Below are 45,150 nucleotides of genomic sequence, written 5' to 3'. Positions count from 1 at the left end.
AGGCGACGATAAGCAATTTGTCGTCGCCCACAGCATACATATCGCGCACCTTGCCGCGCGCCACCAAAGGCAGCGACTTGATCTGCGACTGATGCAACGGCCCCATTTACTGCACCACCTGAGCCAGTTTGCCTGCCGCATAGCGGGCGGCCATGTCGTCGAGCGCAATAGGCTTGATCTTGTCGGCGTTGCCGGCCGTACCAAACTGCTGGTAGCGCTGCACGCAGATTTTCTTGGCGGCCTCGCGAGCCGGCTTGAGGTACTCGCGCGGGTCGAATTTGGAGGGGTTTTCGGCCATGAAGCGGCGAATAGCGCCGGTCATGGCAAGACGAATGTCGGTGTCGATGTTGATCTTGCGCACGCCGAACTTGATGGCTTCTTGAATTTCTTCAACGGGCACACCGTAGGTTTCTTTCATGTCGCCGCCGAACTGGCGGATTTCGGCCAGAAGCTCTTGGGGCACGCTGGAGCTGCCATGCATGACCAAGTGGGTGTTGGGCAGTCGGGCGTGGATTTCTTTAATGCGCGAAATCGACAGAATGTCGCCGGTGGGCTTGCGTGAAAACTTATAAGCACCGTGGCTGGTGCCGATGGCAATGGCCAGGGCGTCGAGCTGGGTCTTGCGAACGAAATCGGCCGCTTGCTCGGGGTCGGTGAGCAATTGGTCCATGGTCAGGGTGCCTTCGGCACCGTGTCCGTCTTCTTTGTCGCCCATCATGGTTTCGAGCGAGCCCAGGCAGCCCAGCTCGCCTTCGACGGTAATGCCCAGCTTGTGAGCCATCTCGACCACACGTTTGGTGACGTCGACGTTGTAGTCGTAGTCGGCAATGGTCTTGCCGTCTTCTTTGAGGGAGCCGTCCATCATGACGCTGGTAAAGCCCAGGTCGATGGCGCCCTGGCACACTGCGGGCGACTGGCCGTGGTCTTGATGCATGACCACCGGCAGATGGGGGTAGCTTTCGACGGCGGCCTGGATAAGTTGCTTAAGAAAGGTTTCGCCGGCGTACTTGCGAGCACCCGCCGAAGCCTGCATGATGACCGGGCTATTGGTTTCGTGCGCGGCCTCCATAATGGCCTGCACTTGCTCGAGATTATTGACGTTGAATGCGGGAATGCCGTAGCCGTTCTCGGCGGCATGATCGAGCAACTGGCGCATGGAAACTAGGGCCATGACGAGACCTCCAAATCAGATGAATAAAGGGGATAGATCAATTTTACCCGCTAGCTGCGTGGTGTGCGAACCGCCGACTTGGGGCGAAAGGCCTTGACCACCTGCTGGTGCGTTTCAATGTAGGGGCCGCCGATCAAATCTATGCAATAGGGTACGGCGGCAAAAATGCCCGGCACCACCTGTGCGCCATCGGCGTCTTTCAGGCCTTCGAGCGTTTCTTTGATTGCCTTGGGCTGGCCCGGCAGATTGATGATCAGTGCAGCATGGTCGGCGGTTTCACGAACCACCGCCACCTGGCGCGACAATATGGCCGTGGGCACGAAGCACAGGCTGATCTGGCGCATTTGTTCGCCAAAGCCCGGCATTTGCTTGGTAGCGACCTCCAGCGTGGCCTCGGGGGTGACATCGCGTCGTGCGGGACCGGTGCCTCCGGTTGTCAGGACGAGGTCGCAGCCGACCTCGTCAACCAGCTCAACCAGGGTACGAGCAATAACAGGCTGTTCGTCAGCAATCAGGCGGGTCGCATACTGAGCCGTACCGACCAGGGCTTGGGTCAGCCATTCTTGCAAAGCCGGTATGCCCTGGTCTTGATATGCCCCGCTGGAAGCGCGGTCAGAAACCGAAACCAGGCCGACCAGAAGCTCATCAGGATTACGGCGTAACAGCCGGGTGTTCGCGGACATGAAGCCCCTCCTAAGCTAAGATTAGCGGGCGGCGCGCTGCTGCAAAATATCGACTGCAGGCAGGGTCTTGCCTTCCAGAAACTCGAGAAAGGCGCCCCCGCCCGTAGATATGTAGCCGACCTTGTCGGTAATGCCGTATTTGGCAATAGCGGCCAAAGTGTCGCCGCCGCCGGCGATGGAAAACGCCTGCGAGTCGGCAATGGCGCGGGCGATCGTTTCAGTGCCTCCCGCAAAGGCATCAAACTCAAACACCCCCACCGGGCCGTTCCACACAATGGTACCGGCGTTGCGCAGCATTTTTGCCAGGCCGGCCGCCGTATCGGGGCCGATATCAAGAATCAGATCGTCATCGGCCACTTGGTCTGCGGGTTTGGTCACGGCCTGCGCATCGGCGGCAAACGACTTGGCGCACACCACATCGGTCGGAATGGGCACTTCGGCGCCGCGCTGCTTCATGATTTCAATCACTTCAAGCGCCTGGTCGATCTGGTCGGGCTCGGCCAGCGACTTGCCGATGGAAAGGCCTTGCGCCAGCATGAAGGTGTTGGCGATGCCGCCGCCCACGATCAGTTGGTCGACTTTGTCGGCCAGCGAACGCAAGATCGAGAGCTTGGTCGATACCTTTGAGCCCGCCACAATCGCCACCATGGGGCGTTTGGGTTCTTTCAGGGCACGACCCAGGGCGTCGAGCTCGGCTTCGAGCAATGGGCCTGCACAAGCAATAGGCGCAAAACGTGCGATGCCGTGCGTGGTGGCTTCGGCCCGATGCGCCGTGCCAAAGGCATCGTTCACATACACATCGCACAACGCAGCCATTTTGCGCGAAAGGGTTTCATCGTTGCTTTTTTCGCCAAGATTGCAGCGACAGTTTTCAAGCAACACCACATGGCCCGGGTCAACCTGTACGCCCTCGACCCAGTCCCGTATCAGCTCAACCGGCTGGCCCAGCAGAGCCGTCAGCCGTGCCGCCACCGGAGCAAGCGTGTCGTTCGCGGCAACGCGCCCTTCGGTGGGCCGTCCCAGGTGCGATGTAACCATAACAGCGGCTCCGGCGTCCAGGGCCTTTCGTATGGCGGGAATCGAAGCGCGAATACGCGTGTCTTCGGTGATTTCGCCGGCATCGTTGAAAGGAACGTTAAGATCGGAGCGGATAAACACGCGTTTGCCGGATAAGGCGTCTGTCTTGGCCAGGGCCGAAAGAGTCTGGATCGATGACATAAGAAAAAAGAACGTAATTGAAAAAAAGGGCGGGTACCCCCCGCCCTTGCTCGTTGCCGCGCCTGTTACTTGGCCGACATCAGGGCCACCGTGGTATCGAGCATGCGGTTCGAGAAACCCCATTCGTTGTCATACCACGAACCCACTTTGACCAGCGTACCCGAAACCTTGGTCAGGCCTTCATCCACCGTGCTGGAAGCTGTCGAGTGATTGAAATCGACGGAAACCAGGGGTTCGTCGGTGTAATCAAGAATACCCTTGAGCGGGCCTTCGGCGGCGGCGGCCTTGAGTATGGAGTTGACTTCATCCACCGAAGTTTCGCGAGCAGCCACGAACGACAGGTCGACCAGCGACACGTTGATGGTGGGAACGCGAATGGCATAGCCGTCGAGCTTGCCGTTAAGCTCGGGCAAAACCAGACCCACAGCCGAAGCCGCACCGGTCTTGGTGGGGATCATGCTGGAGGTGGCCGAGCGGGCGCGACGCAGATCGGTGTGATACACATCGGTAAGCACCTGGTCGTTCGTGTAGGCATGAATGGTGGTCATCAGGCCGTTGACCACGCCGATTTTCTGATGCAGCGGCTGCACCAGCGGGGCCAGGCAGTTGGTCGTGCACGAAGCGTTCGAAATAACGGTGTCGCTTGCCTTGAGCACGTCGTGGTTCACGCCGTAAACAATGGTGGCGTCAACGTCTTTGCCGCCGGGTGCCGAGATAATCACTTTCTTGGCGCCGCCCTTCAGGTGGGCGCTTGCGGCCTCTTTGGTGGTGAAAAAGCCCGTGCATTCGAGCACGACGTCGACCTTGAGCTCGCCCCAGGGCAGTTCGGCAGGATTGCGGTTGGCCAGCACACGAATGCGGTCGCCATTGACCACCATGTAGTCGCCGTCAACCTCTACCGTACCGGGGAAACGGCCGTGCGCGGTGTCGTAACGGGTAAGGTGAGCGTTGGTCTTGGGGTCGCCCAAGTCGTTGATGGCGACGATTTCAATGTCGTGCTTCTTGCCGTCTTCGTAGTGGGCCCGCAGAACGTTGCGTCCAATGCGTCCGTATCCGTTGATCGCTACGCGAATTGCCATGGTTACTCTCCTGTTTATTGCAAAATTTGTTCGACGGCCGCCGCAACACGCTCGACAGTCAGGCCGAAATGCTTGAATAAGACACCTGCCGGAGCCGATTCGCCGTAGGTATCCAGCCCCACGACGGCGCCCTCAAGGCCGACATACTTGTACCAGCCGGTGGTAACTCCCGCCTCGACCGCAACACGCGGCAAGCCCTTGGGCAACACCGATTCGCGCCATTGCGCATCTTGCTCGTCGAAAACCTGGGTGCAGGGCATGGACACCACGCGCACCGCGACACCCTTGGCGGCCAATTGTTCTTGCGCACCCAGCGCCAGCGCCACCTCGGAACCCGTGGCGATAATGACCGCCTGTGCATTGTCGGCGTCGCGCAGCACATAGCCGCCGCGAGCAATGGCGTCGATGGTTTTGTCGTCGCGCTGCACAAAGGGCAAGTTCTGTCGCGACAGCAGCAAGGCGCTCGGGCCGCCATTGTGCACTTGCATTCCCAGGCTGGCCGGGCGCTGCAACGACAACTGCCACGCTACCGCGGTTTCGGTGGTGTCGCAGGGACGCCATACATGCAAGTTCGGAATCAACCGCAGGCTGGCCGCGTGTTCGACCGACTGGTGAGTGGGGCCGTCTTCGCCAAGGCCGATGGAGTCGTGGGTAAACACATGCACCACCCGCTGCTTCATCAGGGCCGCCATGCGGATGGCGTTGCGGGAATAGTCTGAAAACGTAAGAAAGGTGCCGCCAAAAGGCAAATAGCCGCCATGCAGGGCCACACCGTTCATAATGGCCGCCATGCCGAATTCGCGTACGCCATAGTTGATGTGGCGGCCGAACTGCAGGCCTGCATCGGTGGCGCGCACCGCCGTCACGCCCTTCCAGTCGGTAAAATTGGAGCCGGTGAGGTCGGCCGAGCCGCCCAGCAGTTCGGGCAGCATTTCGGCAAAAGCCGTAATGGCAAACTGCGACGCCTTGCGGCTTGCAACAGTTTCGGCCTTGCTTGCTGTGGCCTGCACAAAGGCGCGCGCCTGGTCGGCAAAGCCTGCCGGAAGCTCGCCGGCCATGCGGCGCGCCAGCTCGGCTGCTTCTTGCGGAAACGCCTGGGCATAGGCATCGAGCGACTTTTGCCACTCGTCTTGCCAAAGCTTACCTTTGACGCGTGCGTCCCAGCGCTGATACACATGCTCGGGCACCACGAAGGGCTCGTGAGGCCAATCAATGGCTTGGCGGGTGGCGATGATTTCGTCGGCGCCCAGAGGCGCGCCGTGCACTTTCTCGGAGCCCGCCATGCCGGGCGAGCCTTTACCAATAACGGTTCGGCAGCAAATTAGTGTCGGGCCCTTGCCTTGTGCCGCCCACGCTTTGGCCTGTTCGATGGCCTGGTCAACGTCGGCCACATTGTGGCCGTCGACATTGCGAACCACGTTCCAGCCATAGCTTTCGAAGCGGGAGGGCGTGTCGTCGCCGAACCAGTGTTCGACCTTGCCATCGATGGAGATGCCGTTGTCATCGTAAAAAACGATCAGTTTCGACAGCCCCAACGTACCCGCTAGCGAGCAAGCCTCGTGCGAGATGCCCTCCATCAGGCAGCCGTCGCCCACGAAAGCGTAGGTAAAGTGATTGACCACCTGATGGCCGTCGCGATTGAATTCCTTGGCGAGCAACGCTTCAGAAAGCGCCATGCCCACCGCATTGGCCAGGCCCTGGCCCAATGGCCCGGTGGTGGTTTCAACACCCGCCGTAATGCCGACCTCGGGGTGGCCCGGCGTGCGTGAATGCATCTGCCTGAAGTTCTTGAGCTCTTCGATCGGCAGGTCGTAGCCGGTAAGATGCAACAGCGAATAGATCAGCATCGAGCCGTGCCCGTTCGACAACACGAAACGGTCGCGGTTGATCCAGGACGGATCAGAAGGGTTATGACGCAGATGACGCGTCCAGAGGGCTTCGGCGATGTCCGCCATGCCCATGGGGGCGCCCGGATGACCGGAGTTGGCTTGCTGGACGGCATCCATGGAAAGCGCACGGATGGCATTGGCCAAGGTAGAGTCTTGGGCTGGCGTTAGGCTCATGGGGTATTCTCTAGGGCTGGCAGCCGCAAGGGCCGAGTTTCCTGGTCAACATTACAAAGCATTCGATTTTAGCACCCCGGGCATAGTCCGGCTTTGTAACCAACCCTTAGCGCCGTTGTAACGCGACCGCCCCCGGCCCGGCCGCAACCGAAATTGTCAAACCTGCTTAACGCCGCCCCTTTTTCACCGCAAATGGCCCAACCAAGATTCTTCTGCTCTGCGCCCCTGCAAGCCAACCAAATGCAGGAACTGCCCTCCGACCTTGCGCACTACGCCCTGCGTGTACTGCGCCTGAAAGACGGCTCACGCATTACCTTGTTTGACGGGAACGGCGGCCAGTTCGACGCGATACTGCACGTTCACGGCAAAACCGCGCAGGCGACCGTGGGCGCACATCAGGCGATCGAAGCCGAGCTGCCGGGCCGCATCACCTTGGTCCAGGGCCTGCCCTCGGGCGACAAAATGGACTGGATCGTCGAAAAAGCGGTCGAGATGGGCGCACATAGACTGATTCCCGTCTCGGCACGACGCAGCGTTGTGCAGCTAAGTGCAGAACGCCAGGTCAAGCGGCTGAAACACTGGGAGCGTATTGCACAGTCGGCCAGTGAGCAATGCGGGCGCAACCGGATTATGAAAATCGAGGCTCCAGCCTCGCTGGAAACCTGGCTGGAAAACATGGACGAGACCGGCGGTGCGCTGCTGCTATGCCACCCCGAGGCCACACAAACCTTGAACGACCTGATCGGTAGTGCCGCGAACGTCACCTTGCTGGTGGGCCCCGAGGGCGGGTGGTCGGAAGAAGAACGGCAACAGGCTTTCAATCACGGCGCAAAACCCGTACGGTTCGGAACCCGGGTGTTGCGAACCGAAACCGCCGGCATCGCCCTGATCGCTGCTATCAGCGCGCTAAAAGGCTGGACCTGAACCGTTTGCCCTGATCGTTATTGAATGCAGCGGCCGACCGCCGCTGCATTCATGAGGCTTATTCGGCCTCGCGAGAGCCCGAATACGGGGTCGGCGCAACGCCGGGCTCGGGGTCGGGATGCTTGCCGGCGTGCACCACCGCATAAGCAAAACGACGATCGTTGTTTGCGGCGAACTCGACCACGTCTTCGCAGACGGCCAAAATTGCCGCTGTGTCGTCGGTTAGTGCCGGGTCGCCCGAATGCAGCTTGTCGAACCACAAGAACAACCCGGCCTTGTGATCGAGCACCGTATCACAGAGGCAATCGTAGAGTGCGTCAAGGTTGCCCCCAAAAAACTCGGGAAAATCAACGGCTTTGACCACGGCCCGCAACACCGCCGAGCGACTGCGAGCGCGATCACAGTCGACAATATAGGCGGTCATGCCCGCTGCCTTGGCCCGCTCAATGGCTTCATCCCTGGAGATGGCGGAAGAGTCGATCAAACCACCCTTCTGAAACTTTTTCTGCCATGCCTGCGCTTGGGTCATTATTGCGTCTCCTTGAAAAACGCTTTGACTTCATCGATACGATCCATGCTGTCAGCCCTACCCAGACGGATGAGCTCTCGTGTGTATCCGGCTTCGAACAGCAAGTACGAGACCAACGCCCCGCCTGTCGTGGCCCCGGAACCTGACGATACACCGAGTACCCGGAAAAGTGTACGAACCGAACGTGGCATTTGATGCAAAAACTCCATGGCTATTTTGTCCAGCGGCTTGCTGGGGGTTATTGTCAGTGCGCTGACATTTCTCAGGGTCTGGGTTTCGACCGCTTCGGGCGGCACCAGTTCCAACAAACTATTAATCCGTTCCAACCTTTCAACATCCATGGACAGGCCGTCCATGAAGATGCTGGACAACACATGTCCACCTACCTGAGCGAGCGGTGGATAATTGGAATCCACCCGGCGCGCCTCTGTGTGCGTGTCGTCCCGGTGGCCGGTACCCACCACCAGCACCCGCTTGGCTCCCAGATGAATGGCAGGACTAAGCGGCGCCATCTGACGCATTGACCCATCGCCGCACCACTCGGTTTTGCCGTTGACCAAAATGGCCTCGGCGGGAAACACGAAGGGTATGGCGCTGGAGGCCATCAGGTGCTGGACCCCTAAGGGCCCGGGCACCGCGCGACGCAAGCTGCGCGTCCATGGTTCGATAAGGTGGCGCGCATTATAGAAGGTAAGATGCTCACCGCTGATAAAAGCGGTTGCAGTAATGGCAATGGCAAGCAGTTCGCCCTCGTCCAGGTTGTCGTTCAGGCGGTCAAAATCAAGCGCTGAAGCAAGCAACTTTGACAAGGGGCCGTTGTCGAGCAGCGAACTGGGCCGCTGCCCGCGCAAACCAGGCCACAGCCAGCCAAGCGTCAACATGCTCAGCCAATGCCAGCCAGTGCTGACCAGGGCCAGGGCGTCGCTGCGGTAGATGTGGTCAGTGCTTAAATGCTCCCAAAGCGTGACGAGGCGATCGACCGCCAGATGACTATCGTTGGCGCGACAAGCCAATGCGGCGGCATTGATGGCTCCGGCCGAGGTGCCGCACACAATGGGAAAAGGGTTTCGAAACTTGGGGGAACGCTGGGGATCGAGAATATCGAGCACGCCGGCCAATACGCCGACTTGGTAGGCGGCGCGAGCGCCGCCCCCCATCAGTACAAGGCCTACCGGCGACTGACCGAAGCCTTGGCGCATGACATTACGATGAACGGGTCATATTCGCGTCCAGCACGGTAAGAGCCGCCATGTTGACGATGCGCCGAACCGTCGAGCTGGACGTAAGAATATGCACCGGCGCATTCACGCCCAGCAAAAACGGGCCCACTGCCACGTTTCCACCCGCTGCGGTCTTGATCAGGTTGTACGCAATGTTGCCGGCATCGACGTTGGGGCAGATCAGCAGGTTGGCCGCGCCCTTCAGGGTCGTATTGGGCAAGATGCGTTGGCGCAAGGCTTCATCCAACGCGCAATCGCCATGCATCTCGCCATCGACCTCCAGACTGGGGTCCTGGGCCCGCACGATTTCGAGCGCGTCACGCATTTTTGCGCCCGAGGCCGAGCTTCCGCTGCCGAAATTCGAGCGCGACAGCAGCGCCACCTTGGGCTCGATGTTCAACCCGCGCATCTTGGCGGCCGCCGCAAGCGTAATTTCGGCCACTTGCTCGGTGGTCGGGTTGTCGTTGACGTGGGTGTCGGCCAACGCAATGGTGCGCTCGGCCAGCAGCAAAATATTCATGGCCGCATAAGTGCGTGCGCCCGGTGCCTTGCCAATGACCTCGTCGATAAACCGCAAGTGGTCGGCATAGGCACCCACCGTACCGCACACCATGCCGTCGGCATCACCCATGTGAATCATCATGGCGCCGATCAGGGTAAGGCGGCGACGCATCTCGACGCGGGCCATCTCTTTGGTAATGCCCCGACGGCACATGATTTCCCAGTAAGCAGTCCAATAGCGATGAAAACGCTCGTCGTACTCGGTATTGGTGACTTCTACATCCACACCCAGCTTCAGGCGCAGGCCGAATTTCTTGATGCGCGCCTCGAGCACCTCGGGGCGACCAATAAGTATGGGTTTGGCGAGCTTTTCGTCGACCACGATCTGCACGGCGCGCAGCACCCGTTCTTCTTCGCCCTCGCTGAACACAATGCGCGCCTTGCCGCCGTCGCGCACAATGCTTTTTGCGGTCGAGAACAGCGGCTTCATGAACGAACCGGAGCGATACATGAACTGTTGCAGCTCGTCGACATAGCTGTCGAAATCGGCAATCGGCCGTGTTGCCACGCCGTCTTCCATGGCGGCGCGCGCCACGGCAGGCGCCACACGCACGATCAGGCGCGTGTCGAAGGGCTTGGGTATTAAGTACTCGGGACCGAAGGACACGTTATACGTGCCGTACGCCGCCGCCACCGCGTCGTTCTGTTCTTCTTGAGCCAGTTGCGATATGGCTTCGACGGCGGCCTTTTCCATGCCCCGCGTAATGGTGGTTGCACCGACGTCAAGCGCCCCCCGGAAAATATACGGGAAGCACAAAACGTTGTTGACCTGATTGGGGTAGTCGGACCGGCCCGTGGCCATGACAATGTCATCGCGCACTGCATGGGCGTGTTCGGGAAGGATCTCGGGGTCGGGGTTGGCCAGCGCCAGAATAATGGGCTTGTCAGCCATGGCCGCCACCATTTCAGGCTTGAGCACACCCCCGGCAGAAAGCCCCAGGAACACGTCGGCGCCCTGAATGATTTCGCCCAGCTTGCGTTCGGAAGTGTCTTGCGCAAAACGCTCTTTGGCCGGGTCCATAAGCACGGTACGGCCCTTGTAGACCACTCCCTCGATGTCGGACACCCAAATGTTCTGAATGGGCAGACCCAGGTCGACCAGCAGATCAAGGCATGCCAGGGCAGCGGCACCGGCCCCGGAAACCGCCAGCTTGACCTTGGTAATGTCTTTGTTCACTACCTTGAGGGCGCTGATGAACGCGGAAGCCACGCAAATGGCCGTGCCGTGCTGATCGTCGTGAAAGACCGGGATCTTCATGCGTTCGCGCAGCTTTCGCTCGACGATGAAGCATTCGGGGGCCTTGATGTCTTCAAGATTGATGCCGCCGAACGTCGGCTCGAGGCCGGCAATGATTTCGACCAGTTTGTCGGGGTCGTTTTCGTTGATTTCTATGTCGAACACGTCGATGCCGGCAAACTTCTTGAACAGCACGGCCTTGCCTTCCATAACCGGCTTGGACGCCAGCGCACCGATGTTGCCCAGGCCAAGCACTGCGGTGCCGTTGGTAATGACCCCCACCAGATTGCCACGCGCCGTGAAGCGATAGGCGTTGCTGGCATCGCTGACAATTTCTTCGCAAGCAGCGGCAACGCCGGGCGAGTATGCCAGCGCCAGATCCCGTTGATTGGAGAGCTGCTTGGTAGGCGTGACGGCAATTTTGCCCGGTCGGCCTTGCTCGTGGTATTCGAGGGCCGCTTTGCGAAAGTTTTCTTCCATGGTGTTCGACTCAGACAGACGAGATGAATAAGAGACGATCATTCTAGCCCCTTGCACGGCTTCGGTCATGAAGCGGTGCTTACGCTAGGCGCGGCGCCCGCCAAGGACGCACGCGGCATGCGTCAGAGATCTTGGCCGGGATCGGGAAAAACGCGGTGTGGGTCAAACAGCAATTTGGCCTGGCGATCAAGCGTAGACGCTTGTTCCCACACCGCCTGCGCCTCATCATTTGGCGGGCGGCTGGTATAAGCCTTGGACCAATCAACAAGCGGCAACGCGGGCCGCGCCTCGAAAACCATCCATTCGATCCAGCCCAGGTCGCCGCCGTGCCCCAGGAACAGATGAGAAAGATTGACCTCATGCCCCTTGACGGGGCTCATGGCATCCAGCCGGTAGCGCGCCGGCCAGTGCGGCATGTGGCTGAACTCTGCAACCAACTCGGACGACACCAGCGAAAAAAGTTGCGGCACCAGCTTTTGCTGGGTCAGGGTGGCAAGAGGAAGACGGTTGTGGGTGCCGAATGGGCCGAATATCGCAGCCGTGCCGTCGGCCATCAGCACCGACGCATTCAGCAGGCCCGAACGAAACGACTCACCCGGCGCCCATGCACACAGGCTTCGGTCGGCTATCCACGCAGCAATGGTCATATAGCCCGGCTGGTCGGCAAACTGAGTCAGGCCGGCATCCGTCAATTCGGCCAGCAAGGTGCCGGGTTGTACAAACCATTTACCGTCCTGGTCGGGAAGGGGCTGCACGCCGGCCATCGCGGCGTCGAGCTCCACCCACAGCACCGACTGCCCGGTGAGACTGTCGGCCTGTTCGACACCGTTAAGCGCCAGCACGACACCGAACTCGCGGCACAGCGCCAGGGCAAGGCGCACATCGCCTCCGTGGCTTGGGGTTAGACGCCCGCTGCCTTTTCCGTCGTACAGGCCGAAATCAAGAAAATTGCCCCCTACACCTCGGCGCAGGCGGCGCACGAACTGCTCCCAAGGGGTTTGCGCCGCACGGCGCCCAGTAAGAAAAGCCCGTCTCGAGTTGGACTCCATGTGTGTTTCCTGTTGTCCGGCGACGATGGCTTGTGTGTTTTCGTCGGAACGTTTTCAATGAGTCAAAAAAGTATAGCGAGGTATGCTGCGTACTATCTGCAAGCTTCTACAATCTAACTTTTTTCGACGAGCCTCGCCATGCCCCGCCTTGCCAAGCGTACCGATCAGGTTATGCCGTTTTACGCAGTAGAGATCTTCAAGCAGGCCAGTGCCCTGAAGGCACAGGGCCGGGACATTATCAGCCTGGGGATCGGCGAACCCGACTTTACCGCGCCGGCGCAGGTGGTTGAAACGCTGAACCGTGCTGCAGCAGCCGGGCTGAGCGGCTACACGCCCCCTGCCGGCCTGCCCGCCCTGCGAGAGGCGATTGCTCACTACTATCACGAGCAGTTCGGCGCCCAGGTGGATGCGGGTCGCGTGGTGGTGACCTCGGGTGCCTCGGGCGCCCTGCTGCTGGCAGCCATGGCATTGATCAACCCGGGCGACGAAGTATTAATGGCCGACCCCTCGTACCCGGCAAACCAGAACTTCATCATGGGCGCAGGGGGTATCCCGCGCCTGATTCCATCCAGCCCCGAACAACGCTTTCAGTTGTCGGCCCAAGACCTGCGGGAACACTGGGGCCCGGCCACGCGTGGCATTTTAATCGCCTCGCCCAGCAACCCTACCGGCACTAGCATTAAGCAGGCCGAACTGCACGAGCTGATCGCCGAAGTGCGCGCGCGAGACGGCTTCATCATCATGGACGAAATCTACCTGGGTCTGTATTACGGCAATGCCCCGCGCAGCGCCCTGGCCCAGGATGACGACATCCTCATCATCAACAGCTTCTCGAAATACTTCCACATGACCGGCTGGCGCCTCGGATGGCTGATCGCCCCGCAGACCATGGTGCCCGCCATCGAAAAGCTGGCTGCCAGCCTTGCCATCTGCGCGCCCTCGCTGGCGCAACATGCCGCGCTTACCTGCTTCGAGGCTGAGGTAATGCGCGTGTACGAGAATCGGCGGCTGTCGTTCAAACAAAGGCGCGACTATCTGCTTCCGCAACTCGAGCGTCTGGGTCTTCAGGTACCGGTAGAGCCCGACGGCGCGTTCTACATTTATGCCGACATCAGCAAATACAGCACGGACAGCGATCAATTTGTGCAACGGCTGTTGCATGAGGCCGGCGTGGCCACGGTTCCAGGGCGCGACTTTGGCCCGGCCCATGCCGCCAGGATGGTGCGCTTGTCATATGCCACGGGGCTGGACCGGCTGCAAGAGGCCGTGGACCGCATCGAACAGTTCTTGGCGACCAGCCAGCCAAACGCCTGAACAAAAACGCGCAAGGGGTGATTTACTGGCGGGGCGCAATGCCCGAGGCCAAAGAAAGCCGGCGTCGCTCAGCCAGCACCTTGGCGCCGTAGCCGCCGTCGGTGGGGCCCGTAGCCCCTACATAACAGGCCAGCCCGCCGGCCACCGACCCCCGACGCCTGATACAGTCGTGCAGTATCTGGCTGCCGACGCGGATATTGGCGATAGGGTTAAGGGCGGCATCCGGGCCGCCTTCGAAGGGTTCGAACTTCTCTTCGTGCACCCGCGTCATCACCTGCATCAGCCCCTGCGCACCTACATGGCTCTCGGCAAAAGGGTTGTATCGTGACTCAATGGCAATAACGGCAAGAATCAGCAAGGGGTCAAGTTGTTTCTCGTGCGCTACGGCATAGACGGTATGAATCAGCACTCCGGCCACATCGTGGGCGATGCGATACTTGCGCGCGATATAGCTGCGCAAGGCCTGGGCCTGCACTTTAGAGACCCCGGGTATTGAGAACGAGTCGATCGCGCCCAACGCCTCGGCAAAGGTCTGGGGTTCGGAAAACCCGTCTTTGGCTTCGGGGTCGCTGCCAGTGCCCGACCGCAACACCACTCGCCCCCCTGAAAGGCGCTGGGCAAGGGTCAGGCCCGCGGCCCCGTCCATGCCTTCGGGCTTAAGGCTGACCAGCAAGGCCGCGTGAATCTGCTGCGACTGATCGCGCAGCGAGGGCACGATAAAACTCAGGGCCACAATGACCAGCACCGCAATGCCCAAGTACACGGCCGCGGCGTGCGTCACTTCAGCCAGGCGCCTTCCGATTGCGCGCACCGACCGTTCCACCCACGCAAAGGTATCCGAAGCGCTCATCGACGTGTCCTGTCTCGTTCGTACAATCTCTGTTCGTCCCATAAAATGCCGGACTCGATGTTAACCTTAGACGTCCGTCAAAACCAACCAGTGAGAGTCTTTTGAAATACCGCGACCTGCGCGATTTTATGACGCAACTTGAAAGCGCCGGCCAGCTCAAGCGCATTGCTCACCCTGTTTCGACGGCGCTGGAAATGACCGAAATCAGCGATCGGGTGCTGCGCGCACAAGGCCCCGCCCTGCTGTTCGAAAACCCGGTACACGAAGGCCGGCCCGCCTCGATGCCGGTGCTGGCCAACCTGTTTGGCACCCCGGACCGCGTGGCCCAAGGCATGGGGGCCGACAGCGTAAACGCCCTGCGCGACATCGGTGAGCTGCTGGCCTCGCTACGCGAACCCGAAGCCCCCCGCGGGCTGCGCGACGCTTTCGCCAAAGTGTCCATGCTCAAATCAGCGCTTTGGGACATGAGCCCAAAGCGCATTCGCAACCCGGCCTGTCAAGAGGTGGTGCTTGAAGGCGCAGACGTAGACCTTAACGCCATACCGCTGCAAACATGCTGGCCCGAAGACGCCGCCCCCCTGCTTACCTGGGGCCTTGTCATTACGCGCGGGCCCAACGCCCGCCGTCAGAATTTAGGCATTTACCGTCAGCAGCTCATCGGCCGGAACAAACTCATTATGCGATGGCTTTCGCATCGCGGCGGCGCGCTCGACTTTCGTGACCACGCCTTAGCCAACCCCGGCACGCCTTTTCCCATTGCGGTCGCACTGGGCGCCGACCCGGCCACCACTCTGGGCGCCGTCACCCCCGTACCCGACAGCCTTTCCGAATATCAGTTTGCAGGGCTGCTGCGTGGCTCGCGCACCGAGGTGGCCGACGCCCTGGGAAGCGACCTTACCGTTCCTGCCTTTGCCGAAATCGTGCTTGAGGGCCACATACTGCCCGCAAACCACCCCGACGCCATTGCGCCACAGGTACCCGAAGGCGTCAGGCCGCCCGCCGACACCGGCTACGAGGTGGCCCTTGAAGGCCCTTACGGCGACCATACCGGCTACTACAACGAGCAAGACTGGTTTCCGGTATTTACCGTCGAGCGCATCACTATGCGGCGCAACCCCATTTACCACAGCACTTACACCGGCAAGCCGCCAGACGAACCCGCCGTGCTTGGGGTGGCCCTGAACGAGGTGTTCGTACCCTTGCTGCGCAGACAACTACCTGAGATTGTCGATTTTCATCTTCCGCCCGAAGGCTGCAGTTACCGCCTGGCCGTTGTGTCGATACGAAAGCAATACGCCGGCCATGCCAAACGGGTCATGTTCGGCCTCTGGAGCATACTTCGCCAGTTTATGTACACCAAGTTCATTATCGTGGTGGATGACGACATCGACATACGCGACTGGAAAGAAGTGATCTGGGCCATGACCACCCGCATGGATCCGGCCCGCGACACCCTGCTTGTTGAAAACACGCCCATCGACTACCTGGATTTTGCGTCGCCCGTGTCGGGGCTTGGCGGCAAGATGGGCATGGATGCCACCAATAAATGGCCGGGCGAAACGCAACGTGAGTGGGGCCGCCCCATAGAAATGGACCTGGCCGTCAAGGCCCGTGTAGACGCCATGTGGAGCCAACTGGGCCTTTAAGAAAACTCACGGTCGGCTTGTGCCGGCCGTGCATCGTTTCGGGCGCCCAGGCCTCGGGCCAGTTGCCAGCTGATCAGCAACCCCGCACCCATTCGCAACAGACGATGCTTTTTGCGCGCGCCCGAGAACAGCGTAGAAACCGCCGAGACCAGGAAAGGGTAGCGCTTCATCAGGCCCAGGCCCTGAAACAGCCAATCGGTAGGCCGCTTGCGGCCCAGCGAGGCAGGAAGCAAGCTGCGCAACAGGGCAGAAGGCTGAAGGTCGTTGCCCAGATGCCTGAAGCTGTTGCGCAGGGTCTGGCGTTCGATCGCTGCCCGGGCTCGCAATAGTTCGATATGCGCTTCGCGCAGACGGGCCTTCGTGGGTGTTCTAGCCATGCTGGTCTCCTGGCGGGTCGTCGGGCTCGCGCAAACGGTCGGCCAAGGCAATATCGCGCTTGAGTTCGTCCAGCGTGGCCGAGAAAGGGGGTGGACCGTTACGCAAGCCATGCCACACCCCAAAAAACAAGCCCAGCCCGCCTATGGCATAAACCAGCGCCAGCACAGCCAAGACCAGATAGCGTTCTTCGGTAGGCCAAAAATACAAGGCGACCGCGATTGAAAACACCAGCAGGGCCAACCCCAGCAAAAACAGGGCCCCCAACGCCATGCATAGAACCTTGACCACGCGCGATTTCTCGCCCACGGCCTCGAGCGAGAACAGCTCGAGCCGGGTACGGGCCATGGAAAGAATGGTCGTGGCAAGATCACCTACAGAGTGTCGTAGCGCCATAAATTCCCTTGGTTGTAACGTACGCCTGCACCATCAACGGCCAGGCGTACGCATTTCTTGCTAAGGACTAGCGGCGGCTGATAAGAATGCCCACAAGCAAGCCTGTCAGGCCGGCGATACCCACCGATTGCCAGGGGTTGTCGTGCACATAGTCGTCGGTAACGCGCGCGGCCTGACGGCCTTTGGCGACCACCGCATCCTGAGCCTCGTATAGCGCCACCCGTGTGCGGCGCAATGATTCCATGGCTTTGTCTCGCAGCTCGTTTGCTTTCTCGCCTGTTGTGCCTGCGGCTTCACGCAGTAGCTTTTCGGCGTCGTCAAGGCTCTCTTTTACACTGCTGATGAACTCGTCTTCTTGGGATTGAGGGTCGTTTCTGCGTCGTGCCATGGTCGGCTCCTTGTGAAGTATTAAAAAACTGCAGGCTTCAAGAAAATATTAGCAAAACCCTTTAACCTGATATTGATACGGATCAGCCAGGTGTTCAACAAAAAACGTGCCCGACGCTACAACGACCGTGCGCCGCCGGCCCCCCTGGCAGCCCCAGCGGTATTATTTAAGCTCGGAAACCTCTACCACAGACGGAACGCCCTGCTGCCGGCTCTCTTGTTTCATGACCATATTAAGTTCAGGACAGAACCAGTCTGTCACACTCGAACGGATTTCGGGAATGGGCAACACCAGCCCGCTGAACGATGCCTGCGTCGCTTCAACCACCCGCGAATAGCTGATGGGCCAGCACGATTGCGTACCGGCCGCGGTTTGTATGTCAGCCTTATGACCTACCGTTTTGGCACCCGTATGGACCACCACCGGCTTGGCATCGACACCCTTGTGATCGACATTGATCTGGAACTTGCGTGCCGGAAAGGTCTGGCCGACACGGTTAATGGGTTGGCCGTAGGAAAACAGGCCGAGCATGCGCAGGTCGAACTTGCCGTCAACCGGTTCGCGCCCGCCCTGGGCATTGAGGCGTTCAAAGGTCGTTTGCCCGTCGCGCAGCGTGATCCAGTAGTCCAGATCGGACTTACCCCCGGGCAAGCCCCCCAGGCCGAACGTGGCATTGCCCCGAACCCGTGCCTGACACTGCCCCGGCCCACTTTTTCTGACTTCAGAGAAAGACAGGTCGGCCCCAAGGCGCAGGGCCCCCGTACCGTCAAGCTTGACCCGGCCCTGATCGTGCATGAACGGTGCGTCGCATAAAGTTTGGCCCGCCGCCGGCCCGATGTAAAAGCCGATAAGCAGGAGCCAAACTGCAAAACCCGTTTTTGCCGCATTATGCATGCCAACCACCTTGTTCGAAGCGTAATGACTTCATGCTACCTTTTTTGTGTTGCGCATGCGGTACGCACAACACAAAATTTTTATCCATATCTTACATCCGTGCAGGCGGCGTAAGGGGGACTCAGTCGTCTTTTTGCTTGGTGCCGAAGATGCGGTCGCCGGCATCGCCCAGGCCCGGAATGATGTAGCCGTTCTCGTTAAGGTGGCGGTCGATCGAAGCAGTAAACACCTGCACGTCGGGGTGCGCCGCCTCGACTGCACTGATGCCCTCGGGCGCGGCCACCAGTACCAGGGCGCGAACATTGCGGCAACCCGCCTTCTTGAGCATGTCAATGGTGGCGACCATGGAGCCACCCGTTGCCAGCATGGGGTCGACAATCAGGGCGAGACGCTGATCCAACGCACCCACCAGGCGCTCAAGATACGGCTGAGCCTGCAAGGTTTCTTCGTTGCGTGCGATACCCACCGCGCTGACCTTTGCACCGGGAATAAGCGTCAGCACGCCTTCAAGCATGCCGATGCCGGCCCTTAATATGGGCACCACCGTCACTTTTTTTCCGGCCAGCTTCTCGACCTGAATCTGTCCGCACCACCCTTGCACCTCGCAGCTTTCAAGCGGCAGGTCCTTGGTCGCTTCGTAGGTGAGCAAGGCGGCGATTTCCTGAGACATTTCGCGAAAGTTCTTGGTGCTAAGGTCGGCGCGGCGCATCAGGCCCAGCTTGTGGCGTATCAAGGGGTGACGAATTTCATGTATGGGCATGGCTTTTATTTATTCAGTTCAGCATAAAACGGTTAGCGAGATGCCAACCACGAGATCAGGGCGTCGTCGAACGGGCGAATGGCCGTGGCGCGGTCTCCGTTGGCAACGCTGACGACAATATAGCGTTTACCGCTGGCTCCCAGCACATAGCCGGCCAGAGCACGGGCGTCACGCAGGGTACCGGTTTTAAGATGAGCCATGCCTCGAACCTGGTCGTCGCGCAGACGCCGGCGCATGGTGCCATCGACGCCGGATATGGCCAGCGACGAAATGTATTCAGGCATGAGCGGCGAATGCCAGGCCACCTCGAGCATGCCGGCCAAACCACCGGCGGTGACCCGTTCGGCACGAGACAGGCCCGAGCCGTTTTCAATATGCCAGCCCCGGGTGTCGACACCCTGGTCGCGCAGAATCTGCATGGCCGCCTGGGCACCCCGTGCCGCCGTGGCGGGCGTACCCAGCTTTTCGGCCCCCAAGGTCAGCAACAGACTGCGGGCCATGACGTTATTGCTTTGCTTGTTGATCTGGCGAATATTGTCGGCCAGGGTTTCAGAGTCGTTCCACGCGACCAATTGCGCGTTTTTGGGGGCCTGACCGGCTTCGATACCCTTGGCCAGCGTACCACCCAAGTCGCGCCAAAGCTGGCGAAACAAGGCGGCAAAGTGCTCGGTTTGCGACCGCAACAGCCTGTACACGGTAAATTCGCCGCAAGAGCCTGCTGCGGTGCCGGCCACCTCGACCAGGGTTTCGGCACCCGCCTGTCGAACCTGTACCGATACCGACGGCGAGCCGGGGCACACTGCATCGCTGTATCCAACCTGCCCCACGACACGCACGCCCGGCAACGGCGGGTCGAGTACAGGTATCCATTTACGCCCCACGGTGTCGGGCACGAACAGCACGCGCGCGGCACCCAGGCCCACCATCATTGCGTCGGGGCTGGCGTTATAGGGTCTGTCGCCCGCGTTGTCGAACGCGTCGGGATCGATGGCCACTTGGCCGAAGACGCTTCGGTCGACCACCACCTGATTCAGGTTTTTAACGCCACGCAGACGCAGTTCTCTTAGTAAAAACCAGAGCTCTTCGTGAGTAAAGAAGGGGTCGCCTGCCGCCTTGAGATACAGTGGGCCTTGCAAGCTGCCCTGCTCGTCGACCCGGGCGCCCCTGCCGGCCAGAAGCTCGGTACGCCAACGGTACTCGGGGCCCAGGCCGGCAAGGGCCGCCCACGTGGTGACCATTTTCATGACTGAAGCAGGGTTGCGGGGCACCGTCGCATTCAGCTCGATAAGGCGCGGGCCGCCGATTTCTTGTACCACCACCGACACATCGCCTTGCTGCAACCCCGCAGACCGCCATGCGCGTTCGAGCTCGGGCGGCATGGCCTGCGCCCAGGCACCCGTGGCGTGTACTAGAAACGCCAGCCCCAATACCGCCCCGCCCACGGCCGGCAGCATCGGAAAACGCCGCCAACGCTGCACAGCCGCCGGGATTTTTTCGTGGCTGCGTTGTTTTGGGCGGCGCCGGGCAACGATTAATTGAGCAAGCCTGGCAGCCAGGCCGGAAAATAGCGATAGATTCATCGAAACGAATGTAGGGGACGAACAGAAGAAAACATCAGCATACCGAAACTACCGCACGCCGGGGACAGCCCAAGCGTAAAAATCGCGGCACGGCTTAAAATGGCACGTTGACCTTAGCGGATTTTTACGCGTGACCTCTTCGCTTCAACTGTCGCAGTTCGACTACGACCTTCCAACCGAACTTATCGCCCAGACACCGGCCGCGTCTCGCCGCGAAAGCCGGCTGCTGCACCTGGATGCCGAGTCGGCCCTGCACGACCGACACTTTACGGACCTGCCCGCGCTGTTGCGTCCCAACGACCTGCTGGTGCTGAACAACACCCAGGTGATCAAGGCGCGCTTGCGTGGGCGCAAAGACAGCGGCGGGCAGGTCGAGGTACTGGTCGAACGCATTACGGGGCCCACCAGCGCCCTGGCTCACGTTCGAGCCAGCAAATCGCCCAAGGCGGGCACCTTGCTGCATCTGGCCGACGCCGCGCTGACAGTCACCGTTACGGGCAGGCAAGACGAGCTTTTCGAGCTGGAGTTTCCGGAACGGGTGCTGGACCTGCTCGACCGCCATGGCGCCACGCCGCTTCCACCCTACATTACGCACGAGGCTCAAAGCCACGACGACGAGCGCTACCAGACAGTGTATGCGCAGGCGCCCGGCGCTGTCGCGGCCCCCACCGCCGGCCTGCATTTTGACCAGGCCATGCTCGACACCCTGGCCGCCCAGGGCGTGCAGCATGCCTTCGTGACCTTGCACGTGGGCGCTGGTACGTTCCAGCCGGTTCGGGTCGAAGACCTGTCTCAGCATCAAATGCACGCCGAGCGCTTCTCGGTGCCCCAGGCTGTTATAAAGCAGATCGACGACGCCCGCGCCGGCGGCGGTCGGGTCGTGGCGGTGGGCACGACCAGCGTGCGAGCCCTTGAATCGGCCGCCGCCCAGACGGATCGCCACCACGACCCGCTCGAAGGCGACACTCGGCTGTTCATTACGCCCGGCTATCGCTTTTCATATGTCGACGCCCTGATCACCAATTTCCATCTGCCCCGCTCCACCTTGCTGATGCTGGTTTCGGCGTTGGCAGGCCTTGAGCCCATTCAGCGTGCCTACGCCCATGCGGTACAGTCGCGCTATCGTTTTTTCAGTTATGGCGACGCCATGTTTATTGAATCACCCCTATGACCGGCCTGAAATTTGAACTCTTGGCCACCGAAGGCGCTGCGCGCCGAGGCCGCATCACCCTGAACCACGGCGTGGTCCAGACCCCGATCTTCATGCCCGTAGGCACCTACGGCAGCGTCAAGGCCATGCTGCCCCACGAACTGAACGACATCGGCGCCCAGATCGTGCTTGGCAATACCTTTCACCTATGGCTAAGGCCCGGCACTGAGGTTCTGGAGAAGCACGGCGGCCTGCACGGCTTCATGCAATGGGACAAGCCCATACTGACCGATTCGGGCGGGTTTCAGGTGTTCAGCCTGGACGGCTTGCGCAAGATCACTGAAGAAGGCGTGAAATTTGCCTCGCCCATCGACGGCTCACGGCTGTTTCTGACGCCCGAAGAATCCATGCGCATCCAGCGCTCGTTGAATTCCGATATTGTCATGGTGTTTGACGAATGCACCCCCTACGAGATCGAGGGGCGACCGGCCACCGCCGACGAAGCAGCGCGCTCGATGCGCATGTCGCTACGCTGGGCCCGGCGCTCGCGCGATGCCTTCGACGCGCAAGAAAACCCCAATGCGCTGTTTGGCATCGTTCAAGGCGGCATGTACGAAAACCTGCGCGACGAATCGCTGGCGGGGCTGGTGGACATCGGCTTTCATGGCTATGCCATAGGCGGGCTTTCTGTGGGCGAGCCCAAAGAAGACATGATGCGCATTCTGGCCCATGTAACGCCCAGAATGCCGGCCAATGCGCCCCGCTACCTGATGGGGGTAGGCACACCCGAAGACCTGGTTGAAGGCGTCAGCCGCGGCGTCGACATGTTCGACTGCGTCATGCCCACGCGCAACGCCCGCAACGGCTGGCTGTTTACGCGTTTTGGCGATATAAAAATACGTAACGCCCGCTACCGCGACGACACCCGTCCGCTGGATCCTTCATGCTCGTGTCACACCTGTACGCATTTTTCGCGCTCGTACCTGCACCACCTGCAGCGAGCCAACGAAATCACCGGATCACGCCTGAACACCATGCACAACCTGCACTTTTACCTGGCGATCATGGACGAAATGCGCCAGGCCATTGAGGCCGGCAATTTCGAAGAGTGGCGCAAGCAGTTTGCTGAAAACCGCGCTCGGGGCGTCGAATAGCGTCGGATATCGCTACAATAGAAAATTCGCTTTTTCCCCACGCCGGGTTTTACAAATAATTTCATATCAGGAGCACCCTCATGCAGGCAGTCGATCTACTCAACCTCATACCCGCCCAGGCTGCGGGCGACGCCACCGGCGGACTGATGGGCATGCTGCCCATCATCCTGATGTTCGTCATCTTGTATTTCCTGATGATCCGCCCCCAAATGAAGCGCCAGAAAGAGCACCGCAACCTGGTTGCCGCGCTGGCCAAAGGCGACGAAATCATCACCTCGGGCGGCCTGCTGGGCAAAGTGACCAAGGTCGGCGACAACTACATCACCGTCGAAGTCGCTGAACTGGCCGACAAACCCGTCGAAGTCGTGCTGCAGCGCACTTCGGTATCCAACGTGCTGCCCAAAGGTACGATCAAGGCGCTGTAACCCGATGAACCGTTACCCCCTCTGGAAATACCTAGTCGTATTGGCCGCCCTGATCATCGGCCTGCTCTATACGCTCCCCAATTTTTACGGTGAATCACCGGCGGTACAGATAGCGGGGGCCAAAACCGCAATCAGAATCGACAACAGCGTACTCGAACGGGCTCAGCAGGTTCTTGCCGAACGGGGTATCGCCAACACAGGCGCGTATTACGAGCAGAACGGGCCCGTGGGCGCCGTACGCATACGTTTCGAAACGCCCGATATCCAATTGCAAGCCAAGGACGCCCTTGAAAAGGCGTTCAACCCCAGGCCTGAAGACCCCGACTACACCATTGCCCTGAATCTGCTGTCGGCTTCGCCCAACTGGCTTACCGCCATTGGCGCACGCCCCATGTATCTGGGGCTTGACCTTCGCGGCGGGGTGCACTTTCTGCTCGAAGTCGACATGCAAGGCGCCCTGACCGGGCGTTACGACTCGCTGGCCAACGACGTGCGCAGCACCCTGCGCGACGCGCGCATCACGGTTGCCGGCGTCGAGCGCAGCGATCACTCGATCGTGGCGCGCTTCGGCGACGCACAAAGCCGCGACAACGCCGCGTCGGAGCTGCGCCGAACCATGGCCGACATGGTGTTCACCACCGGCACGTCGGGCGACAGCTTCCTGCTGACCGGGGTACTGACCGAGGCCGCCGTCACCCAGGTTCAAAGCCATGCGCTGCGCCAGAACATCGTTACGCTGCACAACCGCATCAACGAGCTGGGCGTGGCCGAGCCGGTGATTCAACAGCAAGGGGCCGACCGCATTATCGTGCAGTTGCCTGGGGTGCAGGACGTCGCCAAGGCAAAAGAAATTCTCGGCCGAACCGCGACGCTTGAAATCCGCATGGTCGACGACTCTCCTTCGGCTGCGGCGGCGCTTTCCAGCGGCAACGTACCGTTTGGCCTAGAGCGTTACACCGACACCGACGGACGCCCGCTGTTGCTGCGCCGTCAGGTGGTGCTGACCGGCGAAAACCTGCAAGACGCACAGCCCGGACGCGACCAGCAAACGCAGCAGCCTTCGGTCAATCTCACGTTGGACGCCAAGGGCGCACGTATTTTCCGTGATGTCACGCGCGACAACATCGGCAAGCGCATGGCCATTTTGCTGTTCGAAAACAACAAGGGCCAGGTGGTCACCGCACCGGTCATTCGCAGCGAGATCCCGGGTGGGCAGGTACAGATCAGCGGCAGCATGAATGCCCAGGAAGCGGCCGACATCGCCCTGCTGCTGCGCGCAGGCTCGTTGGCCGCGCCCATGAGCATTATCGAAGAGCGCACCATCGGCCCCAGCCTGGGTGCCGACAACATCAAGATGGGGTTCAACTCCACCTTGTACGGTTTCCTGGCCATTGCTGCGTTCATCATCATGTACTACCGCCTGTTCGGCGTGTTCTCCACCTTGGGGCTGGCCTTCAACGTGTTGCTGCTTCTGGCCGTACTGTCGATGCTCCAGGCCACGCTTACCCTGCCCGGCATTGCCGCCATTGCCCTTACCCTGGGCATGGCCATCGACTCGAACGTGCTGATCAACGAGCGTATCCGCGAAGAGCTCCGAGCGGGGCTATCGCCCCAACAAGCCATTTATCACGGCTTTGAACGCGCCTGGGGCACCATCATCGACTCCAACCTCACTACGCTTATCGTGGGTGTTGCGCTGCTGGCTTTCGGCACCGGCCCGATTCGCGGCTTCGCGGTCGTGCACTGCATCGGCATTCTTACCTCGATGTTCTCGTCGGTGGTCGGGGTGCGGGCATTAGCCAACCTCTGGTACGGAAGCCGACGCAACCTGAAAAGCGTTTCGATCGGCCAGATCTGGAAGCCCAAAGAAGACTGACGCCGCATGCCGGGGCGCTAATGCGCGCCGGCCATTGATTACACAGGTACGAAACCAACATGGAATTTTTCCGCATCCGACGCACCATCCCGTTCATGCGCCACGCGCTGGTGCTGAACCTGATCAGTCTGATCACTTTTGCGCTGGCCGTCTTCTTCATTGCCACCCGGGGCTTTCATCTTTCTATTGAATTCACCGGCGGCACGGTCATGGAAGTGCATTACTCGCAGGCCGCCGAAGCCGATAAGGTGCGCGAGGCAGTCGCTTCGCTGGGCTATACCGACTTTCAGGTGCAAAATTTCGGCACCTCTCAAGACATCATGATCCGTCTTCCGGTACGCGAAGGCCAGGACTCTGCCGCGCAAAGCGAAATCGTCATGAAGGCGCTTCAGGCGCAATCGCCCGACGTCGAACTGCGCAGGGTTGAGTTCGTTGGGCCGCAGGTGGGGCAAGAGCTGGTCACCAACGGACTCTTGGCGCTGTTGTTCGTGGTGGTGGGCATCATGATCTACCTTGGTCTGCGCTTCGAATGGAAGTTCGCCGTGGCGGGCGTGGTGGCCAACCTGCACGACGTCATCATTATTTTGGGGTTCTTCGCCTTCTTCCAGTGGGAGTTTTCGTTGGCGGTGCTGGCCGGGGTGCTGGCGGTGCTGGGTTACTCGGTGAACGAGTCAGTGGTTATCATGGACCGCATCCGAGAGAACTTTCGCAAGCAACGAACCTCGTCCGTTCAAGAGGTGATCAACAGCGCCATTACTCAGACCATCTCGCGAACCATCATTACCCACGGGTCGACCCAAATGATGGTGCTGTCGATGTTCTTCTTCGGCGGCCCCACTTTGCACAACTTCTCGCTGGCGCTGACCATCGGCATCTGGTTTGGCATTTATTCGTCGGTATTCGTGGCCGCCGCCATTGCCATGTGGCTGGGCGTCAAACGCGAAGACCTGGTCAAGCCCATTAAAAAAGACGACCCCGCCGCCGAGCTCGAGTAACTCCGACCCTAGCGGGGGTCCACCGCTCACTTTCAAGGCCTCTTTGCCATCTGGCAAAGAGGCCTTTTGTTGCGGCTATATGCGGTTTCAATCAGGCCGGGCCTTCTATATATCCAAAGCGCATAACCAAATTTCCTTATATTCTTTAGATATTTCTTTTGGCTCTTATAGAATAATTGGAAATAAAGAACCGGCCAACGACACTTCAGCTGACCATTCCGGTTCTTCCTTTTATTTCCTAAAGATTCCCATGAGCCGACTGACCATACAAACGATTGAAACCGCCGCCGACGAAGCCAAAGAGCGTCTTAGCAACGCCCAGAAGGCCAACGGCTTCTTGCCCAATTTGCTGGGTGTCCTGGCCAATGCCCCTACCGCCCTGGAAACCTACCAGGTCGTGGGCGGCATCAACGCCCGCACCTCGCTTAGCGGCGCCGAGCGCGAAGTCGTGCAAATTACCGCTGCAAGGCGTAACGATTGCGGCTTTTGCGTGGCCGGCCACACCGCCCTCGCCCGCAAAAAGCTGGCCATGCCCGAAGACCTTATCGAGGCGTTGCGCAACACCCAGGCCTTAAGCGACCCCAAACTGAACGCGCTGGCCGTGTTCACCCTGGCCGTAATGGAAAACCGCGGCCAGGTCAGCGACGAAGACCTCAAGGCATTCTTTGACGCAGGCTACACCCAACAAGCCGCTGTCGAAGTGGTGCTGGGCGTAAGCCTGGCCACCCTGTGCAACTACGCCAACAACTTGGCCAAAACGCCCATCAACCCCGAATTGCAAGCTTTCGCTTAACCCAAGGACATCGCAGTGACCCAAGCCGTCTCCGGCCGTACCGTGCCGGCCCCCATCGCCCAGCTTATTCAAACCGAACTCGCGCCCCAGGTGCAGGCCATCGATCGCGAAGGCCTTTACCCCGAGCAGTTCATGCGCAAGCTGGGCGCCCTGGGCGGATTCAGCTCGGCCTTGCCGCCTGAGTCCGGCGGAAGCGGCGCGGGCCTGGCCGCTCAGATCGGCATTACGGCGGCCGTGGCCGAGCAATGCGGCTCTACCGCTTTTTTGGTGTGGTGCCAGTCAAGCTGCGCCTGGTACTTGCAGAACAGCGATAATCAGGCGGTGCGCGACCTGTACCTGAACGACGTTGCACAAGGCCGCTTGCTGGCCGGCACCGGCATGTCCAACGCTGTAAAACATTTGGCAGGCATCGAAAAAATCCATCTGCGCGCCCGCCGCGAAGGCGACGGCTACGTGGTAAACGGCTCGTTGCCCTGGGTTTCAAATGTCGGCAACGGCCACTTGGCCATTGTGGCGGCGGCGGTCGAAGACGAAGGCTACATCATGTTCGCCACCCCCAGCTCGGCTCAAGGTTTCGAGTCGCGGGCCTGCCTGGAGTTTTCGGGCCTTGAAGGCACTCAAACACTTAACCTTCGCTTTCAGAACGTGTCGGTGTCTGCCGAAAACGTGCTGGCTCACCCCGATCAGTTCAAGCAGTACATTCGTCGCATCAAACCCGGCTTTGTACTGGGGCAAATCGGCATGGGCATGGGCATTGTTCAAGCCTGCCTGGGCATCATGCGCGACAGCAACGGCAGCGTCGGCCATGTCAACGCCTTTCTCGACGACCAAGAACCGGAACTGGTCCAGTTACTTGCCGACGTACAAGCCCAGGTCGACACCCAGGCTCCGTCTGCACAAACCGGCTCGGCCGACATGCTGCAGGTGCTTAAGGCACGCGCCGCCATCAGCGAGCTCACCCTTAAGGCCGCTAATTCGGCGGTGCTTCATGCAGGTGCCAAGGGCTATCTCATGATCCACCCCGCCCAGCGCAGGCTGCGCGAAGCGGTCTTTGTCGCCATTGTCACCCCGGCCCTCAAGCATCTGCGCAAAGAGATTCGCGACCTTGAAGCGCGCGCACAGTCCGACACCCTTCACACCGAAGCCGCCTAGGCTTTTGCAACCTACTCGAGACATCCATGGCAGTTTCCTTATCGCAAACGCCCACCGTCTTGCAGGCGCAATCCATCGAATTGCGCTACAAGCGTGGCAACGGGCAACCTAACACTGTGTTGCGCGATTTCTCCATGCAGCTGCATCAAGGCGAAATCGTGGCCGTGCTGGGCCCAAGCGGGGTCGGAAAATCGTCGCTGCTGCGTGTGCTGGCCGGCCTGCAGCAAGCGCAGCACGGCGCGGTCCGGGTACATGGCGAACTGTTGCGGGGCGCCCACCCCAGACTAAGCTTTGTGTTCCAGGACCCCAGCCTGCTGCCTTGGCTGAACCTCGAAGAGAATGTGGGCTTTGGGCTGGATTTCAAACATCAACCGGCCATCAGCAAGGCCGAAAAAAAAGCACGCATTGCAGCGGCCATTGCCGATGTCGACCTGACCGAAGCGGCTGAGCGCTATCCGTCCGAGCTGTCGGGCGGCATGGCTCAGCGAACCGCCCTGGCCCGCAGCCTGGCTCGTCAGCCCGAAATTTTGCTGCTCGACGAACCTTTCAGCGCCCTGGACGAAGTTACCCGTGGCGATATGCAACACCTGCTGTTGCGCATTACCAAAAAGTACAGCACGTCGGCGGTACTAGTTACTCACGACATCGACGAAGCGCTTACGGTGGCCGACCGCATTTTGCTCATAGGCGGCAAGCCCGGCGAACTGATCGGTCAGTGGCGGGTTCCCGGCGTTCATATGCGCGACATCGTCAGCCCCGAAATTACCGCGATCCGCTTACAGATCATGCAGTTGCTGCGCGACTCGCGCGGCGTGGCCGAACAACAAAAACTTGCCGCATAAAACCAGCCCCGAAGGAACAAACCATGACCTTGCCCAAAGACGACACTCAATCTCGTCGACGCCAGTTTCTAAAGCTGTCTTCCATGTTCACCGCAATGGGTGCCCTGCCCTTGCTGCAAATGCAGAACGTGGCCCGCGCGGCCGAGCCCGACGCCCCGCTGCGCATCGGCTATCTGCCCATTACCGACGCCACGCCGCTGCTGGTGGCACACCACAACAAGCTGTTTCAGAACCAAGGCCTGGAAGTTGATAAGCCGCGCATGTTCCGCAGCTGGGCGCAGATCGTCGAAGCGTTTCTGGCAGGTCAGGTCAACGCCGTGCACCTGCTTTCGCCCATGACCGTCTGGGCTCGCTACGGCAGCCAGTCGCCGGCCAAGGTCGTGGCCTGGAACCACATGTCCGGCTCGGGCCTTACGGTTCAACATGAAATCAATAGCATCGAAGACCTGGGCGGCACCACCGTGGCCATTCCCTTCTGGTATTCGTTGCACAACGTCGTGCTGCAGCACCTGCTGCGCAGCAAAGGGCTGGAATCCATCAGCGACGGCACCCCCACCAAGAAACAAGTCAAACTCATTGTCATGGCGCCCTCTGACATGGTGCCCGCCCTGGCCAACAAACAAATCGCCGGCTATATCGTTGCCGAGCCTTTCAATGCCTCGGCCGAAGTGCTGAAGATCGGCAAGATCTTGCGTTTTACCGGTGACGTCTGGAAAGACCATGCCTGCTGCGTTGTACTGATGCACGAACAAGACCTGCAGCAACGCCCCGAATGGACCCAGAAGGTCGTAAACGGTATCGTGCAGGCCCAAGCGTGGATCCAGGAAAACCGCGCAGAAACCGCCCGCATTCTTTCCAAAGAGAACGAGCAACGCTACACGCCGCACTCGTACGAAGCGCTGGCCCAGGTGCTGCAGCCCGAACTGCTCAACACCCAGCTGTACGAATCGAACGGCGCCATCGTCAATACCGCCTGGAACGAAAAGCGTATCGACTTCCAGCCCTACCCCTTCCCCAGCTATACCGAAGAGCTTATCGTCAAGCTCAAAGAAACACTGGTCCTGGGGCGCAACGAGTTCCTGGCCGATCTTGACCCGGCATTCGTGTCCAAAGACCTGGTCGATGACCGCTTCGTGCGCAAGGCCATCGAACAAGCAGGCGGCCCGGCCAAGTTCGGCATCGAGTCGTTTGAGCGTAAAGAAATCATCACCACCTAAGCAGGCGCGCCGGTCGGCAGCCCTTTTCGAAGTACACACATGATCAGAAGTTTGAAAAGCGGTAGCGCAGCCGCGTGGACCTACAGCCTCGCCGGCCTGGCGGCGCTGGTGGTTCTTTGGTGGCTGGGCGCGCGCTGGCTGCAAAACGGCATTCCGCTGGCCTCGGCATTAAGCCCCGGCCCGGCCTTTGCCAGCCTGTACGAGCTTGTTACCCAGAATCAGCTAACCACACACACCCTTACCAGCATGAAGCGCGTGGCGGTTGGCCTGGGGCTGGCGCTAACGCTGGGCGTACCCATCGGGCTGGCTATTGGCTCGTCGCGCACACTTGAAAAAAGCACCAGCAGCGCCTTTCAGTTCTTGCGCATGATCTCGCCGCTGTCATGGATGCCCATCGCCGTCATGGTGTTTGGCATCGGCGATGCGCCCATTTATTTCTTGCTGACGTTTGCGGCCGTGTGGCCCATTATCCTGAACACCGCTGCGGGTGTTCGCCAGCTTGACCCCAAATGGATGATGCTGGCCAAAAGCCTTAGTGCCACCCGCGTCGAAGTACTGTTCAGGGTGGTGCTGCCGGGCATCTTGGGGCACATTCTTACCGGCGTGCGGCTGGCCATCGGCATTATCTGGATTGTGCTGGTGCCCTGCGAAATGCTGGGTGTCAGTTCGGGCCTGGGCTACTTCATACTCGACACCCGGGACCGCCTGGCCTATTCAGAACTCATGGCTGTAATCGTACTGATCGGTGCCCTGGGCTTCATGCTGGACACCGTAGCGCAAAAGCTGTATCAGCGCTGGACGCATTCAACGTCCAGCAACTGACCAGCCAGGTTCACATACCGTTCACTTGCCTACGGCATGTGACACATAAGCGGCGACCGCGTCAATTTCTTCGTCGCTTAGCGTTTGCGAAAAGTTAGGCATGACGCCCAAGCCTTCGCGAAGCGCCTTTTTAACGGCAGCCATATCGGGCTTGATTTCATCCAGATCGGGGCCAATGGTGCCGGACGACCCGGCGTCCGCCATCGTGTGGCAAACCGCACACGCAGGCACCGCCTTGCTGATAAAAAGCTCTTTGCCTTGCTGCAATTGTTCAGCGCTGGGTGTTTCGGCTTGAACTGAAAAGGCGGCGCCCGCGAAGGACGCCGCTGCCAAGAATACAACTACTGCTTGCCGCATTGAAATGTTCCTGAAGACTTACTTGATATAAACATAACGGTTATGCCGACCTAAACCACCTTGACGGTAACCATATGGTCGCGCCAACTGTTGTTAATGTAGCCACGGTTGTTTTCGACCCTGTTTTCGGGCTGAGTCTGACCGTCGTCGTTGGTGACCCGCGACGCCAACTGATGCTCGCCGGCAGCGAGGTCGGCCACCAGCACAAAGGCGCGCCAGGCGTATTTGCCCAGGTCAGGGCCGGTAAACTCGGCCTCTTGCCAGTCTTTGCCGCCATTGGTCGAAACCTCGATTTTCTCGGCTTCGCTCATGCCGCCCATGGCCACGCCGCTAATAACCACTTTGCCGGCCTTGACGGTTTGGTCGGACCCAAACGGGTCGTTGATCCACGACTTGGGCGGCATTTCCCAGACGGAATCGTGCTGGGGGGTGCCTTTGACCCCGACCGGCGACATGCGATAACTGTTTTGCTGAATGCTGGCCGGCGACTGGTCTTTGGTGAACGCCAACTGCTTCAAGTACTTGACGTTGTTGACGCCGGTATAGCCCGGCACGATCATGCGCAACGGCCCGCCATGCGCCAAAGGCAAGGGCTCACCGTTGATCTCCCAGGCCAAGAGCGCGTCTTCGATGCCCTCTAGGGGCACGGATCGCTCAACCATAACAGTATTGGGATCGAGCCCGGCAGGAATCTCTTCGCCGCCGGTGCCGGTCATGTATTTCATGTCGTCGAGCATGCCGCCGCAAGCCTCGAGCACTGCCTTGACGGGCACGCCCGTAAACACCACGCAGCCTGCCGCGCCGACTGTCCATTGGGTACCGCTGGGTTTATGCGGAAAATACGCGCGACCGTTGCCGGAGCATTGCAGCACCATGGCCACCGACTCTAGACCCAGGTTCTTAAGTTCGGCCACTGTGAAGCTGCGCGGGTTCTTCACGCCGTCAATCTGTACCTGCCACGCATCGGGTTCCTTCATGATGTCGGCCGACGGCGGATTGACGTTATTGCGAATGAACAATCTGTTTAACGGTGTAATACCGCTGGACCCAAACGCTGTACGACGCGTCTCGATGGTATTGGCGCTGTGCACAATCAGGCTGTCGGCGTCCTTCCATTGAGCGTAGTCGGGCAATGGCTTGGCGCTGGACACCGGCCCAGGGTTGGATTGCGATGCCGGTTCGGTCGAGTCGGCAAATGCCGGTGCACCAAGGCCCGCCCACGCTACTGCGCCCCCTGCCGAGGCGAGCAGCCGACGGCGAATGAAGTTTGTTTTATGTTCCATAATGGCCTCCTTGCCAAAAAACTTGATGCTGCCAGGTTAAGGCTTTAATCGGAAACCGGTGTGCCGGGTGCCAGGTTGCGCCGGCCCTTATTTCCGAACGTAATTTGAACATGTGCAAATCATAACAAAGCCTGCCGCCTGCGCCCCTGGCCCCCCCAAACGGCCCACAAGAAACGACGACCATCCCCGCGGGCATGACATGCCGGCGCATGCGCCGCCGGCTTCGCAGTACAATACGTGGTTTCACTTGCCCCCGGGATCGACACCCGTTACGGCCATCTACCATGCAAGAAACCTCGATTAAACGCGCTGCCGCTACAGCGGCGGCGTCCGCCCCTGCCGGCGCCCCCCTTTCCAAGTCCGACTCAGGCCCCCGTCGCAAGCTGTTCATAAAGACTTTCGGCTGCCAGATGAACGAGTACGACTCCGACAAAATGGTCGACGTGCTGCGTGAGGGCCAAGGGCTTGAACTCACTCAAGACCCGGAAGAAGCCGACGTCATCCTGTTCAATACTTGCTCGGTGCGCGAAAAGGCTCAAGAAAAAGTGTTCTCGGATTTGGGCCGGGTACAACATCTTAAACAGTCCAAACCCGACCTGATCATTGGTGTGGGCGGTTGCGTGGCCAGTCAAGAGGGCGAGGCCATTGTTCGGCGCGCGCCTTATGTAGACGTAGTGTTCGGCCCCCAAACCTTGCATCGCCTGCCCTCGCTGATTGCCCAACGCAAGCAGTCGGGGCGCTCTCAGGTAGACATCAGCTTTCCCGAGATTGAAAAGTTCGACGCCTTGCCCCCGGCCAGCATCAACGGCCCCAGCGCGTTTGTATCGATCATGGAAGGCTGCAGCAAATACTGCAGCTTCTGCGTCGTGCCGTACACGCGCGGCGAAGAGGTTTCCCGCCCCTTTGATGACGTACTGGTCGAAGTGGCCGACCTGGCCGACCAGGGCATCAAAGAAATTACGCTGCTGGGTCAGAACGTCAACGCGTATCGCGGCCCCATGGGCGACACCGCCGAAATCGCCGACTTCGCCATGCTGCTGGAATACGTCCACGAAATCCCCGGCATCGAGCGCATTCGTTACACCACTTCGCACCCCAAGGAAATGACCACGCGCCTTATCGACGCGCACGGCAGGCTGCCCAAGCTGGTGCCTTTCCTGCACTTGCCGGTGCAGGCCGGCAGCGACCGAGTGCTGGCCGCCATGAAACGCGGCTATACCTCGCTGGAGTTCAAGTCTATTGTGCGCAGGCTGCGCGCCGCGCGCCCCGGCATGGTGCTGTCTTCTGATTTTATTGTGGGCTTTCCGGGTGAAACCGAGGCCGACTTTGAAAAAACCCTGGATCTGATCCGCGATGTGGGCTTTGACCAGTCGTTCTCGTTCATCTACTCGCGTCGGCCCGGCACCCCTGCCGCCGACCTGGAAGACAACACCAGCAAAGAACAAAAACTGGCACGGCTGCACAGGCTGCAGGCGCTGGTTAACGAGCAGGCCGCCGCCATCAGTCAGGCCATGGTGGGCGGGGTCGAGCGCGTGCTGGCCGAAAAGCCCTCTAAGCGCGACCCCAACGAACTGATGGGCCGCACCGAAAACAACCGCATCGTTAATTTTCCTGCACCCGCCCGGCTCATCGGCCAAATGGTCGACGTGCGTATTATTTCGACCAACACCAATACGCTCAAGGGCGAAGTGGTGTCTGTGGAGCCCGAACAACGCCCATGAGCAGAGCCTCCCGCCATAAGCCCCTTGCCGTCTACCTTGAAGGCGACAACACCCACTTGGCCAATCTATGCGGCCCGCTCGACGAGAACCTGCGGCAAATCGCCGACGGCTGGAACGTAAAACTGAACCGCAGGGGCAACCGCGTTACCGTCGAAGGCGAGCAGGCACAAGCCGCCGCCGATGCCTTGCGACTGTTTCATCAACGTTCGGTGCACAAGCCGCTTTCCATCGACGACATACAGCTGGGCTTGGTCGAACTGGGCGCAGGACGTAGCCAGGACGAAGCCGAGTCCACCGAAGTGCCGCTGCCCGAGCTTCCGCCCATCGACGACCAAAGCGGCGACATCTCGCTGCGCACCCGCCGCAGCGACCTGCGCCCGCGCACGCCTCGGCAGCGCGATTATTTGAACAACATCCTCAAGCACGACATCACCTTCGGCGTGGGGCCGGCTGGCACCGGCAAGACCTGGCTGGCGGTAGCCTGTGCCATCGACGCCCTGGAGCGGGAATCGGTTCAGCGCCTGGTGCTTACCCGTCCGGCGGTCGAAGCCGGCGAGCGCCTGGGCTTCCTGCCCGGCGACCTGGCCCAGAAGGTCGACCCGTACTTGCGCCCTCTGTACGACGCCCTGTACGACCTGATGGGCTTCGAGCGCGTGCAGCGCCTGTTCGAAAAACAGACCATCGAAATCGCACCGCTGGCCTATATGCGCGGGCGCACATTGAACCATGCCTTCGTCATTCTGGACGAAGCTCAAAACACCACGCCCGAACAGATGAAGATGTTCCTGACCCGTATTGGCTTCGGCAGCAAGGCGGTCGTCAACGGCGACCCATCGCAGGTCGATTTGCCGCGCGGCCAACCAAGCGGGCTTTCCCATGCGCTTGAGGTGCTTGAATCGGTTCAAGGCATTGCGACCACACGCTTTACCAGTCGCGACGTTGTTCGTCACCCATTAGTGGCACGCATTGTGGATGCCTACGAAAAGGCTGGCGCCAGTGAGCATTAAGCTTACTTTTGCCGTGCAATACGCCATACCTGCGCCAGAGCTGCCCCGATGGCGGCTAAGGCGCTGGGTTCAACGCGGGCTTGATATTGCCGCCGAGGCCATGCCCGAGTTGCGCGGGGCCGCCATTACCGTGCGCCTGGTCGACCTGGATGAAGGCCGCGAGCTGAACCAGCAATTTCGAGCACGCGACTACGCCACCAATGTACTTACCTTCGAGTATGGCCTGCACCCCGACGGAGTCATGGCGGGCGATGTCGTTCTGTGCTTGCCCGTGCTGCAACGCGAGGCCGACGAACAAGGCAAGGCGCTGCAACACCACGCCGCCCATCTGGTTGTGCACGGGGTGCTGCACTCTTTGGGGCACGACCATTTGGACGACGCGCAGGCCCAGGTTATGGAAGGCCTTGAAACACGCATTCTTGCCTCGATGCGCATTGCTGATCCTTACGCTTGATCTTGGTATTAAGGCCAAGTCAAACGCCATGGTGGGTCGATTAAATTTCTCGTTCTCGGTAAAACACCCTGGGCGCCGAGTGTTACAGCCGAAAAGTTTTGCAATTTCGGTTATGCTAAAAGATTAGTAACCAGTCCAACGGACAATGTCAGAATCCAACCCCCCCGACGCCGAACCCCGATCTAAGAAGGCGTCCTCGAAATCACTGCTTAGCAAACTAACGTCTGTCATTCGCCGCGAGCCGGCATGCTCGGCAGACATCAAGGCAGTTCTCGAGGCCGCACACGAGCGCCAAGTGCTAGACGGCGATGCCTACACCATGATCTCGGGCGCTCTTAACGTCGCCAATCAAACCGCTGCCGACATCATGGTGCCCCGCTCCAAGATCGACATGCTCGACATCGCCAAACCACTGGCCGAGCTTCTTCCCGAAATAATCGAAACCGGCCACTCGCGCTTTCCCGTATACGAAGACGACCGCGACAACATCGTTGGTATCCTGTTGGCCAAAGACCTGCTTCTTACCATCACCAACCCGTCGATCGATCTGCGTCCGCTGGTCCGGCCTGCGGTTTTCATTCCTGAAACCAAGCGCCTGAACGTGCTGTTGCACGACTTTCGCAGCAGCCGCAACCACCTGGCCATTGTCATCAACGAGCATGGCGGCACGGCAGGCCTGGTCACGATGGAAGACGTGCTCGAACAGATCGTCGGCGACATCGAAGACGAATACGACGAGGACGCCGAGAAAACCATCTTCCAGACCGGCAGCAACAGCTGGCGCGCCATGGGCGAAACCGAGATCGGCGTCTTCAACCGCGCCTTCAACACCAACCTGCTCGACAACGAGTACGACACCCTGGGCGGCTGGTTTACCGCCGAGCTAGGTCGCATTCCAAAACGAGGCGACACGCTTGATGTCGAGGGCCTGAACCTGACTGTGGTGGGCGCTGACAACAAACGGGTGCTCTGGCTGCACATACAACACGATGCGCAAAGCCCCCTGGCTATGCCTGATGCGGCAGGCTAAGGCTTGAAGCCCACCGTTGCTCAGTGGCGCTACGGCGTCAGCTTGCTGCTGCTGGGGGCCGCGCATGCCCAGGCCTACGCGCCCCAGCCGCTGCCCAGCCTTGTTCTGCCGTATATACAGCTTGTCTGTCTGGCTTTTCTGGCGCGGGCCATCTGGCGTACGCCTAGCGTCAAAAGTGCCGGCCTGGCGGGCTTTTTGTTTGGCCTGGGTACGTTTGTCGTCGGCCAGTACTGGATCTTCATCAGCCTGCACCGTTATGGCGGCATGGCCGCGCCGCTTGCGTCGACCGCCGTTGTGCTGCTGGCAGCCGTCGAGGCGTTGTTTTATGGTGTGGCGGCCCTTGCCGCAAAATGGCTCTCGCAACGCTATCTGCGACCCGACGACAATTACGTCCGCCATTTTTTGATCATTGCCGCCTGGGCTTCGTGCTGGACACTGGCCGAGTGGTTGCGCGGCACCCTGTTTACGGGGTTCCCGTGGCTGGCCACCGGGTATGCACACGTCGACGGTCCGCTGTCGGGCTGGGCGCCTTTGGTGGGCATGTACGGCGTTACCTGGATCGCCGCCTTCTTATGCAGCGCAGTGGGCCTGCTGCTTTATTTGCAGCGCACGGGCCGCGAAGCGCCTGCTGCCGCAACCGTGGCCGGCGCTATTGTACTGGTGGGGGTCGGCTGGGTGCTGGCCGGAATGTCGTGGAGCCAGCCCGAGGGCAAGCCAGTATTGATGCGCCTGGTTCAAGGCAACGTACCCCAGTCTGAAAAATTTGATCCGGCGCTGATGCAAAGCGGCATTGAAACCTACATGCAGCTCGCCGCCCTGCCCCCCAGGCAACCAGGCATGGATCCAGCGGTAATCGTACTGCCTGAGACCATTATGACGCTGTTTCAGAACCGCTATGCGCCACAGGTGTGGGAGCAATGGCGCAGCATTGCCGAGCAACGCAATGCTGCCGTAATTATGGGCGTGCCGCTGCATTCGCGCGGCCCCGAGGGCGAACGCTACACAAACAGCGCCATTGGCTTCGACGCCGACACACCGGTCGAGCACCTGGTCTCGGGCACCACCGAAATGCGCTACGACAAGCACCACTTGGTTCCTTTCGGCGAGTTCGTTCCCCCGGGCTTCCGCTGGTTCGTGGATGCCATGCATATACCCTTGGGCGACTTCGACCGCGGCGCAATGCAGCAAAAGCCTTTTGAAATGGCGGGGCAGCGCCTTGCGCCCAATATTTGCTACGAAGACGTTTTCGGCGAAGAAATTATTCAAGGCGTGCAACCCAGCGAGCAATACGGGCCCGGCGCCACCATACTGGTCAATATCAGCAACCTGGGCTGGTTCGGCGAGTCGTGGGCGTTGCGCCAACATCTGCAGATTTCGCGCATGCGTGCGCTGGAAACCGCCCGCCCCATGGTGCGCGCCACCAATACAGGCATGACAGCCGCCATCGACCCCGACGGCACCGTGCGGGCAACGCTTGATGCACATGTAAAGGGTGTGCTTGACGTCGAGGTTCAGGGCATGTCGGGACTGACCCCTTACACTCGAACCGGGAACTGGCCGATACTGGCGTGGTGCGCCCTGCTGCTGGCTGCGGTGGTGTTACGCCGCCGCAACCAAACGGCCTAGAAGCCGGGAGAATCGAGCAGTTGCCCGAACGCCTCGGGGGTAACCGGGGCCGAATAAAAAAAGCCCTGCACGTAATCGCACCCCGCCTCTAGCAAAAGGCTGCGCTGGCCCGGCGTGGTAACGCCTTCGGCGATGACCGCTATGCCCAATTTATTCGCCATAAGAATCACCGCCTCGCACAACCGCTGATCTTTCAGGCTGCGTTCAATATTGCGCACAAATGAAAGGTCTATTTTCAGATAGCCCACGTTGTAGTTCTGCAGGTAGGGCAACGACGAACATCCCGTACCGAAGTCGTCGAGTGAAATTTGCATACCGGCATCGCTGAACGCCAACAGCTTATTGCCGATTTCAGGGCTGACATTCATAAGCAGCCTTTCAGTAATTTCAATGACCATGCTGTTGCCCGGCAGATCGTACCGCTGCAGTATTGCCAAAAGGTCGGCCGGATGCAGGTTAGGGCTTGAAAATTGGGCGAGCGACATATTCACCGCCATCTGGACATCGGGGTGACGGCTTCGCCATTGCGCCAACTGCGCAGCAGCTTCTTTAAACACCCAGTGTCCGATTTCAACGATCAACCCGGTTTCTTCGGCCTCTTCGATGAAGTGCAAGGGGCCCAGCAGGCCATTTTGCGGATGCTGCCAACGTAGCAGCGCCTCGGCCTTGACCACGCGCCCGCTTCGTAAATCGATGATGGGCTGGTAATGCAGGACGAACTGCTGGGAATGCAGCGCCACAGAAAGGTCGCGTGCCAACTGCCTGCGCACACTGGCGTCTTTACGCATGCCCGGCACAAACAGACTGTAGCCGTTGCGCCCCAGCTCTTTGGCCGCATACATGGCCAAGTCGGCACTTTCAATCAGTTCGTCGGTGGTTTCGCCGTCTTGCGGATAACGCACGACGCCGATGCTGACCGAAACCAGACCCCGGTCCTGATCCAGCACGAAAGGTTCGGCCACGGCTCGAACAATCTTTTCGCACACGGTGCGAATTTTCTCGGGCTCGGTGACGCCGTCAATAACAACACAGAACTCGTCGCCGCCCAAACGAGCCACCAGATCAGAGCGACGTACGCACCCCAACAAACGGGTCGACACCTGGCGCAGCAGCTCATCGCCCCTGGCATGTCCCAAGGTGTCGTTGATTTCTTTAAACAGATCCAGGTCTAAGTACAGCAAAGCCAAGCCCGACCCGGTGTGCCTGGCGTACAGCATTTTAGCTTCAAGGCTTTGCTGCAGCATAAGCCGGTTGGGCAAACCGGTAAGGTAGTCGTAATGAGCTTGGTGCCAAATGCGTTCGTCGCGCCGTTTTTTCTCGGTCACGTCCGAAAACAACCCTACCCTGCAACGTACGCTGCCGTCATCGTTGTACGAAGTGCTTATATTGAGCCGCTCGACATACTCTTCGCCATTTTTACGGCGGTTCCAGACTTCGCCTTCCCAGCTTCCTTCAGTGGTGATCGTGTTCCACATCGACGCGTAAAACGCCTTATCGTGACGACCTGAACTTAGCACGCTGATGCGCCGGCCCACGACATCGTCCAGTGCGTAACCAGTAATGTCGGTAAATGCGGGGTTGACCGTTATGACAACGCCATTGGCATCGGTAACCACCATGGCGGCATTGCTGTGCTCGTACACCAACGAGGTCAGTTGCGCCATCGACTCTTCTTTCTTGCGGTCGGTGACGTCAAGCATGACACCCGACACAATGCGCTTGCCGTCGACCAGCAGGCTTGAGCCGAATATTTCCACGTCAATAAGGCTGCCGTCCTTGCAGCGCGCCTTGCGCTCGTAGTGAACCTCATGACGCACGTCGGTAAGCGTCTGACGCAGCTTCTCGGCTACGCGCTGACGCTCGTCGTGCGCTACCACGTCGAAAATCTCGAGCTCCAGGATCTCGGCCCGGCGATAACCCAGCATCTGCGCCAAGCGCGTATTCACATAACGGAAGCGGTCATCTTCCAGCAAATACATGCCCACCGCCACGTTCTCAGCCAGGCTGCGAAACATAGCGGGTGTCCAGGCGGGGTTACCCTCGAGATGCGAAAACAAATGCCGATGACGTTGCCACTGGTCGACCATGGGGTCGTTCTTCCTGTCGTAGTGGGAACTGCTGGTCTCAATTTATAAGTGGCGCCGTGCGAACCTTGGGCTTGATTGCGCAGCCCACGCTGCCCGAACGCCATTATTCGTTTTATCGCGCGTATTGTACCCTTAACGACACGGACAGTTACAAACGGCCCGCTTGCCAACCCTTAAACCTATGGTGCCGGGTTGGGATACCGCTCGTGAATGGCTTCAATGCCCTTTACAAGGTCTTCGGAAAGCGTCACGTTGATGCTGGCGATGTTTTCCTTGAGCTGATCCAGCGTAGTGGCCCCCACCAGGTTGCTGGTAAGAAACGGCTGCCGGTTGACAAACGCCAAGGCCATGGTTGCCGGGCTTAAACCATTGCTTCGAGCCAGGTTGACATAGGCGCTGGTTGCGGCCACCGCTTGCGGGCGCGTATAGCGTGTAAAGCGCTCGAACAAGGTAATGCGGGCGCCCGCCGGGCGTTCGCCGTTTTCGTATTTGCCCGACAACCACCCAAAAGCCAGAGGCGAATATGCCAGTAGGCCAACCCCGTCGCGATGCGAAAATTCAGACAGGCCCACTTCGAACGTGCGGTTCAGCAGGTTGTACGGGTTCTGAATAGACACAATGCGCTCCAGCCCCATTTGCTGCGCGGCCGCCAAAAACCTCGCTACGCCCCAAGGCGTTTCATTCGAGACACCGATATGGCGGATTTTTCCTTCTTTGACCAGATCAGACAACGCCTGCAGGGTTTCTTCAATTGGCACCGTGAACGGCTCGTCTTCATACGGGTAGGCGGTGCGGCCGAATGTGGTGGTGCTGCGATCGGGCCAATGCAATTGGTACAAGTCGACATAATCAGTGCCCAGGCGCTGAAGGCTGCCGTTAAGGGCCTCGACCAGATTGGGTTTGTCGAACTGGTTGGCCGCACCGCGTATATAACTGGGCCGCCCCGCCTGACGCGAAGGGCCGGCAATTTTTGTGGCCAGAACAATCTTGCTGCGCAAGCCGGTCTTTTTAAGCCACGACCCCACAAAGCGCTCGCTGCACCCATAGGTTTCGGCCCTGGGCGGCACCGGGTACATTTCAGCAACATCAACCAGGTTTACGCCTTGCGCATAGGCGTAGTCCAGTTGCTCGTGCGCTTGAGCTTCAGTGTTCTGCTCTCCGAATGTCATGGTGCCCAGGCCGATAAGGCTGACGTCAAGATCGGTTGTTCCTAGCTTTCGAAACTGCATGGTTCCCCTCCGGGTGCTGAATGACCCGTCGATTGTAGTATGCGTTGTTCCAACACAAAAAAACGCATCAACTTGCACAAAAAAAAAATATGGTGCATAATTTCGCTTCTTTGCTAGGCACCGCAACACGGGGGTATAGCTCAGCTGGGAGAGCGCTTGCATGGCATGCAAGAGGTCAGCGGTTCGATCCCGCTTACCTCCACCAGTTCCTAACAAAGAAGGTAGTTAAAAGCAGTAAGCAGCAAGCCCATAATTGGGTAGAACCACAGGCAAATAAAATTGCACGGCGGTTCCCAGGTTTGAAGCGTTGAGGCCATAAGCACACTCGCTTCATGCTACAATTTAAAGCTTGATTGTCCTTCTAGTCCCCTTCGTCTAGAGGCCTAGGACACCACCCTTTCACGGTGGGTACAGGGGTTCGAATCCCCTAGGGGACGCCAGTTTTTCTGGCAAGCATTACACCGCTGCGGAGCGGTAGTTCAGTTGGTTAGAATACCGGCCTGTCACGCCGGGGGTCGCGGGTTCGAGTCCCGTCCGCTCCGCCACAAGATTTTAAAAAAAGCACTTGCTAAAACGCCGAGTGCTTTTTTTTCGCCTGCATTCGCATTAATTCACTCGATAAGACAAAACATCGATACTCTCGACGAACCTTTGCGATACCATGACCCCCTCTCTAAGGGTCTGAAAAAATATAAATAGCAGGGGAACTCAAAATGCGCCGCGAAATTAAATCAGGGAAGTTAGCGCTAAAAAGCAGCTTCGTTACAGCGTTGTTTGCCTTCACATCACTGGCCTTGGCCCAGGACGCCGGGCCCTACAGTGCTGAAACGATTTATTTTGGCGGAAACATTCTAACGATGAGCGGTGACGCGCCCAGTTACGCCGAAGCAGTGGCCGTTCGAGACGGGAAAATCATTAAGGTCGGCTCCAAGACATCAGTATCACAGCTAAGTGACCGCAGCACTCGCATGGTCGATCTTGCCGGTAAAACCATGCTGCCAGGGTTTATTGACGCTCACGGGCATGCCTGGATGACGGGCTTTCAAAAGTTATCAGCCAACTTGCTGCCTCCACCCGACGGCAAAGGAACTGACATCCCGACCTTAGTGTCCTTGCTTAAGGAATGGCAAGGCAAAAACCGCGTGGCAGTAGACAAGGTGGGTTGGATTATCGGGTTTGGCTACGATGATTCTCAACTGGCTGAAAAAAGACATCCCACCGCGGCTGACCTGGATCAGGTTTCAACGGAAATCCCTATCGTCATCATTCACCAGTCCAGTCATTTGGCGTCCATGAATCACAAGGCTTTGGAGTTGGCCGGGATTACCTCTGCATCCGCCAATCCTGCTGGTGGAGTGATTCGACGGATGCCCGACGGACACACGCCAGACGGCGTATTGGAGGAAATGGCGTTCTTTGCCCCGATGTTTAAAGTGTTAGGCTCTTTCGACAAAGACGTGAGCGAAGACATTGCGCTTGCCGGGGCAGACTACTACGCGCAATTTGGTTTTACTACGGCCCAGGAAGGACGCGCCAGTAAGCAGATTACCCAGACGTGGCAAAAGCTGGCCGACGAAGGAAGGCTAAAAATTGATGTGGCCGCTTATCCCGACCTTCAGGCAGAGCGTTCGTTTATGGAAGAGATTGGAGTGCAAAAAGTTTATCGCAATCACTTCCGGGTTGCTGGTATTAAATTAAGTTTAGATGGTTCGCCGCAGGGCAAGACAGCTTGGCTGAGCACGCCATATGCGCATGCGCCCGCAGGACAGCCCGCAGATTATCGGGGTTATCCTGCCATTCCTGACAATGATGATTTGCAATCGTTGGTGAATCAGGCGTTCAAGAACGATTGGCAGGTGCTGGCTCATACCAATGGCGACGCTGCCTCTGACGCCTTGATCAACGCTGTCGCAGTCGCCGAAAAGGAATACGGCAAAAGCGACCGCCGCACCGCCATGATTCACGCGCAGACCGTAAGAGAAGATCAGCTGGATCGCATGAAGCAACTTGGTATCGTGCCTTCGTTTTTTTCCATGCACACCTTTTACTGGGGTGATTGGCATCGGGACGAAACGCTTGGGCACGAAAGAGCGATTCGAATCTCGCCGACGCAATCTGCACTAAAACGCGGCATGTGGTTCACCGAGCACCACGACGCTCCCGTGGCTTTGCCAAGCAGCATTATGATTCTTCACACTACGGTGAATAGAACCACCCGTAGCGGCGCTGTACTTGGGGACGAGCAACGGGTCGATCCATACATAGCCCTTAAGAGCATCACCGATTGGGCATCACGCCAGTATTTTGAAGACAATAATAAAGGCACAATCAGCGTCGGCAAGCTAGCCGACCTAGTAATTCTGGATAAAGACCCAACTAAAGTGGATCCAGCCGCTATTCGCGATATTCAGGTGCTTGAGACGATCAAAGAAGGCCAGACGATTTACTCACAACATTAATCCATGGCTAAGGTCGTTACCTCGACACACCAGCCTTGCGGTAAACATGCGCGCTACATCCTGGTCTTCGACCGAGGTGCGCGGCAACCGCCCCGCTAAGCGCGAAAACAAATGTGCCGATCAGATCAAGCGAAGTAAACAGGGCATGTATGCTCACTCGTTGTGTTCCTTCTCACACAACCAGACCGAAGCGGCCGTCAGCATGGCCTGCAAGCCTGTTTTCAGCGTGGGGTCAAGAACGGGGGCGAATTGTGGAGAATGATTGCTGGGAATTTCATTGAGACGGTTTTCTTTCTTGGCCTTGGCATAGGTTTGGGCGTCGGTGCCGCCCACAACCCAGAACGCGTACGGCGTTTTCCAGGCTCGCCCAAAAACGCTGAAGTCTTCGCTGGCTCCGGCAGGCTTGGTCTCATGTGCGCTCTCGCCAAATTGGGCCTTGAAAGCCTGAGCCACTTTTTCTGTCGACTCGACATCGTTGCGGGTCAAGGGGTAAGAGCTTATAGGGGTGAACTCCGGCTCTTTGGGGGCGTTTGACGCAGCGCATTCGGCGCAACAGATACGCTTGATCGCGGACAGCATGGTAGCGCGAACGCCTTCATCGTAAGTACGTATATTCAGCTTGAGCGTGGCCTCGGCCGGAATAATGTTTTCTTTGGTTCCGGCCTGCAACGAGCCGATTGTCAACACCGCGCTGTCTATCGGTGCGATTTCGCGTGAAACAATCGTTTGCAGCCGCATCGTCGTTGATGCCGCCATAATGACCGGATCAATGGAGGTTTGCGGCTGAGAGCCGTGGGAACCGCGACCAAAAAGCCTGATCTTCATGCTGTCACCCGCAGAAAGGATGACGCCGCTGCGATAGCCGACGGTGCCGGCTGCGCCCACCATCACATGCTGGCCCAGAATAATGTCAGGCTTAGGGAAACGCTCGAGCATGCCATCGCTCACCATGGCCTGCGCCCCCCGCCCCACCTCTTCGCCAGGCTGAAAGACCGCCAATACAGTGCCCCGCCACCGATCGCGATACTTGGACAAAAGCCGCGCTGGGCCCATC

General features: G+C 59.3%; 40 protein-coding genes, 3 tRNA genes and 1 pseudogene. 22 read left to right on the top strand and 22 right to left on the bottom strand.

Features of this window, described 5'->3' with window-relative positions; genetic code table 11:
* The 6 genes and pseudogenes from VL003_RS02785 to tkt form a co-directional block, all read right to left on the bottom strand.
* Window positions 1-106: pseudogene (locus VL003_RS02785) on the bottom strand (phosphoribosylaminoimidazolesuccinocarboxamide synthase); the annotation flags it as partial.
* On the bottom strand, window positions 107-1,171 hold the full coding sequence (fba, locus tag VL003_RS02780; RefSeq protein ID WP_325439353.1) for a class II fructose-bisphosphate aldolase: 1,065 nt from the start codon (window positions 1,169-1,171) through the stop codon (window positions 107-109). It lies immediately after the preceding pseudogene.
* Window positions 1,172-1,221: 50 nt separating this feature from the next.
* Window positions 1,222-1,854: a molybdopterin adenylyltransferase gene (gene mog / locus VL003_RS02775; RefSeq protein ID WP_325439351.1), complete on the bottom strand. Its 633-nt coding sequence runs from the start codon at window positions 1,852-1,854 to the stop codon at window positions 1,222-1,224.
* 21 nt (window positions 1,855-1,875) lie between these two features.
* Window positions 1,876-3,072 carry a phosphoglycerate kinase gene (locus VL003_RS02770; protein ID WP_325439349.1) on the bottom strand — a complete coding sequence of 399 codons (1,197 nt, stop codon included), beginning with the start codon at window positions 3,070-3,072 and terminating at the stop codon, window positions 1,876-1,878.
* Between the two features lie 65 nt (window positions 3,073-3,137).
* Window positions 3,138-4,151, bottom strand: a complete 1,014-nt coding sequence (gap, locus tag VL003_RS02765) for a type I glyceraldehyde-3-phosphate dehydrogenase (RefSeq protein ID WP_325439347.1) — start codon at window positions 4,149-4,151, stop codon at window positions 3,138-3,140.
* Between the two features lie 14 nt (window positions 4,152-4,165).
* Window positions 4,166-6,214, bottom strand: coding sequence for a transketolase (tkt, locus tag VL003_RS02760; protein WP_325439345.1), 2,049 nt, complete (start codon window positions 6,212-6,214; stop codon window positions 4,166-4,168).
* A 192-nt stretch (window positions 6,215-6,406) separates the two neighbouring features.
* Between tkt and VL003_RS02755 the strand changes: the two genes are divergently transcribed.
* Window positions 6,407-7,138 carry a 16S rRNA (uracil(1498)-N(3))-methyltransferase gene (locus VL003_RS02755; protein ID WP_325439343.1) on the top strand — a complete coding sequence of 244 codons (732 nt, stop codon included), beginning with the start codon at window positions 6,407-6,409 and terminating at the stop codon, window positions 7,136-7,138.
* Window positions 7,139-7,196: 58 nt separating this feature from the next.
* Here the strand turns inward: VL003_RS02755 and VL003_RS02750 are convergent, their stop codons facing one another.
* The 4 genes from VL003_RS02750 to VL003_RS02735 form a co-directional block, all read right to left on the bottom strand.
* On the bottom strand, window positions 7,197-7,667 hold the full coding sequence (locus VL003_RS02750) for a barstar family protein (RefSeq protein ID WP_325439341.1): 471 nt from the start codon (window positions 7,665-7,667) through the stop codon (window positions 7,197-7,199).
* Window positions 7,667-8,866, bottom strand: coding sequence for a patatin-like phospholipase family protein (locus VL003_RS02745; protein ID WP_325439339.1), 1,200 nt, complete (start codon window positions 8,864-8,866; stop codon window positions 7,667-7,669). The genes VL003_RS02750 and VL003_RS02745 overlap by 1 nt, the downstream gene beginning before the upstream one ends.
* 4 nt (window positions 8,867-8,870) lie before the next feature.
* Window positions 8,871-11,165 carry an NADP-dependent malic enzyme gene (locus tag VL003_RS02740; protein WP_325439355.1) on the bottom strand — a complete coding sequence of 765 codons (2,295 nt, stop codon included), beginning with the start codon at window positions 11,163-11,165 and terminating at the stop codon, window positions 8,871-8,873.
* A 122-nt stretch (window positions 11,166-11,287) separates the two neighbouring features.
* Window positions 11,288-12,214, bottom strand: coding sequence for a hypothetical protein (locus VL003_RS02735; protein WP_325439337.1), 927 nt, complete (start codon window positions 12,212-12,214; stop codon window positions 11,288-11,290).
* 138 nt (window positions 12,215-12,352) lie between these two features.
* Between VL003_RS02735 and VL003_RS02730 the strand changes: the two genes are divergently transcribed.
* The gene (locus VL003_RS02730; RefSeq protein WP_325439335.1) at window positions 12,353-13,528 is read left to right on the top strand and encodes a pyridoxal phosphate-dependent aminotransferase; all 1,176 of its coding nucleotides are present in this window, start codon (window positions 12,353-12,355) and stop codon (window positions 13,526-13,528) included.
* A 22-nt stretch (window positions 13,529-13,550) separates the two neighbouring features.
* Here VL003_RS02730 and VL003_RS02725 read toward each other — a convergent pair whose 3' ends face one another.
* Window positions 13,551-14,378, bottom strand: coding sequence for a lytic transglycosylase domain-containing protein (locus VL003_RS02725; protein WP_325439333.1), 828 nt, complete (start codon window positions 14,376-14,378; stop codon window positions 13,551-13,553).
* Window positions 14,379-14,479: 101 nt separating this feature from the next.
* Between VL003_RS02725 and ubiD the strand changes: the two genes are divergently transcribed.
* Window positions 14,480-16,024 carry a 4-hydroxy-3-polyprenylbenzoate decarboxylase gene (gene ubiD / locus VL003_RS02720; RefSeq protein WP_325439331.1) on the top strand — a complete coding sequence of 515 codons (1,545 nt, stop codon included), beginning with the start codon at window positions 14,480-14,482 and terminating at the stop codon, window positions 16,022-16,024.
* Here ubiD and VL003_RS02715 read toward each other — a convergent pair.
* The 6 genes from VL003_RS02715 to dacB form a co-directional block, all read right to left on the bottom strand.
* A complete protein-coding gene (locus VL003_RS02715) occupies window positions 16,021-16,401 on the bottom strand; it encodes a hypothetical protein (protein ID WP_325439329.1) in 381 nt (126 codons plus the stop codon). The two genes, ubiD and VL003_RS02715, sit on opposite strands and share 4 nt — an antisense overlap.
* The gene (locus VL003_RS02710; protein WP_325439327.1) at window positions 16,394-16,795 is read right to left on the bottom strand and encodes a phage holin family protein; all 402 of its coding nucleotides are present in this window, start codon (window positions 16,793-16,795) and stop codon (window positions 16,394-16,396) included. Before VL003_RS02710 ends, VL003_RS02715 begins: the two co-directional genes overlap by 8 nt.
* A gap of 67 nt (window positions 16,796-16,862) precedes the next feature.
* A complete protein-coding gene (locus VL003_RS02705; RefSeq protein ID WP_325439325.1) occupies window positions 16,863-17,183 on the bottom strand; it encodes an ElaB/YgaM/YqjD family protein in 321 nt (106 codons plus the stop codon).
* A gap of 162 nt (window positions 17,184-17,345) precedes the next feature.
* Entirely contained in the window at window positions 17,346-18,077 is a 732-nt protein-coding gene (locus VL003_RS02700) for a hypothetical protein (protein WP_325439323.1), read from the bottom strand.
* Window positions 18,078-18,198: 121 nt separating this feature from the next.
* Window positions 18,199-18,837 (bottom strand): uracil phosphoribosyltransferase, encoded by a 639-nt coding sequence (gene upp, locus VL003_RS02695; protein ID WP_325439321.1) that lies wholly within the window; start codon window positions 18,835-18,837, stop codon window positions 18,199-18,201.
* A gap of 32 nt (window positions 18,838-18,869) precedes the next feature.
* The gene (dacB, locus tag VL003_RS02690; protein ID WP_414708224.1) at window positions 18,870-20,291 is read right to left on the bottom strand and encodes a D-alanyl-D-alanine carboxypeptidase/D-alanyl-D-alanine endopeptidase; all 1,422 of its coding nucleotides are present in this window, start codon (window positions 20,289-20,291) and stop codon (window positions 18,870-18,872) included.
* Window positions 20,292-20,547: 256 nt separating this feature from the next.
* On the opposite strand from dacB, the gene queA reads away from it, so the two are divergent.
* The 10 genes from queA (at window position 20,548) to VL003_RS02640 (ending at window position 30,843) form a co-directional block, all read left to right on the top strand.
* On the top strand, window positions 20,548-21,588 hold the full coding sequence (queA, locus tag VL003_RS02685) for a tRNA preQ1(34) S-adenosylmethionine ribosyltransferase-isomerase QueA (RefSeq protein ID WP_325439318.1): 1,041 nt from the start codon (window positions 20,548-20,550) through the stop codon (window positions 21,586-21,588).
* Entirely contained in the window at window positions 21,585-22,721 is a 1,137-nt protein-coding gene (tgt, locus tag VL003_RS02680; protein WP_325439316.1) for a tRNA guanosine(34) transglycosylase Tgt, read from the top strand. Before queA ends, tgt begins: the two co-directional genes overlap by 4 nt.
* Window positions 22,722-22,801: 80 nt before the next feature.
* Window positions 22,802-23,146 (top strand): preprotein translocase subunit YajC, encoded by a 345-nt coding sequence (yajC, locus tag VL003_RS02675; RefSeq protein WP_325439314.1) that lies wholly within the window; start codon window positions 22,802-22,804, stop codon window positions 23,144-23,146.
* Between the two features lie 4 nt (window positions 23,147-23,150).
* Window positions 23,151-25,022, top strand: coding sequence for a protein translocase subunit SecD (gene secD / locus VL003_RS02670; RefSeq protein WP_325439312.1), 1,872 nt, complete (start codon window positions 23,151-23,153; stop codon window positions 25,020-25,022).
* A gap of 59 nt (window positions 25,023-25,081) precedes the next feature.
* On the top strand, window positions 25,082-26,017 hold the full coding sequence (secF, locus tag VL003_RS02665; RefSeq protein ID WP_325439310.1) for a protein translocase subunit SecF: 936 nt from the start codon (window positions 25,082-25,084) through the stop codon (window positions 26,015-26,017).
* A 250-nt stretch (window positions 26,018-26,267) separates the two neighbouring features.
* Entirely contained in the window at window positions 26,268-26,810 is a 543-nt protein-coding gene (locus tag VL003_RS02660) for a carboxymuconolactone decarboxylase family protein (RefSeq protein ID WP_325439308.1), read from the top strand.
* Between the two features lie 15 nt (window positions 26,811-26,825).
* A complete protein-coding gene (locus tag VL003_RS02655; RefSeq protein ID WP_325439306.1) occupies window positions 26,826-27,962 on the top strand; it encodes an acyl-CoA dehydrogenase family protein in 1,137 nt (378 codons plus the stop codon).
* A gap of 26 nt (window positions 27,963-27,988) precedes the next feature.
* Complete coding sequence (locus VL003_RS02650; RefSeq protein WP_325439304.1) at window positions 27,989-28,804, top strand: ABC transporter ATP-binding protein; 816 nt, start codon at window positions 27,989-27,991, stop codon at window positions 28,802-28,804.
* 23 nt (window positions 28,805-28,827) lie between these two features.
* On the top strand, window positions 28,828-30,021 hold the full coding sequence (locus VL003_RS02645) for an ABC transporter substrate-binding protein (protein ID WP_325439302.1): 1,194 nt from the start codon (window positions 28,828-28,830) through the stop codon (window positions 30,019-30,021).
* Window positions 30,022-30,060: 39 nt separating this feature from the next.
* Window positions 30,061-30,843 (top strand): ABC transporter permease, encoded by a 783-nt coding sequence (locus tag VL003_RS02640; protein ID WP_325439300.1) that lies wholly within the window; start codon window positions 30,061-30,063, stop codon window positions 30,841-30,843.
* Between the two features lie 21 nt (window positions 30,844-30,864).
* On the opposite strand, the gene sorU is transcribed toward VL003_RS02640, so the two are convergent.
* Complete coding sequence (sorU, locus tag VL003_RS02635) at window positions 30,865-31,200, bottom strand: SorU family sulfite dehydrogenase c-type cytochrome subunit (protein ID WP_325439297.1); 336 nt, start codon at window positions 31,198-31,200, stop codon at window positions 30,865-30,867.
* A 50-nt stretch (window positions 31,201-31,250) separates the two neighbouring features.
* A complete protein-coding gene (sorT, locus tag VL003_RS02630; protein ID WP_325439295.1) occupies window positions 31,251-32,483 on the bottom strand; it encodes a SorT family sulfite dehydrogenase catalytic subunit in 1,233 nt (410 codons plus the stop codon).
* 284 nt (window positions 32,484-32,767) lie between these two features.
* Between sorT and miaB the strand changes: the two genes are divergently transcribed.
* From miaB to lnt, 5 genes are all read left to right on the top strand, one after another.
* Window positions 32,768-34,204, top strand: coding sequence for a tRNA (N6-isopentenyl adenosine(37)-C2)-methylthiotransferase MiaB (gene miaB / locus VL003_RS02625; protein WP_325439293.1), 1,437 nt, complete (start codon window positions 32,768-32,770; stop codon window positions 34,202-34,204).
* A complete protein-coding gene (locus tag VL003_RS02620; protein WP_325439291.1) occupies window positions 34,201-35,211 on the top strand; it encodes a PhoH family protein in 1,011 nt (336 codons plus the stop codon). Before miaB ends, VL003_RS02620 begins: the two co-directional genes overlap by 4 nt.
* Window positions 35,201-35,665, top strand: coding sequence for an rRNA maturation RNase YbeY (ybeY, locus tag VL003_RS02615; protein ID WP_325439289.1), 465 nt, complete (start codon window positions 35,201-35,203; stop codon window positions 35,663-35,665). The genes VL003_RS02620 and ybeY overlap by 11 nt, the downstream gene beginning before the upstream one ends.
* Window positions 35,666-35,810: 145 nt before the next feature.
* A complete protein-coding gene (locus VL003_RS02610; RefSeq protein WP_325439287.1) occupies window positions 35,811-36,695 on the top strand; it encodes a CorC family transporter in 885 nt (294 codons plus the stop codon).
* A gap of 3 nt (window positions 36,696-36,698) precedes the next feature.
* Window positions 36,699-38,321, top strand: coding sequence for an apolipoprotein N-acyltransferase (gene lnt / locus VL003_RS02605; RefSeq protein ID WP_325439285.1), 1,623 nt, complete (start codon window positions 36,699-36,701; stop codon window positions 38,319-38,321).
* Here the strand turns inward: lnt and VL003_RS02600 are convergent.
* Together VL003_RS02600 and VL003_RS02595 are read right to left on the bottom strand one after the other, a co-directional pair.
* Window positions 38,318-40,408 (bottom strand): putative bifunctional diguanylate cyclase/phosphodiesterase, encoded by a 2,091-nt coding sequence (locus tag VL003_RS02600; protein WP_325439283.1) that lies wholly within the window; start codon window positions 40,406-40,408, stop codon window positions 38,318-38,320. The two genes, lnt and VL003_RS02600, sit on opposite strands and share 4 nt — an antisense overlap.
* A gap of 179 nt (window positions 40,409-40,587) precedes the next feature.
* Window positions 40,588-41,637, bottom strand: a complete 1,050-nt coding sequence (locus VL003_RS02595; protein WP_325439281.1) for an NADP(H)-dependent aldo-keto reductase — start codon at window positions 41,635-41,637, stop codon at window positions 40,588-40,590.
* A 129-nt stretch (window positions 41,638-41,766) separates the two neighbouring features.
* Here VL003_RS02595 and VL003_RS02590 point away from each other — a divergent pair.
* The 4 genes from VL003_RS02590 to VL003_RS02575 all read left to right on the top strand — a co-directional run bounded on the left by VL003_RS02590 (window position 41,767) and on the right by VL003_RS02575 (window position 44,096).
* Window positions 41,767-41,842: transfer RNA gene (locus tag VL003_RS02590), tRNA-Ala, on the top strand.
* A gap of 159 nt (window positions 41,843-42,001) precedes the next feature.
* Window positions 42,002-42,077 (top strand) — tRNA-Glu (locus VL003_RS02585).
* A gap of 28 nt (window positions 42,078-42,105) precedes the next feature.
* Window positions 42,106-42,182: transfer RNA gene (locus VL003_RS02580), tRNA-Asp, on the top strand.
* Window positions 42,183-42,350: 168 nt separating this feature from the next.
* Complete coding sequence (locus tag VL003_RS02575) at window positions 42,351-44,096, top strand: amidohydrolase (protein ID WP_325439279.1); 1,746 nt, start codon at window positions 42,351-42,353, stop codon at window positions 44,094-44,096.
* Window positions 44,097-44,249: 153 nt separating this feature from the next.
* On the opposite strand, the gene VL003_RS02570 is transcribed toward VL003_RS02575, so the two are convergent.
* The coding region (locus tag VL003_RS02570) for an amidohydrolase (RefSeq protein WP_325439277.1) at window positions 44,250-45,150 on the bottom strand (901 nt) is incomplete at its 5' end.

This window comes from Pusillimonas sp. (assembly GCF_035515275.1).
Lineage (GTDB): Bacteria > Pseudomonadota > Gammaproteobacteria > Burkholderiales > Burkholderiaceae_B > Pusillimonas.
This window is presented reverse-complemented; position numbering and strand designations above follow the sequence as displayed.

Excerpts from the sequence above, each read along its gene's own strand:
- VL003_RS02645 (WP_325439302.1), top strand. The coding sequence starts at position 28,828 with ATGACCTTGCCCAAAGACGACACTCAATCTCGTCGACGCCAGTTTCTA.
- VL003_RS02640 (WP_325439300.1), top strand. The coding sequence starts at position 30,061 with ATGATCAGAAGTTTGAAAAGCGGTAGCGCAGCCGCGTGGACCTACAGC.
- VL003_RS02740 (WP_325439355.1), bottom strand. The coding sequence starts at position 11,165 with ATGGAAGAAAACTTTCGCAAAGCGGCCCTCGAATACCACGAGCAAGGC.
- sorT (WP_325439295.1), bottom strand. The coding sequence starts at position 32,483 with ATGGAACATAAAACAAACTTCATTCGCCGTCGGCTGCTCGCCTCGGCA.
- VL003_RS02710 (WP_325439327.1), bottom strand. The coding sequence starts at position 16,795 with ATGGCGCTACGACACTCTGTAGGTGATCTTGCCACGACCATTCTTTCC.
- dacB (WP_414708224.1), bottom strand. The coding sequence starts at position 20,291 with ATGCTGCCGGCCGTGGGCGGGGCGGTATTGGGGCTGGCGTTTCTAGTA.
- VL003_RS02750 (WP_325439341.1), bottom strand. The coding sequence starts at position 7,667 with ATGACCCAAGCGCAGGCATGGCAGAAAAAGTTTCAGAAGGGTGGTTTG.
- VL003_RS02610 (WP_325439287.1), top strand. The coding sequence starts at position 35,811 with ATGTCAGAATCCAACCCCCCCGACGCCGAACCCCGATCTAAGAAGGCG.
- sorU (WP_325439297.1), bottom strand. The coding sequence starts at position 31,200 with ATGCGGCAAGCAGTAGTTGTATTCTTGGCAGCGGCGTCCTTCGCGGGC.
- VL003_RS02755 (WP_325439343.1), top strand. The coding sequence starts at position 6,407 with ATGGCCCAACCAAGATTCTTCTGCTCTGCGCCCCTGCAAGCCAACCAA.
- mog (WP_325439351.1), bottom strand. The coding sequence starts at position 1,854 with ATGTCCGCGAACACCCGGCTGTTACGCCGTAATCCTGATGAGCTTCTG.
- secD (WP_325439312.1), top strand. The coding sequence starts at position 23,151 with ATGAACCGTTACCCCCTCTGGAAATACCTAGTCGTATTGGCCGCCCTG.
- VL003_RS02595 (WP_325439281.1), bottom strand. The coding sequence starts at position 41,637 with ATGCAGTTTCGAAAGCTAGGAACAACCGATCTTGACGTCAGCCTTATC.
- upp (WP_325439321.1), bottom strand. The coding sequence starts at position 18,837 with ATGCCCATACATGAAATTCGTCACCCCTTGATACGCCACAAGCTGGGC.
- secF (WP_325439310.1), top strand. The coding sequence starts at position 25,082 with ATGGAATTTTTCCGCATCCGACGCACCATCCCGTTCATGCGCCACGCG.
- yajC (WP_325439314.1), top strand. The coding sequence starts at position 22,802 with ATGCAGGCAGTCGATCTACTCAACCTCATACCCGCCCAGGCTGCGGGC.
- VL003_RS02660 (WP_325439308.1), top strand. The coding sequence starts at position 26,268 with ATGAGCCGACTGACCATACAAACGATTGAAACCGCCGCCGACGAAGCC.
- miaB (WP_325439293.1), top strand. The coding sequence starts at position 32,768 with ATGCAAGAAACCTCGATTAAACGCGCTGCCGCTACAGCGGCGGCGTCC.
- VL003_RS02715 (WP_325439329.1), bottom strand. The coding sequence starts at position 16,401 with ATGGCTAGAACACCCACGAAGGCCCGTCTGCGCGAAGCGCATATCGAA.
- VL003_RS02620 (WP_325439291.1), top strand. The coding sequence starts at position 34,201 with ATGAGCAGAGCCTCCCGCCATAAGCCCCTTGCCGTCTACCTTGAAGGC.
- VL003_RS02730 (WP_325439335.1), top strand. The coding sequence starts at position 12,353 with ATGCCCCGCCTTGCCAAGCGTACCGATCAGGTTATGCCGTTTTACGCA.
- fba (WP_325439353.1), bottom strand. The coding sequence starts at position 1,171 with ATGGCCCTAGTTTCCATGCGCCAGTTGCTCGATCATGCCGCCGAGAAC.
- tgt (WP_325439316.1), top strand. The coding sequence starts at position 21,585 with ATGACCGGCCTGAAATTTGAACTCTTGGCCACCGAAGGCGCTGCGCGC.
- VL003_RS02705 (WP_325439325.1), bottom strand. The coding sequence starts at position 17,183 with ATGGCACGACGCAGAAACGACCCTCAATCCCAAGAAGACGAGTTCATC.
- VL003_RS02735 (WP_325439337.1), bottom strand. The coding sequence starts at position 12,214 with ATGGAGTCCAACTCGAGACGGGCTTTTCTTACTGGGCGCCGTGCGGCG.
- VL003_RS02650 (WP_325439304.1), top strand. The coding sequence starts at position 27,989 with ATGGCAGTTTCCTTATCGCAAACGCCCACCGTCTTGCAGGCGCAATCC.
- VL003_RS02700 (WP_325439323.1), bottom strand. The coding sequence starts at position 18,077 with ATGCATAATGCGGCAAAAACGGGTTTTGCAGTTTGGCTCCTGCTTATC.
- VL003_RS02745 (WP_325439339.1), bottom strand. The coding sequence starts at position 8,866 with ATGCGCCAAGGCTTCGGTCAGTCGCCGGTAGGCCTTGTACTGATGGGG.
- VL003_RS02600 (WP_325439283.1), bottom strand. The coding sequence starts at position 40,408 with ATGGTCGACCAGTGGCAACGTCATCGGCATTTGTTTTCGCATCTCGAG.
- gap (WP_325439347.1), bottom strand. The coding sequence starts at position 4,151 with ATGGCAATTCGCGTAGCGATCAACGGATACGGACGCATTGGACGCAAC.
- VL003_RS02575 (WP_325439279.1), top strand. The coding sequence starts at position 42,351 with ATGCGCCGCGAAATTAAATCAGGGAAGTTAGCGCTAAAAAGCAGCTTC.
- VL003_RS02770 (WP_325439349.1), bottom strand. The coding sequence starts at position 3,072 with ATGTCATCGATCCAGACTCTTTCGGCCCTGGCCAAGACAGACGCCTTA.
- tkt (WP_325439345.1), bottom strand. The coding sequence starts at position 6,214 with ATGAGCCTAACGCCAGCCCAAGACTCTACCTTGGCCAATGCCATCCGT.
- VL003_RS02725 (WP_325439333.1), bottom strand. The coding sequence starts at position 14,378 with ATGAGCGCTTCGGATACCTTTGCGTGGGTGGAACGGTCGGTGCGCGCA.